This is a genomic window from Streptomyces griseus subsp. griseus, assembly GCF_003610995.1.
In the GTDB taxonomy this organism is placed as follows: domain Bacteria; phylum Actinomycetota; class Actinomycetes; order Streptomycetales; family Streptomycetaceae; genus Streptomyces.
This window is the reverse complement of record NZ_CP032543.1, coordinates 57,672-114,503: the sequence shown is the minus strand read 5'-3', so window position 1 is coordinate 114,503 and position 56,832 is coordinate 57,672. Positions and strand designations below refer to the sequence as shown.

General features: G+C 69.0%; 51 protein-coding genes and 5 pseudogenes (2 of these 56 running past the window's edge). 36 read left to right on the top strand and 20 right to left on the bottom strand.

Features of this window, described 5'->3' with window-relative positions:
- Both D6270_RS00565 and D6270_RS00560 read left to right on the top strand, forming a co-directional pair.
- Positions 1-614 carry the 3' portion of a hypothetical protein gene (locus D6270_RS00565; RefSeq protein WP_109167749.1) on the top strand. The gene continues 13 nt to the left of window position 1, outside the view, so only the last 614 of its 627 coding nucleotides appear in the window; its start codon lies beyond the left edge, outside the window; the stop codon is at positions 612-614.
- Positions 611-1,427, top strand: a pseudogene (locus D6270_RS00560) (class I SAM-dependent methyltransferase); the annotation flags it as partial. The gene D6270_RS00565 and the pseudogene D6270_RS00560, both read left to right, overlap by 4 nt.
- A 142-nt stretch (positions 1,428-1,569) precedes the next feature.
- Here the strand turns inward: D6270_RS00560 and thpR are convergent.
- Complete coding sequence (gene thpR, locus D6270_RS00555; RefSeq protein WP_109167750.1) at positions 1,570-2,190, bottom strand: RNA 2',3'-cyclic phosphodiesterase; 621 nt, start codon at positions 2,188-2,190, stop codon at positions 1,570-1,572.
- 476 nt (positions 2,191-2,666) lie between these two features.
- Between thpR and D6270_RS00550 the strand changes: the two genes are divergently transcribed.
- The 3 genes from D6270_RS00550 to D6270_RS00540 all read left to right on the top strand — a co-directional run bounded on the left by D6270_RS00550 (position 2,667) and on the right by D6270_RS00540 (position 4,784).
- Positions 2,667-3,905 (top strand): cytochrome P450, encoded by a 1,239-nt coding sequence (locus D6270_RS00550; RefSeq protein WP_109167751.1) that lies wholly within the window; start codon positions 2,667-2,669, stop codon positions 3,903-3,905.
- Entirely contained in the window at positions 3,902-4,108 is a 207-nt protein-coding gene (locus D6270_RS00545; RefSeq protein ID WP_204117245.1) for a ferredoxin, read from the top strand. The genes D6270_RS00550 and D6270_RS00545 overlap by 4 nt, the downstream gene beginning before the upstream one ends.
- A gap of 88 nt (positions 4,109-4,196) precedes the next feature.
- Positions 4,197-4,784 (top strand): DUF998 domain-containing protein, encoded by a 588-nt coding sequence (locus tag D6270_RS00540; protein ID WP_109167753.1) that lies wholly within the window; start codon positions 4,197-4,199, stop codon positions 4,782-4,784.
- A gap of 61 nt (positions 4,785-4,845) precedes the next feature.
- Here the strand turns inward: D6270_RS00540 and D6270_RS00535 are convergent, their stop codons facing one another.
- Positions 4,846-6,030 (bottom strand): SGNH/GDSL hydrolase family protein, encoded by a 1,185-nt coding sequence (locus D6270_RS00535; RefSeq protein WP_109167754.1) that lies wholly within the window; start codon positions 6,028-6,030, stop codon positions 4,846-4,848.
- Between the two features lie 73 nt (positions 6,031-6,103).
- Complete coding sequence (locus D6270_RS00530) at positions 6,104-6,676, bottom strand: TetR/AcrR family transcriptional regulator (RefSeq protein ID WP_109167755.1); 573 nt, start codon at positions 6,674-6,676, stop codon at positions 6,104-6,106.
- A gap of 82 nt (positions 6,677-6,758) precedes the next feature.
- On the opposite strand from D6270_RS00530, the gene D6270_RS00525 reads away from it, so the two are divergent.
- Complete coding sequence (locus tag D6270_RS00525; RefSeq protein WP_109167756.1) at positions 6,759-7,250, top strand: FBP domain-containing protein; 492 nt, start codon at positions 6,759-6,761, stop codon at positions 7,248-7,250.
- A 49-nt stretch (positions 7,251-7,299) separates the two neighbouring features.
- Here the strand turns inward: D6270_RS00525 and D6270_RS00520 are convergent, their stop codons facing one another.
- A complete protein-coding gene (locus tag D6270_RS00520) occupies positions 7,300-7,905 on the bottom strand; it encodes an NAD(P)H-dependent oxidoreductase (protein WP_391040974.1) in 606 nt (201 codons plus the stop codon).
- 284 nt (positions 7,906-8,189) lie between these two features.
- Between D6270_RS00520 and D6270_RS00515 the strand changes: the two genes are divergently transcribed.
- Entirely contained in the window at positions 8,190-8,399 is a 210-nt protein-coding gene (locus tag D6270_RS00515; RefSeq protein ID WP_225976739.1) for a hypothetical protein, read from the top strand.
- A 10-nt stretch (positions 8,400-8,409) separates the two neighbouring features.
- Here D6270_RS00515 and D6270_RS00510 read toward each other — a convergent pair whose 3' ends face one another.
- A complete protein-coding gene (locus D6270_RS00510; protein ID WP_109167844.1) occupies positions 8,410-8,979 on the bottom strand; it encodes a DoxX family protein in 570 nt (189 codons plus the stop codon).
- Positions 8,980-9,197: 218 nt separating this feature from the next.
- On the opposite strand from D6270_RS00510, the gene D6270_RS00505 reads away from it, so the two are divergent.
- Together D6270_RS00505 and D6270_RS00500 are read left to right on the top strand one after the other, a co-directional pair.
- Complete coding sequence (locus tag D6270_RS00505; protein WP_109167758.1) at positions 9,198-9,692, top strand: hypothetical protein; 495 nt, start codon at positions 9,198-9,200, stop codon at positions 9,690-9,692.
- Between the two features lie 82 nt (positions 9,693-9,774).
- Complete coding sequence (locus D6270_RS00500; protein ID WP_109167759.1) at positions 9,775-10,617, top strand: DUF4097 family beta strand repeat-containing protein; 843 nt, start codon at positions 9,775-9,777, stop codon at positions 10,615-10,617.
- A gap of 189 nt (positions 10,618-10,806) precedes the next feature.
- On the opposite strand, the gene D6270_RS00495 is transcribed toward D6270_RS00500, so the two are convergent.
- Complete coding sequence (locus tag D6270_RS00495; RefSeq protein WP_109167760.1) at positions 10,807-12,069, bottom strand: glycoside hydrolase family 16 protein; 1,263 nt, start codon at positions 12,067-12,069, stop codon at positions 10,807-10,809.
- Between the two features lie 548 nt (positions 12,070-12,617).
- On the opposite strand from D6270_RS00495, the gene D6270_RS00490 reads away from it, so the two are divergent.
- The 5 genes from D6270_RS00490 to D6270_RS00470 all read left to right on the top strand — a co-directional run bounded on the left by D6270_RS00490 (position 12,618) and on the right by D6270_RS00470 (position 21,505).
- Positions 12,618-15,455, top strand: a complete 2,838-nt coding sequence (locus tag D6270_RS00490) for a PQQ-dependent sugar dehydrogenase (protein WP_109167761.1) — start codon at positions 12,618-12,620, stop codon at positions 15,453-15,455.
- Positions 15,452-17,206, top strand: a complete 1,755-nt coding sequence (locus tag D6270_RS00485) for a ThuA domain-containing protein (protein ID WP_109167762.1) — start codon at positions 15,452-15,454, stop codon at positions 17,204-17,206. The genes D6270_RS00490 and D6270_RS00485 overlap by 4 nt, the downstream gene beginning before the upstream one ends.
- 299 nt (positions 17,207-17,505) lie before the next feature.
- Positions 17,506-18,702: a glycoside hydrolase family 64 protein gene (locus D6270_RS00480; RefSeq protein ID WP_109167763.1), complete on the top strand. Its 1,197-nt coding sequence runs from the start codon at positions 17,506-17,508 to the stop codon at positions 18,700-18,702.
- 508 nt (positions 18,703-19,210) lie between these two features.
- Complete coding sequence (locus tag D6270_RS00475; RefSeq protein WP_109167764.1) at positions 19,211-19,408, top strand: hypothetical protein; 198 nt, start codon at positions 19,211-19,213, stop codon at positions 19,406-19,408.
- 486 nt (positions 19,409-19,894) lie between these two features.
- Positions 19,895-21,505, top strand: a complete 1,611-nt coding sequence (locus D6270_RS00470; protein WP_158650467.1) for a hypothetical protein — start codon at positions 19,895-19,897, stop codon at positions 21,503-21,505.
- 567 nt (positions 21,506-22,072) lie between these two features.
- Here D6270_RS00470 and D6270_RS00465 read toward each other — a convergent pair.
- Positions 22,073-22,933 carry a lipase family alpha/beta hydrolase gene (locus tag D6270_RS00465; RefSeq protein WP_109167766.1) on the bottom strand — a complete coding sequence of 287 codons (861 nt, stop codon included), beginning with the start codon at positions 22,931-22,933 and terminating at the stop codon, positions 22,073-22,075.
- Between the two features lie 149 nt (positions 22,934-23,082).
- Entirely contained in the window at positions 23,083-23,652 is a 570-nt protein-coding gene (locus D6270_RS00460; RefSeq protein ID WP_264081493.1) for a TetR/AcrR family transcriptional regulator, read from the bottom strand.
- A gap of 283 nt (positions 23,653-23,935) precedes the next feature.
- On the opposite strand from D6270_RS00460, the pseudogene D6270_RS32665 reads away from it, so the two are divergent.
- Positions 23,936-24,413 (top strand): annotated as a pseudogene (locus D6270_RS32665) (hypothetical protein).
- 10 nt (positions 24,414-24,423) lie between these two features.
- On the opposite strand, the gene D6270_RS00450 reads toward D6270_RS32665, so the two are convergent.
- Positions 24,424-25,298, bottom strand: a protein-coding gene (locus D6270_RS00450) for an IS5 family transposase (RefSeq protein ID WP_225976738.1) whose coding sequence is annotated in 2 segments (ribosomal slippage) — positions 24,424-25,007 and positions 25,007-25,298 — 876 coding nt in all. Because the reading frame shifts where the segments join, the coding sequence is not laid out codon by codon here.
- Positions 25,299-25,391: 93 nt separating this feature from the next.
- Here D6270_RS00450 and D6270_RS00445 point away from each other — a divergent pair.
- Positions 25,392-26,235 (top strand): IS5 family transposase gene (locus tag D6270_RS00445; protein ID WP_391040973.1). Its coding sequence is split into 2 segments (ribosomal slippage): positions 25,392-26,099 and positions 26,101-26,235, totalling 843 coding nucleotides; the frame shifts between segments, so codons are not numbered across the junction.
- Positions 26,236-26,254: 19 nt separating this feature from the next.
- Here the strand turns inward: D6270_RS00445 and D6270_RS00440 are convergent.
- Positions 26,255-26,557, bottom strand: a complete 303-nt coding sequence (locus D6270_RS00440; RefSeq protein ID WP_109167769.1) for a DUF7677 family protein — start codon at positions 26,555-26,557, stop codon at positions 26,255-26,257.
- Positions 26,558-26,935: 378 nt separating this feature from the next.
- Here D6270_RS00440 and D6270_RS00430 point away from each other — a divergent pair, with 378 nt between their 5' ends.
- The 3 genes from D6270_RS00430 (at position 26,936) to D6270_RS00420 (ending at position 29,253) form a co-directional block, all read left to right on the top strand.
- Positions 26,936-27,934 (top strand): DMT family transporter, encoded by a 999-nt coding sequence (locus tag D6270_RS00430; RefSeq protein ID WP_109167771.1) that lies wholly within the window; start codon positions 26,936-26,938, stop codon positions 27,932-27,934.
- 138 nt (positions 27,935-28,072) lie between these two features.
- The gene (locus tag D6270_RS32410) at positions 28,073-28,345 is read left to right on the top strand and encodes a hypothetical protein (protein WP_158650466.1); all 273 of its coding nucleotides are present in this window, start codon (positions 28,073-28,075) and stop codon (positions 28,343-28,345) included.
- 63 nt (positions 28,346-28,408) lie between these two features.
- Positions 28,409-29,253 (top strand): IS5 family transposase gene (locus D6270_RS00420; protein WP_382776469.1). Its coding sequence is split into 2 segments (ribosomal slippage): positions 28,409-28,739 and positions 28,739-29,253, totalling 846 coding nucleotides; the frame shifts between segments, so codons are not numbered across the junction.
- A 14-nt stretch (positions 29,254-29,267) separates the two neighbouring features.
- Here D6270_RS00420 and D6270_RS00415 read toward each other — a convergent pair.
- Positions 29,268-29,585 carry a hypothetical protein gene (locus D6270_RS00415; protein WP_225976737.1) on the bottom strand — a complete coding sequence of 106 codons (318 nt, stop codon included), beginning with the start codon at positions 29,583-29,585 and terminating at the stop codon, positions 29,268-29,270.
- 135 nt (positions 29,586-29,720) lie between these two features.
- Between D6270_RS00415 and D6270_RS00410 the strand changes: the two genes are divergently transcribed.
- The 5 genes from D6270_RS00410 to D6270_RS00385 all read left to right on the top strand — a co-directional run bounded on the left by D6270_RS00410 (position 29,721) and on the right by D6270_RS00385 (position 35,333).
- Entirely contained in the window at positions 29,721-30,041 is a 321-nt protein-coding gene (locus tag D6270_RS00410) for a hypothetical protein (protein ID WP_158650465.1), read from the top strand.
- Between the two features lie 202 nt (positions 30,042-30,243).
- Positions 30,244-31,929, top strand: a complete 1,686-nt coding sequence (locus D6270_RS00405; protein WP_109167774.1) for an acetolactate synthase large subunit — start codon at positions 30,244-30,246, stop codon at positions 31,927-31,929.
- Positions 31,930-32,083: 154 nt separating this feature from the next.
- On the top strand, positions 32,084-33,598 hold the full coding sequence (locus D6270_RS00400) for an FMN-binding glutamate synthase family protein (RefSeq protein WP_109167775.1): 1,515 nt from the start codon (positions 32,084-32,086) through the stop codon (positions 33,596-33,598).
- A gap of 817 nt (positions 33,599-34,415) precedes the next feature.
- Entirely contained in the window at positions 34,416-34,790 is a 375-nt protein-coding gene (locus D6270_RS00390) for a relaxase domain-containing protein (protein WP_109167777.1), read from the top strand.
- 3 nt (positions 34,791-34,793) lie between these two features.
- Complete coding sequence (locus tag D6270_RS00385; RefSeq protein WP_391040971.1) at positions 34,794-35,333, top strand: GAF domain-containing protein; 540 nt, start codon at positions 34,794-34,796, stop codon at positions 35,331-35,333.
- A 319-nt stretch (positions 35,334-35,652) separates the two neighbouring features.
- On the opposite strand, the gene D6270_RS00380 is transcribed toward D6270_RS00385, so the two are convergent.
- From D6270_RS00380 to D6270_RS00360, 5 genes are all read right to left on the bottom strand, one after another.
- Positions 35,653-36,141: a fibronectin type III domain-containing protein gene (locus D6270_RS00380; RefSeq protein WP_109167779.1), complete on the bottom strand. Its 489-nt coding sequence runs from the start codon at positions 36,139-36,141 to the stop codon at positions 35,653-35,655.
- 182 nt (positions 36,142-36,323) lie between these two features.
- Complete coding sequence (locus tag D6270_RS33585) at positions 36,324-36,449, bottom strand: hypothetical protein (protein ID WP_264081492.1); 126 nt, start codon at positions 36,447-36,449, stop codon at positions 36,324-36,326.
- 108 nt (positions 36,450-36,557) lie between these two features.
- On the bottom strand, positions 36,558-37,376 hold the full coding sequence (locus D6270_RS00370; protein ID WP_225976736.1) for a SigB/SigF/SigG family RNA polymerase sigma factor: 819 nt from the start codon (positions 37,374-37,376) through the stop codon (positions 36,558-36,560).
- A gap of 263 nt (positions 37,377-37,639) precedes the next feature.
- Positions 37,640-38,035: an ATP-binding protein gene (locus tag D6270_RS00365; protein WP_109167781.1), complete on the bottom strand. Its 396-nt coding sequence runs from the start codon at positions 38,033-38,035 to the stop codon at positions 37,640-37,642.
- 105 nt (positions 38,036-38,140) lie between these two features.
- Positions 38,141-38,419 (bottom strand): DUF5133 domain-containing protein, encoded by a 279-nt coding sequence (locus D6270_RS00360; protein WP_109167782.1) that lies wholly within the window; start codon positions 38,417-38,419, stop codon positions 38,141-38,143.
- Positions 38,420-38,617: 198 nt separating this feature from the next.
- On the opposite strand from D6270_RS00360, the pseudogene D6270_RS00355 reads away from it, so the two are divergent.
- Positions 38,618-39,030: pseudogene (locus D6270_RS00355) on the top strand (ATP-binding cassette domain-containing protein); the annotation flags it as partial.
- A 313-nt stretch (positions 39,031-39,343) separates the two neighbouring features.
- On the opposite strand, the gene D6270_RS00350 reads toward D6270_RS00355, so the two are convergent.
- Positions 39,344-39,922, bottom strand: coding sequence for a TetR/AcrR family transcriptional regulator (locus tag D6270_RS00350; RefSeq protein ID WP_109167783.1), 579 nt, complete (start codon positions 39,920-39,922; stop codon positions 39,344-39,346).
- Positions 39,923-39,991: 69 nt separating this feature from the next.
- Between D6270_RS00350 and D6270_RS00345 the strand changes: the two genes are divergently transcribed.
- Positions 39,992-40,885: an NADP-dependent oxidoreductase gene (locus D6270_RS00345; protein ID WP_109167784.1), complete on the top strand. Its 894-nt coding sequence runs from the start codon at positions 39,992-39,994 to the stop codon at positions 40,883-40,885.
- Positions 40,886-40,954: 69 nt separating this feature from the next.
- On the opposite strand, the gene D6270_RS00340 is transcribed toward D6270_RS00345, so the two are convergent.
- A protein-coding gene (locus tag D6270_RS00340) for an IS5 family transposase (RefSeq protein ID WP_397692470.1) occupies positions 40,955-41,772 on the bottom strand; the annotation gives its coding sequence in 2 pieces (ribosomal slippage) (positions 40,955-41,409 and positions 41,409-41,772; 819 coding nt in all).
- A 627-nt stretch (positions 41,773-42,399) separates the two neighbouring features.
- Between D6270_RS00340 and D6270_RS00335 the strand changes: the two genes are divergently transcribed.
- The 9 genes and pseudogenes from D6270_RS00335 (at position 42,400) to D6270_RS00300 (ending at position 53,993) form a co-directional block, all read left to right on the top strand.
- Complete coding sequence (locus D6270_RS00335; RefSeq protein ID WP_225977018.1) at positions 42,400-42,753, top strand: ATP-binding protein; 354 nt, start codon at positions 42,400-42,402, stop codon at positions 42,751-42,753.
- Positions 42,754-43,351: 598 nt separating this feature from the next.
- Positions 43,352-43,747 (top strand): hypothetical protein, encoded by a 396-nt coding sequence (locus D6270_RS00330; protein ID WP_225976735.1) that lies wholly within the window; start codon positions 43,352-43,354, stop codon positions 43,745-43,747.
- Between the two features lie 288 nt (positions 43,748-44,035).
- A complete protein-coding gene (locus D6270_RS00325; RefSeq protein WP_109167787.1) occupies positions 44,036-45,232 on the top strand; it encodes an FAD-dependent monooxygenase in 1,197 nt (398 codons plus the stop codon).
- Between the two features lie 774 nt (positions 45,233-46,006).
- A pseudogene (locus D6270_RS32660) lies at positions 46,007-47,785 on the top strand (DNRLRE domain-containing protein); the annotation flags it as partial.
- 27 nt (positions 47,786-47,812) lie between these two features.
- Entirely contained in the window at positions 47,813-49,960 is a 2,148-nt protein-coding gene (locus D6270_RS32655) for an amidase domain-containing protein (protein WP_318780033.1), read from the top strand.
- A 2-nt stretch (positions 49,961-49,962) separates the two neighbouring features.
- Positions 49,963-50,424, top strand: coding sequence for a hypothetical protein (locus D6270_RS00315; protein WP_109167789.1), 462 nt, complete (start codon positions 49,963-49,965; stop codon positions 50,422-50,424).
- A gap of 1,073 nt (positions 50,425-51,497) precedes the next feature.
- Complete coding sequence (locus D6270_RS00310) at positions 51,498-53,027, top strand: Curculin domain-containing protein (mannose-binding) lectin (RefSeq protein WP_225976734.1); 1,530 nt, start codon at positions 51,498-51,500, stop codon at positions 53,025-53,027.
- A 62-nt stretch (positions 53,028-53,089) separates the two neighbouring features.
- Positions 53,090-53,584 carry a MerR family transcriptional regulator gene (locus D6270_RS00305; RefSeq protein ID WP_225976733.1) on the top strand — a complete coding sequence of 165 codons (495 nt, stop codon included), beginning with the start codon at positions 53,090-53,092 and terminating at the stop codon, positions 53,582-53,584.
- A gap of 76 nt (positions 53,585-53,660) precedes the next feature.
- On the top strand, positions 53,661-53,993 hold the full coding sequence (locus tag D6270_RS00300; RefSeq protein WP_109167790.1) for an NIPSNAP family protein: 333 nt from the start codon (positions 53,661-53,663) through the stop codon (positions 53,991-53,993).
- 620 nt (positions 53,994-54,613) lie between these two features.
- On the opposite strand, the pseudogene D6270_RS32645 reads toward D6270_RS00300, so the two are convergent.
- Both D6270_RS32645 and D6270_RS00285 read right to left on the bottom strand, forming a co-directional pair.
- Positions 54,614-55,061 (bottom strand): annotated as a pseudogene (locus D6270_RS32645) (GNAT family N-acetyltransferase).
- A gap of 55 nt (positions 55,062-55,116) precedes the next feature.
- A complete protein-coding gene (locus D6270_RS00285; protein WP_109167791.1) occupies positions 55,117-56,364 on the bottom strand; it encodes a serine hydrolase domain-containing protein in 1,248 nt (415 codons plus the stop codon).
- A gap of 455 nt (positions 56,365-56,819) precedes the next feature.
- Between D6270_RS00285 and D6270_RS00280 the strand changes: the two genes are divergently transcribed.
- Positions 56,820-56,832 carry the start of an ArsR/SmtB family transcription factor gene (locus tag D6270_RS00280; protein ID WP_158650461.1) on the top strand. 923 nt of this gene lie beyond the right edge of the window, so 13 of the gene's 936 nt are visible here — the first part of the coding sequence; its start codon is at positions 56,820-56,822; the stop codon falls past the right edge of the window.

Here is a 56,832-nt window from a genome sequence, read left to right as displayed (position 1 = left end):
GAGGCATCCCCACCCCGACCCGCGACGACGAGAACTTCTGGAACGTGGTCATGACGCCGGTGGAGCCCGCCTGGAGCGAGCCCAGCGATGACGACACGTTCACCATGGACGAGCAGGTGCTGGACGCGGTCCGCGCCCTGGCCGAGCGGATCTCGACGCGTGCGCGCGCCTACCGCACCGCCGGCCGGCCCTTCGACGCCGCGCTGACTGCCGCCCCCGACGTGCAACTCGCCACGCTGCGAGCCTTGTTCGAGGCCAAGCGCTCCGTCGACCGGCTCGCCGAGAGCGCGGCCACCGCGGCCGGCCGCAGCGGAGCCAGCTACACCCAGCTCGGCGCGGCCTGGGGCGGCATCAAGCGCCAGTCCGCCCGCCTCAAGTGGCCCCACGCCGTGGTCAAGAGGTCGGCGGGCGAGTCCGTCCCGCTCCGTTACGCGGGTGGCTCCGCCGTCATCCACCACGACCCGGACGCGGACGCCTGGTGGTACACCGCCACGGCGGCGGAAGGGCAGGCGGAGGAGTCCGAGGCCGTCCACCCCACCTCGGCCGAGGCCATCGCCCGGGCGACCGAGTTCCTCCTGACGCACGCGCGGCCCTTGAGTCCGCGTTCCGCATGAGCGGGGGGACGCGGGTCCGACGCGACGACACCCCTGAGGAGCCCCGGCGGGAGCGGCCGGCCCGCGTCTTCGACGAGGACGCCGAGCTCTACGACCGGGCCAGGCCCGGTCATCCGCCGGAGCTGTACGACGATCTGGCCGAGCTCGCCGGTGCGGGCCCCCGGCAGCCGCGTACTGGAAGCGGGGTGCGGGACCGGCCAGGCCACGGTGCCGTTGGCCGGACGGGGCTGCCGGATCACCGCCGTCGAGGCGGGGCCACGCATGGCCGCGATCGCCCGTCGCGACCTGGCCGGTGAAGCGGAGGCGGAGGTGGTGACGGCGCGGTTCGAGTCCTGGCCGCTGCCGCCGGAACCGTACGACGTGGTGGTCTCGGCGACGGCCTTCCACTGGATCGACCCGGCGATCCGGAGGGCCGCCGACGCCCTCCGTCCGGGCGGAGCGCTCGCCGTGGCCCGCGGGCAGCATGTCATGGGCGGTGCCGAGGGGTTCTTCGCCGAGGTCCAGCGCTGCTACGAGCGTTTCGACCCGCAGACCCCACCCGGGCTGCGGCCTCCCGCAGCGGCCGACGTCGACGCCTCGGACCATGTGAGGGAGGTGGCGCGCAGCGGCCGGTTCGGCCCCACGGTCCTGCGCCGCCACCCGCAGGACCTCACCTTCGCCACCACCGGCTACCTCGACCTGCTGCGCACCTTCTCCGGCCACCGGGCCCTCCCGGAGGCCGTCGGGGACGGGCTGCTGGAGTGCGTCGCCGCGCTGATCGACGGACGGTACGGAGGCGGCGTGACCAAGCGCTACCTCTTCGAAGTGGCGGTTCCGGAGCTCGCATACATGCACCGTCCTGGGGTGACCTCGGAGCGCGGCGACACGCGGCCCTCGACTCGGGCCGTGGAGCGCCGCGTTGACGGTCCGCCACCCACCTGCCGTACCGCACCCGAACCGCGGTGACAGGCGCGGATCAGGCTCCTTGGCCGAGACTCCAGGCCTCGATGTCCCGGTAGCGGATCGGCCCCGGCCCCCGGCCGATGTTGCTGCCGACCAGATGGAGCCGCCCGGCCTCCCAGACGCGGCCGGAGAACGCGGCGAGTCCCTCGGCGACCTCCACCACCGCTGAGTGGTCGCCCCGGCGGGAGCGGGCCAGGGTGAGATGGGGCCGCAACGGCCGGTCAGGGAAGGAGACCCCGCACGCCTTGACGGCCTCGCGTACGTCGGTGGCCAGCCGGTGCAGCCCTTCGAGATCCCCCTCGATCCCGCTCCACAGCACCCGTTCGTCGAAGTGCCCGCCGCCGCGCAGCGCCAGCCGCAGGGGCCGGTGCCGCGCCGCCAACTCGGCGAGGCGGGGCATCAGGAGCGGGACGGTGGTGAGCGGGAGTTCACCGAGGAACGCCAGGGTGATGTGCCAGTCCTCGATCCGGTTCCACCGCAGCCGTGGATACGCCTCGTAGGCGGGGCGCAGCGCCCGCTCCAACTCGTCCTTGGCGTCGTCGGGAGGGGCGAGCGCCAGGAAGACTCGTATCGTCGCGGTCTGCCCGCGCTCGTCCACGGCAGGCTCGGTGACGGCTTCGAACGGTTCGTTCACCTGCCGTACGGTACGTGCCGCCCTCGCCCCCGGTGCAACACGGGGCCCGTCCACCGACTTCGGCGAGCGGCCCGTGCCGGACCTCCGGGGCTCAGCACCCCGCCGATGCCGAGGTGGCCGGTCATGTGTCGGCGCGGCTGCACGGACCCAGACGGTCCCCACGGCTGACCGGCGCCGTAAGGGACACGAGGGTAAGCGTCTTCGGCGGACGGCATGATTCAGGCCCCGCTTTCCCGCCCGGTTCAGGCCGCTGGGCAGCCCGGTGGCCACGCCGGCGCCGCCGGGTCGCCCCTCCGGAGCTGAGGGGATGCGATGCGGATCGAACGCGTACGAACAACACCGGCCAGATCCACGGGCCCGCCGAGCTGGCCGGTCTACCCGTCGACCAGATAGGTGCCTGAGGCATCTAATAGTGAAGAAGCGCGGAACGACCGGCTCCGCGCGCACGACCGAGCACTGCGAGGCGACCCGATCCCATGACGGAATCCACGACGGACCCGGCCCGCCAGAACCTCGACCCCACCTCCCCGGCCCCCGCGACGTCCTTCCCGCAGGACCGCGGGTGCCCCTACCACCCGCCCGCCGGGTACGCACCGCTGCGCGAGGGCCGCCCGCTGAGCCGGGTCACCCTCTTCGACGGACGCCCGGTCTGGGCGGTCACCGGGCACGCCCTGGCCCGTCGGCTACTGGCGGACCCGCGGCTCTCCACCGACCGCAGCCACCCGGACTTCCCCGTCCCGGCCGAGCGGTTCGCCGGCGCGCAGCGGCGCCGCGTCGCTCTGCTCGGCGTCGACGACCCCGAGCACAACACCCAGCGCAGGATGCTCATCCCGACCTTCTCGGTGAAGCGGATCGGCGCGCTCCGCCCGCGTATCCAGGAGACCGTGGACCGGCTCCTCGACGCGATGGAGCGACAAGGGCCCCCGGCCGAACTGGTGAGCGCGTTCGCCCTGCCGGTGCCGTCGATGGTGATCTGTGCTCTGCTCGGCGTGCCCTACGCCGACCACGCGTTCTTCGAGGAACGCTCGCAGCGACTCCTGCGCGGCCCGGGAGCCGACGATGTGAACAGGGCCCGCGACGAACTCGAGGAGTACCTGGGCGCGCTGATCGACCGCAAGAGGGCGGAGCCGGGTGACGGCCTCCTGGACGAGCTGATCCACCGGGACCACCCGGACGGACCGGTCGACCGCGAACAGCTGGTCGCCTTCGCCGTCATCCTGCTCATCGCCGGGCACGAGACGACGGCGAACATGATCTCGCTCGGCACGTTCACGCTGCTGAGCCACCCCGAACAGCTGGCGGCGCTGCGGGCCGGCGGGACGAGCACCGCCGTGGTGGTCGAGGAGCTGCTGCGGTTCCTCTCCATCGCCGAGGGCCTCCAGCGCCTGGCGACCGAGGACATGGAGGTCGACGGGGCGACGATCCGCAAGGGGGAGGGCGTGGTCTTCTCGACCTCGCTGATCAACCGCGACGCCGACGTGTTCCCCCGGGCCGAGACACTCGACTGGGACCGCCCCGCCCGCCATCACCTCGCCTTCGGCTTCGGAGTCCACCAGTGCCTGGGCCAGAACCTGGCCCGCGCCGAGCTGGACATCGCGATGCGCACCCTGTTCGAGCGGCTTCCCGGGCTCAGGCTCGCCGTACCCGCGCACGAGATCCGTCACAAGCCGGGGGACACGATCCAGGGCCTCCTCGACCTGCCCGTGGCCTGGTGAGCGGCGTGGGAGTCCAGGTCGACAAGGAACGCTGTGTGGGCGCCGGCATGTGTGCGCTGACCGCGCCGGACGTCTTCACCCAGGACGACGACGGTCTCAGCGAGGTGCTCCCCGGCCGGGAGGCGACGTCCGGGACCCATCCGCTGGTGGGGGAGGCGGTACGGGCCTGCCCGGTGGGGGCGGTGGTCCTCTCCTCCGACTGACGTCCCCCGGCACGGGGTTCGCCTCTTGCTGCCATGGCTCGGCGCCGAGGTCAACGACAAGCAATCCCAGGGCATTTATGATGTCTTGATGCGATCTGTCCCTTGGTGGGCCCTGCTCTCCTCCGGGTGTGCGCCGCTGCTGCTGGTCGGTTCCTGGACGATCGCGCAACTGCGGCAGGGCCCGTCGTACGACCCCGCGACGCAGACCCTGAGCGTGCTGGCCGCCTACGGGGCCGGCAGCTACTGGCTGATGACCGGCGCGCTGCTGGTGCTGGGCATGTGTTACGTCGTCACGGCGCACGCCCTCCGGGGAGCGGCGCTCGCCGGGCGCGTCGCCCTGGCCGGCGGGGGGCTGTGCGCCCTGGCGCTGACGTTGGTACCGGCACCGAGCAGCGGCGGGGCGCTGGAGCACGGAGCTGTGGCGACGCTGGGCCTCGTGCTGCTGGCGGTATGGCCTCCGCTGGCCGCCGTCCGCGGAAAGGGGGGCCCGGTCCCGTGGGGGCTGCGGCTGGACGTGTCGCTCGCCGCGAGCGCGGTGATGGGTGCGACGGCGTTCTGGTTCCTGGCCGAGCTGCAGAGCGCCGGGGCGCCCGGCATCGCCGAGCGGGTGGTGACGTTCCTCCAGGCGCTCTGGCCCTTCCTGGTGGTCCTCTCCTGCCGGCGGAGCGCGCGTTGACGGGGAGGCGCCGGCCGCGGTCCGACCGTGGAGGCGCGCTCCGCTGAGCCGTTGCCCCGGGTCAGCGGCGCTTCACGGCGAAGGGCCCGTCGTCGCCGAAGGCGAGGCCGGCGAAGCGTTCGCCGATACGGCGGTGGGTGGCGGGGTCCGGGTGCAGGGCGTCGGGCAGCGGTAGTTCGGCGTGGTCGGTCTCGCCGTAGAGGGCCAGGCCGTCCAGGTGGTGCAGATGGGGATCGGTGGCGGCGCGCCGTCCGACGAGCCGGGCCAGCTCGTCCCGGATGACGGTGAGGGTCAGCTTCCCGGCGGCGGTCTCCGCGGGGTCCCCGGTGGCGATGAACCGCAGCCGCCCCTCGCTCATCGCGCTGTAGTCCGGGGCGGCGGGGCCGGGCGTGTGCTCGTGGATGGGGCAGAGGATCGGCGAGACGACCAGCAGGGGTGTGGTGGGGTGCCCTTCGCGGATGGTGTCGAGGAACCCGTGCACGGCCGGTCCGAAGGCGCGCAGCCGCATCAGATCGGCGTTGACGAGGTTGATGCCGATCTTGACGCTGATCAGGTCGGCGGGGGTGTCCCGGATGGCACGGGCGGTGAAGGGGTCGAGGAGGGCGCCGCCGCCGAACCCGAGGTTGATCAGTTCGGCCCCGCCGAGGGCCGCCGCCAGGGCCGGCCAGGTGCCGGTAGGTGTCGCGGCGTTGGAACCGTGGCTGATGGAGCTGCCGTGGTGCAGCCAGACCGGCCGGCCGCTGGGCTGCGGGGTGCTGACGGGCGCGTCGGTGCGCAGGGCGACCAGCTGGGTGGTCTCGTCGTGGGGCAGCCAGATCTCGATGCCCTTCTCGGTGTCCGGCAGGCCGGTGAAGCTGATGGTCTCCACGGGACCCGGGCGGCTGTGCGCGGTCCCCGAAGCCAGGTCGATGGTGAGCGTGTCGCCGTCGGGCGCACTCGCCCGGCCCGCGAGGCGCCCGTCCACGAGAAGCTCGTACACCCCGTCGGGACGGGGCGGCGCTCCCGGGTAGACCCGCTTGGTGGCGACCACGTCCAGTTCGACGGCGGTGGCCCGGCTGCGGAAGGCCAGTCGGACCCCGGAGGGCTGCGACTCGGCCATGGCCAGCTGTCCGTCGGGGATCTGCTGCCGGGCGTGGGCGGGCAGCCGGTGGGGCAGCACGCCGCGTTCGGTGCGCTCCAGGTCGAGGGCGCCGCGCAGGATGTCGAGGCCGATGGGGGTGGTGGTCCAGTCGGGCCGGGTGTTCATTTTCTGGACTCTCCTCGCTGGAAAGGGTCAGGGCGCGGGCGGGCTTCTGGGGGGGGATTCCGCTCGGGAGGGGTCAGGGGAGGGCGGGCCAGTTGCGCAGCAGGGCGTCGAGTGCGCCGAGGATCTCGGTCCAGCTCTCCTGGGAGGCGGGGGAGCTGTGGCTGAAGCCGCCGGCCGCTTCCAGGCCGACGAAACCGCTGAAGACGCTGCCCAGTAGCCGTACGGCATGGGTCTGCTGGGTCTCCGTCAGGTCGTAGCCGCGCAGGATGGCCCGCATCATCCGGGAATGCCGTACGCCCGCGCCGGCGGCGGCCGCATCCGCGTCGAGGCGGAACTGGGCCGCGGCGAAGCGCCCCGGGTGCTGGAGGGCGTAGTTGCGGTAGGTGTCGGCGAAGGCGGTGAGCGCGTCCTCGCCGGCCCGCCCCGCGATGGCGGCAGCGGCCAGGTCGGCCAGCTCCTCCAACGCGAGCAGGGCGATCTTCGTCTTGAGGTCGTGGGCGTTCTTGACGTGCGAGTACAGGCTCGCGGTCCTGACGCCCAGCTGCCGGGCGAGCTCGGAAGGGGTCACCTGCTCGAAGCCGATCTCGTCCGCCAGCTCGGCCCCCGCTCTCACCACGCGCTCCGCGGCCGGTCCTGCCTTCGCCATGCCACCCTCCGAACGCTTCCGAGTGATTGCCTAAGTAAATATACGTTTGCCTAATGACTTTAGGCAAATTAGCGTGGCTGTCATGAATCCGCTGACCGAGCAAGAGATCCGCACCGCGTTCGTGAACTGCACCAAAGGTGAGGCCAAGCGTCTGAACATCCCTCGCGACCTGGCCGAACGCCCCTGGTCCGACCTGGACTTCCTGGGCTGGCGCGACCCGCAGGCCCCCGACCGGGCGTACCTCGTGGCCGCCTGGGACGGCACGCCGGTCGGTGTGCAGCTGCGCTCCTCGGACGCGGGCTCCTGGCAGACCCGCCGCAGCATGTGCTCCCTCTGTGTGACCGTCCACACCGGAGGCGTCTCCCTGCTGGTGGCCCCGAGGTCGGGGAAGGCCGGCCAGCAGGGCAACTCGGTCGGCGCCTACATGTGCAGCGACCTCGCCTGCTCGCTCTACGTGCGAGGGAAGAAGGACGCGGGCGTCGGCGGACGGCTCCGCGAGTCGCTCACCCTCGACGAGCAGATCCAGCGGACCGTGGCGAATCTCGCCGCGTTCATCGCCAAGGTGACCGGGTGATCCGCCGGGAGGCGACCGGCTCCCGGCGGATCACATCGGGTCCCCGCGATCAAGCAGGGAGGGGCTCCGCATGGCGTGCCGGGCGGAGCGCGGTCGCCCACCGGGCCGGCCGGTCCAGCAGCGTCTTGGCGTAACCGGCGGCTTCGGGCGCCGACGGGCGGCGCTCCTGCCGGCTGGTGAAGTGGTTCGGGAAGGCGAGGCCCTCGCGGATGGTCACCGCGGGCGGCTCGGCCAGCGCGTCCGCCAGGTGCAGGACCGCGTGCCGGCCGCCCGCCGCGTCGCCGTAGCTGCCGAAGGCGACGGCCTTGGCCGTCCACCGGGTGAAGTGCCCGTCGACGGCCGCCTTGAGCGACGCGGGGGAGCTGTGGTTGCACAAGGGTGTGCCGGCGACGAATGCGTCGGCGTCGTCCAGGGCGGCGGCCAGCTCCGCCATCCCGCCGGGACGGGGGTGGTCGTCATCTGCGTACTTCGGTGACGCGTCGGGCAGGGCCGAGGGGATGTCCTGGTCGGCCGGATCGACGACGGTCACCTCGCAAGCGCCGTGAGCACCGGCCTGTTCGGCGGCCCAGGAGGTCACGGCCGGACCGAACCGGTCCTCCCGGACACCTCCGACGATGATCACGAGCTTGGGCTTGTCGTGCAGGGTCACCACTATCCGGACGCGGCGCGGCCCGCCGGACCGTGCTCAGGCCGGCCCCGCAGTGTTACCTCGGGCGCTCCCGCGGCCTAGGGGCGGCGTCGTGTCCTCCCGGCGTGGGTTCGCCGTTGGGGGATGTCACCGGGCCAGGCGCGACAGCGTCCAGCCGTGGTCGCCGGGGGTGCCGGACCGGGGGCGCCGCCGGGTGCCGGGGCTGCGGCGCTCCGATCCGGCCTCATTCACCGCGGAACTCGCCCCCCGCTGCGGGCCCCGACCTCACGCACCACCTGAACCGGTACGTGGTGCCGCGACGAGGGCCGCTGCGGCTCCGCCACCCGTCCGGATGCGCACCGAAGCCGGTCCGCGAGCCCCGCGAACTCCCCGAGGACGGGTGGCGGCTGGTGGTCTTCCTCCTGGCGGACGAGGCGACGGCCCGGGCGGTCGACGGGCTCGCGGGCCGGTCCTCCGGCCGACTGCGGGTGGTCCGACGCCGCTCCGGGCCGGCGCCTTGAGGAGGAGCGGTTACGGCAGTCGCTTGCGGGCCGCTTCGACGGCGCCCGTGACACTGTGCACGGCACTGCCCGCCACATCACCGACCCGGTCGGCGGCCGTGTGCGCTTGGTGGGTGACGGCGTCTGAGGCGTGACCGGCGGCGTGGCGGGTGCGGTAGGCGAGCGAGGGTTTGCCGTGGGTGTCGGCGGCGGCGATGAGGAGTCCGCCGAGCAGGGACGCGTTCTTGAGGAACTGGACCCGCTGGGCGGCACGCTTCTCCGGATCCTCGATCGTCCAGTACCGGTGGGCCGCCAGGGTCGTGGGGATGAGGGTCACGGCGAGGGCGGCCGAGGCGAGCCGGGGTGCGCGCCCCAGCGAGAGCAGGAGACCGGCACCGAGCTGTACGGCGCCGTTGAGGCGTACAAGGCTCTCGGTATCCTCCGGCAGCAGGGACGTCCGCTGTCCGATCGTCGCGGAGAAGCGATCGGTCACGGGTTCGGCGGCAGGAACCAGGGGCGCGGGATTGCGCACCGCGTTGTATCCGCCGCTGACGAACATCGAGGCCAGCAGGGGGCGGGCGACTTTACGCAGAACAGTCATGACGGTCGGCTGCCCCGCCGCGAGGAGAAGCACACGCGTCCACACCCGCTGTCCGTCGTTCGGCTGCTGTTCGGAGGGGCTGTCTCCGTCATGACACCCCTTTGGGGCCAAGGTTGAGCGCTGTGGCGCCATCTGGTGCCACATTCCGCCTGCGACACCATCCACTACCCGGCAGAGCTGCAATCACAAGGGCTTGTGGATGGCGCCATAGTGGCGCCATGGATCTCACCCCGTATGTCGACTCCCTCCGCCGTGAACTCGCGGTGGCCGCCGAGGCCGGCGGCGAAGAAGCCCGTGTGCTGGCGGAGAGGCTCACCGCCCCTCTGGAGTCGGCGACCAGGCTGACCATGCTTCATGTGCTCTCCGCCGCGATGGACGAGGTCACGCGCGAGCTCGCCCCCGGTTCGGTGGATGTACGGCTGCGCGGCCTCGACCCCGTCTTCGTGGTGAACCTGCCCCAGCCCGGGGAGGGCGCCCCCGCCGAGCCGCTCAAGATCCAGGCCGGGAGTGACGAGGGCGGTACGGCCCGGATCAATCTGCGCCTGCCGGCCCACCTCAAGGCCCGCGCCGAGGAGACCGCGGCCGGTGATGGCCTGTCGGTCAACGCGTGGCTGGTGCGGGCGGTGTCGGCCGCGCTCGACGGCGGCGCCCGGCCGCGTACGACGGAAAGGGCCCGGACCGTCGGGCAGAGCTTCACGGGCTGGGTGCGCTAGCCGCCCCGGCTCCGTACCACTTCACCCAACACCGCGTCCCACCAGCAGGGACGTCTCCAGGACCCACGAGGACGGGACGGCCATGCCTTCTTTCGACACCCCCGAACCGATCTCCGTCGCCGCGCATGTGGAGGCCGGCTCCATCCTGTTCGCCGCGGGTGAGGGCCCCACCACCGTCGTGGACGTGCGCCCCCGCGACCCGGAGCGGGACCAGGACGTGCGGACGGCGGGCCAGACCGGGGTCACGTACGCGGGCGGCGCACTCACGGTGAGGACGCCCAAGCCCGGACTGCTCGGCCGCATCGGCGCCGTCGACGTGACGGTCGAACTGCCTGCGGGCTCGCGCGTCGAGGCGACCGGCGCCTGGCTCCAGGTGCTCGGCGAGGGCCGGCTCGGCGAGGTCCGCGTGAAGACCTCGTCGGGCGATGTCCGCCTCGACACGACCGGCCCGCTGAAGCTGACCGCGTCACACGGCTCCATCACCGTGGACCGGGTCGAGGGCGCGGCCGAGATGGCCACCAGCTCCGGGAGCCTGCGCGTCGGCCACCTGGAAGGCTCCGCCGTCCTGAAGAACTCGCACGGCACCACGAGTGTCGAGACCGCGAGGGGCGATCTGCGGGTGAGCGGCGCCAACGGCGACATCGTCATCACACGCGCCGAGGGACCGGTCACGGCCACCACCGCCCACGGCACCCTGCGGGTGGCGGAAGTGGCCCGCGGAACAGTTCAGTTGGAGACCTCCTACGGTGCCATCGAGGTCGGCGTCCGCGAGGGTACCGTCGCCTGGCTGGACGTCAGCTCGGGCACCGGCCAGTTGCGCAACTCGCTCACCGAGTCGAAGGCCCCCCAGGAGGGCGAGAACACCGTCAGGATCCGCGCCCGCACCCGGCACGGCAACATCGACGTCCGCCGCGCCAAGGTCTGACGCGCCAGAACCAGCGAGCGGGGCCATCCACTGCGTCATCGTGCTCGCGGCGCTCGGCGACTGCCGCGTGGTTCGACCGGGACGCGGGACGGCCGCCTTCTGCCCGGCGACGGCTCTCCGTCGCCGGGCAGAAGCGGTTTCAGTGCGCGGTGCGTGCGTTACGGGAGCGGGCCCCGAGCGGGCCGTTGCTCATGCCACGGTCCACTTCTGGTTGGCTGCGCCGGTGCAGGTCCACAACTGGGTGCGGGTGCCGTTGGCGGAGGAGCTGCCGATGGCGTCCAGGCACCTGTCGGCCGGGATGGAGACGATGTCGCGGGCGGCGGGGACGGCCCAGCGCTGGGCGCCGGTCCCGTTGCAGTCCCACAGCTGGACGAGGGTGCCGTTGGCGGTGGCCCCGTCCTTGGCGTCGAGGCACTTGCCGAGGGCGCGGATGGTGCCGTCGGAGCGGACGTCCCACTGCTGGGCAGCGGTGCCGTTGCAGTCGTAGAGCTGGACGGCGGTGCCGTTGGCGGAGCTGGCGCCCGCCACGTCGAGGCACTTCCCGCCGATACCCCGGATGGTCTTCGCGCCGGCCGGCGGGGTGGTGGTGTCGGTGTTCACGCGGACGTAGTCCACGACGAGCTGCTGCGGGAAGCGGGTCGAACCATCGGGGTCGCCGGGCCAGTAGCCGCCGACCGCGAGGTTCAGGATGATGAAGAAGGGCTTGTTGAAGACCCACTGCCGGCCGCCGAGGTCGGCGGGGGTGCGGGTCTGGTAGACGTTCCCGTCCACGGACCACCTGATGGAGTTGGGGCTCCAGTCGATGGCGAAGGTGTGGAAAGCGTCAGCGAAGGCCGCGCCACCGGGCAGGGTGTAGCCGGCGCCGATGCCGCCGGAGCCGGAGTAGCCCGGTCCGTGCAGCGTCCCATGTACGGTGCCCGGCTCGAAGCCCACGTTCTCCATGATGTCGATCTCACCCGAGGCGGGCCAGCCGACGTTGCCGAGGTCGTTGCCGAGCATCCAGAAGGCGGGCCAGATGCCCTGGCCGCGCGGGAGCTTCATGCGGGCCTCGACGCGCCCGTACTGCGCCGTGAACTTCCCGGCCGTATTGAGGCGGGCCGAGGTGTACTCACACCGCCCGTACCAGCAGTTGTAGTTGGCCGGATTCTCCCTCTTCGCCGTGATGACGAGGTTGCCCTGGCCGTCCAGCGCGGCGTTGTTCGTCCCCGAGGTGTAGAACTGCCGTTCGTGGTTGTTGACGTTGTCACCGGTCTCCAGCTGCCACCTGGAGGAGTTGACACCCGAACCGGCCGGGCCGTCGAAGTTCTCGTCGAAGGTCACCGCGGCGGGGGCGACCGCACCGGAGTCCGGGGCCGGGGCGGCCTGCACGGCGGTGGGGGAGAGGGCGGCGAGGGTGAGACAGGCGGCCGCGGCCAGCCAGGTGAGGGATCTGTGGCGCCAAGGCGTACGCACGGGGCATCACATCGCTTTCGTGGGGGTGTGAGGGGTGGATGGGAGAACCGGTTCACCGTGACGTGTGCATGACAGGACGCCGGACGCCCTGGCAGCCGTGCAGTGGACACGAAGTGAAGTGATCGGGGGATCGCCGGGGACAGCAGCGTTCAACAGTTGGCGATAATGATTTAAGGAGCGCGCCGCAGGCCCGTCAAGGCGTTCGTCTGGACCAATTCCCTTCGCCGCAGGTCGACTTGGTGTTTCGCCGACCGACGGGCGAGCGGTCACGGCTGCTCCGGGAGGCCCCCGCCGCCGCTCCCTGCCCCGCCGTCCCGGCCCTCGGCCGAGGACGTTCGGCGGGTCGCTTTGTCTCCCCAGTAGAGAAAGTTGAGGCCAGGTACGTCAAAGGGCTTTCTGGTCCACGGAAAAGCCATTACCTTCCTGCTCTGTACCGAACGACAAGGCCTGAGTGCTCCTCCCTCCCCCTGGGCGCACCCAGGTCTCCCCGGCGCGACGGCGCGCGCCTGTGCTCCAGACCTCACCCCGTCACCACACGGAGGATGCGCGTGCACAGGAGACTCACCCGACCTCTCGCGGCGCTCGCCTGCACCTTGCTCGCCGCCGCGGGCGCCCTCACCGCCCAGCAGAGCCCCGCGGCAGCCGCCCCCGAACCCGTGGCAAGCGTCGCGGCCGACGAATTCCAGCAGGTCACCCTCGCCAAGGGGGTGGCCGAGACCGGCGAGCCGATGACGCTCGCCGTGCTGCCCGACCGATCCGTCCTGCACACCTCACGGGACGGCACCCTCCGCCTCACCGACGCCGCCGGCACGACCAAGGTCGCCGGGAAAGTGGACGTCTACTCGCACGACGAGGAGGGCCTCCAAGGCGTGGGCGTGGACCCGGCGTTCACCACCAACCGCTTCGTCTACCTCTACTACGCCCCGAAGCTGAACACCCCCTCCGGCGACGCGCCCGCAGGCGGGTCGGCGGCGGACTTCGCCCCCTTCGACGGCGTCAACCGGCTCTCGCGGTTCGTCCTCAGGGCCGACGGCACCCTCGACACCGCCAGCGAGAAGAAGGTCCTCGACGTCCCCGCGAGCCGGGGCCTGTGCTGCCACGTCGGCGGTGACATCGACTTCGACGCCCAGGGCAACCTGTACCTCTCCACCGGGGACGACAGCAACCCCTTCGCCTCCGACGGCTACACCCCCATCGACGAGCGGGCGAACCGCAACCCCGCGTATGACGCGCAGCGCTCCTCCGGCAACACCAACGACCTGCGCGGCAAGGTACTGCGGATCAAGGTCGCGGCCGACGGCAGCTACACCATCCCGTCCGGAAACCTCTTCGCGCCCGGCACCGCGAGGACCAGGCCGGAGATCTACGCCATGGGCTTCCGCAACCCCTTCCGGATGAGCGTCGACAAGCCCACCGGCATCGTCTACCTCGGCGACTACGGCCCCGACGCGGGCACGGCGAACGCGGGGCGCGGACCCGCCGGACAGGTCGAGTTCAACCGGATCACCAAGGCCGGCAACTACGGCTGGCCCTACTGCGTCGGAAACAACAGCCCCTACGTGGACTACGACTTCGCCACATCCACCTCGGGCGCCACCTTCTCCTGCGCCGCCCCGAAGAACACCTCGCCGAACAACACCGGCCTGACCGACCTGCCCCCGGCCCAGCCCGCCTGGATACCGTACGACGGCGGTTCCGTCCCGGAGTTCGGCAACGGCTCGGAGTCACCCATGGGCGGGCCCGTCTACCGTTACGACGCCGCCTCGACGTCCACGGTCAAGTTCCCGCAGAGCTTCGACGGCGACTACTTCGCGGGCGAGTTCGGCCGCAAGTGGATCAAGCGCATCGAGCAGGGCGCGGACGGCACCGTACAGTCGATCAACCCGTTCCCCTGGCAGGGCACCCAGGTCATGGACATGGCCTTCGGCCCGGACGGCGCGCTGTACGTCCTCGACTACGGCACCGGCTACTTCAACGGCGACGCCAACAGCGCGGTCTACCGCATCGAGTACGTCACCGGAGGCCGCGCCCCGCTCGCCAAGGCGACCGCGAACCGCACCTCGGGCCAGGCCCCCCTTGCGGTCGCGTTCTCCTCGGCCGGGACCTCCGACCCCGACGGCGACCCGCTCACGTACGCCTGGAAGTTCGGTGACGGGGGCACGTCCACGGCCGCGAACCCCTCGCACACCTACACCGTCAACGGCCGCTACACCGCCGAGCTGACCGTCTCCGACGGCACCGGCAACACCGCCACCGCCTCCGTGGTCATCACCGTCGGCAACACCGCACCCACCGTCACCCTCGATCTGCCCGCCGACGGCTCCATCATCGACCCGGGCGCCGCCGTCCCCTTCAAGGTCACGGTCACCGACCCCGAGGACGGCACGATCGACTGCTCCAAGGTGAAGGTCACCTTCATCATCGGCCACGACAGCCACGGTCACCCGCAGACCTCCGCCACCGGCTGCTCCGGCACCGTACAGACCATCGCCGACGGTGAGCACGACCCCAACGCCAACATCTTCGGCGTCTGGGACGCCGAGTACACCGACAAGGGGGCGAACGGGCAGCCCGCCCTGACCACGCACGACCAGAACATCAGCCAGGGCAGCAAGCGCCAGGCCGAGCACTTCAGCGCCTCCGCCGGCGTCCAGATCGTCGACAAGGCCTCGGCGAACGGCGGCAGGACCGTCGGCCACATCGACAACAACGACTGGATCTCCTTCACCCCCTACCTCCTCGCCAACGCGACCAGACTGACCGCCCGGGTCTCCTCCGGCGGCTCGGGAGGCACGCTCGAAGTACGGGCCGGCTCACCCACCGGCACCCTGCTCGGCTCGGTCGCGGTTCCCGTCACCGGCAGCTGGGACACGTTCCGGGACGTGAGCGCGGAGCTGACCAACCGCCCGGCGGGCACCACCACGCTCTACCTCGTCTTCAAGGGCGGCAGCGGCTCCCTCTTCGACCTGGACGACTTCACCTTCACCACCACCGGTACCGCCACGCCCGGCCGCGACCTGAAGGGCATCGGCGGCAAGTGCGCGGAAGCAGCGGGCGGGGCGAGTGCGGACGGAACGCAGATCCAGCTGTGGACGTGCAACGGGTCGGCGGCCCAGAAGTGGACGGCGGGTACGGACGACACGCTGCGGGCGCTGGGCAAATGCCTGGACGTGAGCGGAGCCGGTACGGCGGACGGCACGAAGATCCAGCTGTACGGGTGCAACGGTACGGGCGCCCAGAAGTGGGTGGCACAGACTGACGGAACGTTGAAGAACCCGTCCTCCGGGAAGTGCCTGGACGCATCCGGAGCCTCCTCGGCGGACGGTACCAAGCTCCACCTGTGGACCTGCCACACCGGCACCAACCAGAAGTGGACCCTGTCATGAACCGAAGACTCACCCGTCTCGCCGGCTGGGCCGCCTGCGGCCTGCTCGCCGCCGCCGCTCTGCCCGCGACGGTCTCCACGGCCTCCGTGCCGAGCCAGGAGGCGCCCGTGCGCGCGTCGGCGGCGGCCGACCCCGCGTACGACGTCCTGGTCTTCTCCAAGACCGCCGGTTTCCGCCACGACTCCATCCCGGCGGGCATCACCGCCCTGCGCCAACTGGGCGCCGCCAACAACTTCACCGTCACCGCGACCGAGGACGCGGCCGTCTTCACCCCCGCGAACCTCACCGGCTACGAGGCGGTCGTCTTCCTCTCCACCACCGGCGACGTCCTCAACGCCTCCCAGCAGACGGCCTTCGAGGGGTACATACAGTCAGGCGGCGGCTACGTCGGCATCCACGCGGCGGCCGACACCGAGTACGACTGGACCTGGTACGGCGGCCTGGCCGGCGCCCTGTTCAAGTCCCACCCGCACATCCAGCCGGCCACGGTCAAGGTGGAGGACCGCGCCCACGACGCCACCGCGCACCTCGGCCCGACCTGGCAGCGGACCGACGAGTGGTACGACTACCGCACCAACCCGCGGAGCTCGGCCCACGTCCTGGCCTCCCTCGACGAGTCCACCTACAGCGGCGGCACCATGGGCGGGGACCATCCCATCGCCTGGTGCAAGGAGTACCAGGGCGGACGTGCCTTCTACACCGGCGGCGGCCACACCCAGGAGTCGTACGCCGAGCCCGCGTTCCGCCGGCACCTGCTGGGCGGCATCCGCTGGGCCGCGGAGAGGACGCAGGCCGACTGCCGCCCGGAGACCGGCTACACCACCCTGTTCGGCACCTCCGGAACCACGGGCTGGAAACAGGCCGGCCCGGGCTCCTTCACCAACGCCGACGCCACACTGACCTCCCAGGGCGGCCTGGGCCTGTTCTGGTACCAGGCGAAGGAGTACACCTCGTACTCCCTCAAACTCGACTGGCGCCTGGCAGGTGACGACAACTCCGGTGTCTTCGTGGGCTTCCCGGCCTCCGACGACCCGTGGTCCGCCGTCGACAACGGCTACGAGATCCAGATCGACGCCACGGACACCCCCGACCGCACCACCGGCGCCGTCTACGGCTTCAAGTCGGCCGACCTCGCCGCCCGGGACGCGGCCCTGAACCCACCGGGGGAGTGGAACACCTACGAGATCCAGGTCGTGGGCGAGCGCCTCCAGCTCTTCCTCAACGGCCGAAAGATCAACGACTTCACCAACACCGACCCCGCCCGCAGCCTCCAGCAGGGCCACATCGGCCTGCAGAACCACGGCGAAGGCGACAACGCGTCCTTCCGCAACATCCGCATCAAGGAACTCGGAGGCACGACCGGTCCCAGGGAGGGCGCTGTCACCGGCATCGGCGGCAAGTGCGTCGACGTGGCCAACGGATCTAGTGCGGACGGTACGCAGATCCAGCTGTGGACGTGCAACGGGTCGGCGGCCCAGAAGTGGACGCCGGGTACGGACGACACGCTGCGGGCGCTGGGCAAATGCCTGGACGTGAGCGGGGCCGGTACGGCGGACGGCACGAAGATCCAGCTGTACGGGTGCAACGGTACGGGCGCCCAGAAGTGGGTGCCGCAGCCTGACGGAACGTTGAAGAACCCGTCCTCCGGGAAGTGCCTGGACGCATCCGGGGTCTCCTCGGCGGACGGCACCAAGCTCCACCTGTGGACCTGCCACACCGGCACCAACCAGAAGTGGAATCTCCCCGGCTGACTCCCCCTCGACTCCGGGGACACCGCGGGAGGCGGTGCCCCCGGAACCGGCCGCCACACGGGGCCGGTGACGGCGGCGGGGCGCAACGCCGAAACGCACCGCCGCCGTTCTTCGCCGCCCCCGAGCGGTACGCCCCCATCGTCCGCCGTCCACCCACCCCCTCAGCGGCTCCGCGTCGAAGAAGTTGAACCGGCCTCGTTGACACCTCCCCCTCTCCGCAGGACTCTGAGAGCGCTCTCACAGCAGAGCGACGTTGAGCACCGTTCCACCCCCGGATCCAACCGATGAGGAGGACGAGCATGCCCGCTCCATGGAGAGGCCTCGCTTCACTGACCGCCGCACTGGCCCTGGCCGCAGGTCTCATGACCGCCGTAGGCCCGGCCACCGCCGAGGCCGCGGTCCCCGCGACCATCCCACTGACCATCAAGAACGACTCCGCCCGCGGCGATCAGGTCTACATCTACAACCTGGGAACGGAGCTCTCGACGGGCCGGCAGGGCTGGGCCGACGCGAACGGCACGTTCCACCCCTGGCCGGCCGGCGGCAACCCGCCCACCCCCGCGCCGGACGCGTCGATCACCGGTCCGCGCAGTGGCCAGTCGCTGACGATCCGGATGCCGAAGTTCTCCGGCCGGGTCTACTTCTCGTACGGTCAGAAGCTCGTCTTCAAGGTCACCACCGGCGGTCTCGTCCAGCCGGCGGTCCAGAACCCCAGCGACCCGAACAGGAACATCCTGTTCAACTGGACCGAGTACACGCTCAACGACGCCGGCCTGTGGATCAACAGCACCCAGGTCGACATGTTCTCCGCCCCGTACTCCGTCGGGGTCAAAGCCCCCAACGGCACCGTCAAGACCACCGGCCGCCTCAAGAGCGGCGGCTACAACGCGGTCTTCAACGCCCTCAGGAACCAGTCCGGCGGCTGGTCCGGCCTCATCCAGACCAGGTCCGACGGAACGGTCCTGCGCGCTCTGTCCCCCGGCCACGGCGTCGGCGCGGGCGCTCTGCCGGCCGGCATACTGAACGACTACGTCAACCGGGTCTGGAGCCGCTACAGCAGCTCCACGCTGACGGTGACCCCGTTCGCGCACGAGCCGAACACCAAGTACTACGGCCGGGTCTCCGGCAACGTCATGAACTTCACCAACAGCTCGGGCGCGGTCGTGACGTCGTTCCAGAAGCCGGACTCGGACAGCATCTTCGGCTGCTACAAGCACCTGGACGCCCCGAACGATCTGGTACGGGGCCCGATCTCGCGTACCCTGTGCGCGGGCTTCAACCGCTCCACTCTGCTGAACGGTACGAACCACCCGGACAACAACGCGGCGAACTTCTACAAGGACTCCGTGGCCAACCACTACTCCCGCGCCATCCACGCGCAGATGGTGGACGGCAAGGCGTACGGCTTCGCCTTCGACGACGTGGGTGCCCACGAGTCGCTCGTCCACGACGGCAACCCGCAGGAGGCACTGATCACCCTCAACGGGTTCAGCTGACGATCCCCTCCTTCCCGGCCCTGGGGGCCTACGGCCATGGTTCCCGCACGGACCCGATGCCGGCTCCTGGGGCCGTTCCCTTGATGCGACCCGGGTGCTTTGAGGCTGGAGTTCTGTGGGACCGGCTGACGCCATCAGCGGGGCGAACCACTCTTCGGGCAGACTCGGGCGTTCGAGCAGGGGCCTACGTACCGCATGGGCGAGGTGGCGGGCACGCCGGTCCTTCGGCTCCATGGTGACGTCTCCGACGCCCAGCAGCCGGGCCGGAAAGACGCCGGCCGCCGTTCCGGTCGACCGGCACTGTCAGGAGCGCGAGCAGCAGCACCGGCAGCCCGGCCCGGACCACAGAACAGGCTTCCAGCCGTGACAGCCCACGTCGGTACATAGTGCGGGACGGGCGGCGAAGTCACCGGGCCAGACGTCGGGACGCGACCGGTCCACTCACCGCCGAGATCACCGAGGGGCAGCGAGAGTGCTGGGGATTACTCCCTTCGAGCACGGAGGCCTCATGGTTGCCCCCACGCTGCCGCACCTGTCACCGGCACAGCGTGAGCGCTTGGAGCACTTCGCCGACGTGGCCCGGCTGCGCACGGCGCTCCACTCGGCGCGGAAGCTGCTCCCCGCCCGGCGCCGCTTCCGTACGCGGCGGTACCCGGCAGGCGGGCCGAACCGGTGGCGCAGCGGGCGGTGCCGCCGCCGGGGATGAGTGGCGCGACCACGATGGTGCGGATCGGTTGGCCCGCTCCGGCGGCCCCACCGCACCCTGCGGGGTGGGGGAGTGCGGGACGCCCCGGCATCCGGCGCGCGCGGTGCACTTCGGCGTCGCACCGGTGGGTGCCCGACGACGCACTTCCACCGCATCACCGCCCACCAGGTGGAGGTGCACCGGATGGACGCTGGTGGTCATGGGTTGAACGCGGTGTGCGCAGGGTGCGGAGTGCATCGCGTGCGCCAGAGCCGGGTGCTCACCGGGCTTGGACTCCAGGGGGCGTGGGGGGGCTTCGTGGTCGTCGGGTCGGGGATGGCGTCTCGACAAGGTGGGTGGCGCTGCCGGGGCTCGTGCTCGCGGGGCCTACGTTGCTGGAGTTCTGGGCCTGTACGCGGGTCCCTGGGCCCTACTCCGACTCCTGGAAGCGTCCTACTTTGAGGTCTCGGCGGGTGTGCGGCCCGGTGATGCGGCAGGGAGGACGAGGTGACCGTGAAACGTTGCGACCGGATGCGTCTGGGTGTGCGCGCAAGCGGTGGGCAGAGCGCCATCGAGTATCTGGCCCTGGTCGCCGTGGTGGTCGTCATGGTCGGAGCGATCGTCGCGACCGGCATCGGGAGTTCGCTGTCCCGTTCCGTTCATACACAGGTCTGCCGTATTGGCCCGGCGGGTTTCGGGGGCGTCGACTGTTCTGATGACAACGATGTCGACGCTGTTCGAGCGGAGAGGCCGAGCGGTGTCGACTCCGGTGAACCCGTCGATGACGGAGTAGTAGAGCCCCTCGGCGAGCCGGTGCGCGAGTCCGTCGAACTGCCGCCCGGCAGCGAGCCGAATGCGCTGCCGGACCTGTGCTTCGAGCCTCGGGAGTCGAATTCCTCGGTGAAGGTGCCGGGCAGCGGGGTGCTCGGCAACACCGCCGCCTGGGGCTATTCCTGGTTGGTCAACCTTGTCATCGACAAGATCGACAACGAGAAGAACAAGGAGAAGAGGGTCAAGCTGGCGCTCGATGGCCTCGCCTACTGTCTGCCGGACTACAACATCGTCATCGCCCAGCCGCACGAGGGAAATCTCCAGGAGATGGATGGCACGGCGCTGGTCGAGACTGTGAGGATCAGTGGTACGACCTACCGCGTCTACGCCTTCAGGACCGGGAAGTTCACCTGGGCCGAGGACGCCGACCTGGGCTGGAAGAACCGGGCGTTCCACGGTGTGTTCGACATCAGCGAGGACCGCCGCACCGTCACGTTCCAGGAACCGCCCAAGCCGAAGCGGAAGGAGGGCTGGGAGCCGGGCGACGAGGGCTGCCAGGTCGAGGGCCAGGAGCTCCCGGACCGTAGCCGGTACTACAACACCTACTCGCCGCTGGACGAGGAGGGGTCGACTCAGGCGGTGCGGATGCTGGTGAATGACATGCGTCGCTGCTATCCCGACTACAACGTCGTCGCGATGCACTCCGAGCAGGGCTCGCACTGGGTCGACGAGCCGGACTCCTTCGTGCACCAGGGCCGCTACCGGCTGAACTCCAGCGAGTACCACAAGGGCGAGAAGGGCGACGACATCGCCTCGGGCCGGGCCGTGTTCGACGTCTACGTCTTCGACAAGGGCACATTCAAGAACGACGGCGACGGCGGCTACACCAACTGGGCCATGTACGGGAACTTCGAGCGCGAGGGTATGGAGGCGACCTTCGGCCGGCCTGCCCCCGCCGACCTGGACGCCGACTCCACGGCCACTGGATCCGGCACCGTCCGTTTCAACGGTGAGACACCGAAGTACACCGGTGGCGGCCCGTATCCCGGGACCGACTACTCAGGCAAGGTGCCTGGCGACAAGGCCGAGCTGACGCACTCGCTCCTGGAGGAGTACGGCCGCAGCTTCCCCGACAAGAACATCATCACCGCCAAGTCTTTCGATGACCTCTCCTTCTCCGGGGTGTCCGGGCTGGAACACCTCGCGGTGGTGGACGGTGTCGACGTGTTCGCCATCGACAGGGGAACGATCACCAACCGGGGCGACGGCGGCTGGAAGAACTGGGGCTTCATCGGCTCCTTCGAGTACGAGGAGGACGTGAAGGCGGTGACCTTCGCCCCGCGATGACCTCTGGCGGTGTGGTCAGGCTGGGCCCCGCCGGTACGTCTACTGAGCCGGCGGCGAGCCCGAGGCGGCGGGAGCGGGATGTGGCGGCGTCTCGGGGGCCGAAGGAGACCAGGTCAATGGCCCGCACGCCGCACCTGCCGTCGTTGGTCATATGAGGGCCGCGGACCGTCTCGGCGGGCTCCTTCCGGCCGTGATGCTGTGGCATCTGCGCCAGGCGCTCCAGCGGGCCGCTGTCCTCCCGGGTTCCGCGGGGCCCATCAACGTACCCGGCAACCAGGCGCGTTCAGTTCAGTGATGACGTTCGCCCAGTGGGTGGCGCCGCCCCGGAAACCGTGGACGAGGACGATGGTGGGCTGTCGGGTATGAGTCTCTTCCTTCGTGGACGGCCACTGGAGGCGAGTCTTGTGCGCCGCACCCTGAGCGCCGCGGCACGGGAGCCGAAAGAGTGTCGCTCCGCGACGTTCTGTAACTTTCCGTCCGCCCGTCGCTGCGGTGACGAGTCGGGCGCGGACGTACGCCGGGTGAGGACGGGCGGGGCCGCCCTCACCCGGGGGGATGGGGTGTCCGTCAGATGCCGAGGGTGGTGAAGGGGCGGCACCGGAAAGGCTTGGCGCCCTCCGGGTCGAGGCGGTTCAGGACGAGCTGGGCGACGTTCGGGTCGATCGCCAGGCCGAGGTGGCCGGCGAAGTCCAGCCCGCACCTGTCCTGGAGCACGATGTTCGTCACGTTGGGCGCGGGGGCGAGCAGTCCGCTGGTGTACGGGGTGACCACCGTGTCGTAGCGGGTCACGATGCTGGTGTACGTCGGCCCGGGTACGGCGACGGGTCCGTCGTTGAGTTCGGCGAGGAAGGCCGAGCCGGGCAGGTAGTCCGTGCAGGCCCCGCAGCCCACACCGGTCAGCAGGCCCTGCAGCTTCAGCGCCTCGGCGAGCGTCGCGAGGCCGTTGAGAGTGGTGCCCTTGTAGTTGGAACCGAAGCCGACGAAGTCGTCGACCTTCGCGGCGCCGCCCAGGTACTTCATGTAGTAGGCGGGGACGGTGGTGCCCTCGGAATGGCCGACGATGTCGACCTTCGACGTTCCCGTCGCGGCGCGCACGCGGTCGACGAACGTGCTCAGTTCGGCGGCACTGTCGGCCATCGGCGCGAGCCCGCCGGCCAAGCCGCCGAGCAGGGTCTTGCCGTACGTCTGCGAGTAGACGCAGTAGCCGTTCGCGCGGAGCGTCGGCGCCAGCGTCAGGAAGTTGTCCCAGTGGTTGGCGCCCATGCCGTGGACGAGCACCACGGGCTCGGGGTGTGTGTTGCTGGGACGGCAGGACCAGTCGTTCCATCCCGACGACGGGGCCGTCTCGGCCGAGGCCGTCGTCGTGAGGGTGGTCGAGGCGAGGACGGACAGCAGAAGAACTGTCAGGAACGTGCGGAGCTTTGCCATGCGGGCGACTCCCGGTTCGCGGTTGGGTTACCCGGAAGTAGAGCACGGCACATTATCAGGAACAAGGCATCGTTTCCAAAAATGATGCGCGGTTCTGAACCTGGTGCCGGAAGGAAGCACCAGAGGCCGAGAACAGATGTGAGGAGTCGTCAGGAGGAGGTGGTGAGGCCCGCGCTGATGACGGTGTAGAAGCGGTCGAGTCCGGCCTGCAGGTCCGCGCGGTCGTCGGGCCGCGCGGTGTCGCCGTCCAGGAGCCAGTCGGCGATGATGTCGAAGAGACCGCCTATCAGCCCCATGGCCACCACATGCGCCTGCGGGCCGGCCGGGAGGCCGAGGCGTTGCCAGACGGTCTCGACAAAGGACGCCGCCCACCGGCGGTTGGTCCGGCGGTGCGCCTCCGCCAGCGGGGTGACGGCACGGCCCTCGCCGAACGTCACTCGCGCCACACGCACGTCGTCCACGAACGCGTCCGCGAAGTGCCGGATCAGCCGCCGTGCCGCCTCGGTCCCGTCCTCGTCGTCACGCAGCGCGTCCAGCGCGGCGGTCAGCCGGCCGGTCACATCCATCACGATCCGGTCCAGCAGAGCCAGGTACAGGTCCTCTTTGCCGGTGAACACCTCGTAGAAGCTCTTCGTCCCGACATATGCCTGCTTGCAGATCTGCTCGATCGAGGTGTCCTGGTACCCCTGCGCGGAGAACAGCTCCAGCGCCGCGTCCAACAGGTCCTCGCGGCGCCTCGCACGCCGTTCCCCGGCATCCAGACCTCGGATCCGCCGGCCTCCTGGGGCCTTGCCGCTCACCTCTGCGCCAACCACCGACCCAACATACAGGGGCCCCCGACGCCACGAGAGCCCCCGATTCTCATCGGATCGGGCCGCCCTCGCGGCGTCAGCCGCATGCTGATGCGCACGGCCCACGACCAGGGCATGTGTCGGAAACGCTCTAGGTTGACTGACGTGCGTGCGTGGGGGGCGGAGTTACCGATATGTCGGACCGGTCGAGCTGAAGGCTGCGGTCCGGCCTGGTGGGGGCGGGTGCCGGATCGGCTCGGCCGCTGACTTCGGTGGCTTGATCGAGGAGCGATCGACGGCAGAACTGGCCGAGCCGTTCACCTTCGTGGTCGGTATGGACGGTGTACTTCGGCTGGCGCCGCGAAGAAGCGAGCACGTGGCCTGTGCCGGCGGGAACATGGTTCTGAGTGCCGGCGACATCAGCTTCGTGCGTGAGCCGGACGGGTGGGCCGTGAGCGAAGTCAGCAATCAGTCCACTGGTGTATGGCCCGGACGTCAGCTCCTGGTCGGAGGTCGCCCGTGCCTTGCACGACGTAGAGCTTGAGCGGCCCTCCGGCTTCACCCACGAGGTGGTGTCCCGGCGGTGCCCCGACTGCCGGAAGCACAACATCGTGCGCGAGGACGACTCCGTCTGTGTCTTCTGCGGCAGTGATCTGTCTGCGGCATTGAACGTAGATTCCACCACATGACGGCCGAGGGTCACAGCCACTCGGCGATGGCAGCGACAGGGACGGTCGCCTCGTAGCGGACCGCGAGCTTGTCGTATCGCGTGGCGATGGCGCTGTGCCTCTTTTGGCGGTTGATCCCGCACTCGACCGCGTGGCGCGCGCGGTAGTCGGCCGGGTCGAAGTGCGGCGGCCGACCGCCACGGGAGCCGAGCTTCTGGCGGTTGCGTGCCTGGTCGGCCTGTTCCGGAACGGTGCAGCGGATCCTGCGGCGGCGCAGGTAGGCACGGTTCCCGCGAGAGGCATACGCCGAGTCAGCCCGCACTCGATTGGGGCGGACGCGCGGCCGGCCCGCCCTGATGCGTGGCACGCGAACTTTTGCCAACACGGGCTCGAACTGCGGTGAGTCCCCGCGCTGCCCTGCCGCGACCACGATCGACAGGGGCTTCTGGCCCTGCTCGACGGCCAGGTGCAGCTTGGTGGTGAACCCGCCGCGCGAGCGTCCCAGCCCGTGATCACTGGGCTCGGTGAACACGCCGCTTGGTGGTTCCTTCTGCAGATCACCCTGCTTGCGGGCCCCGGCCGCATGCTGATGGGCGCGGCACACCGTGGAGTCACGCTCAGGTCCCACACGATCACGCCCTTTGCCTCGGACAGGGACTGGAGTTGGGTGAGCATCCGCTGATAGGTGCCGTCCGGCTGCCATCGGCGGAACAGGTCATAGACCCGGCTCCACGGCCCGTACTCGACAGGTACGTCCCGCCACGGAGCACCGGTCCGGACCCGGAACCGTATGCCGTTGATGAACTGCTCCCGAGGCCCGACGGGCGGCCGCCCCGCCCTCGTGGCTTTCGGCAACAACGGCTCCAGCGCCGCCCACTGCTCGTCCGTGAGATCTCCCCACCCCATGAACCGAGATCATTCGTCGCTCAAGATCCACTTTCGATACGCGGTCTAGGTTCTGTCGTCAAATAATCTTGCATGGTGGATCATGGTCACGTGATACGTCGCCGTGAACTGTCCGGTGTCGAGTGGGAGTTCGTCCGGCCTCTGCTGCCTCGGCCTGAGCGGGGGTGGAAGCGGCTGGACGACCGGACGGTCCTGAATGGGATCGTGTGGAAATTCCGGACGGGCGCGGCCTGGCGGGATGTGCCCGAGCGGTACGGATCCTGGGCCGCGCTGCACACCCGCTTTAGGCGATGGGCCAGGGACGGAACCTTCCAGCGGATGTTCCAGGAAGCCCAGGCCCGGGCGGACGCTGCCAATGAGGTCGACTGGCTGGTGTCGGTGGATTCCACCGTCGTGCGAGCCCACCAGCACGCGCCCGGGGCCCGAGAAGGGGGCACCCGCAACCCGGCGCTCTGCCGGTCCAGAGGCGGACTGGCCAGCAAGACTCACCTGGCCTGCGACGGGGCCGGCCGCCCCCTTGCTTTCGTTCTCACCGGTGGGAACACCAATGACTGCACCCAACTCACGGCCGTGATGGAGACGATGCGGGTGCCCCGCATCGGCCCCGGACGACCTCGGACCAGGCCGGTCCACGTTTTCGGCGACAAGGGCTACAGCTCTCGGGCGATCCGCACCAGGCCGCGGTGCCGGGGCATCGCCCACACCATCCCGGAACGGGCCGATCAGGTCCGCAACAGGGCCCGGCTCGGCACTTGCGGCGGCCGGCCACCGGCCTTTGACCGTGAGACCTACAAACGACGCAAACGTAGTGGAACGCTGCTTCGGCCAGTTGAAACAGGGACAGGGCATCGCCACGCGCTACGACAAGACCGCTGAGTCCTACCAGGCAGCTGTCACCCTTGCCTCGCTCCTGATGTGGGTGGGATGCTCCCCGTGATCTGCTGGCTCGCTCATGGTCAATGGAGTTCGGTCTCCCAAGCCTGAAACGGCGGCTCAGCCACATAGGTCGAGTCGCAACAGCTGCGGATCCACTGTGAGGCGCGGTACTGCGCAACCCCGTCGTTCAGCACCTCTCCGTTTGTATCGACTTGCAACATATTGCCGTAGATCGCGAAGACCTGCTCCAACGGCGAACCGAACTGAAAGAGAGCGGGCCGGTAACCAAACCCGTCGAGCAGTTCGACGTCGGTAGTGCCGTTCGCCAAGTAGAAGGCGAAGAGCCAAAGGGAAGCGCGCACGTCGACGGAGGGGTGTCCCATCAGCACAACCTGTCTGATGGCGGCACCGCCGTGGCAAAGTCTCTTCGACGACAGCGCCTAGCGCATGCACGCTCCGGATCCTCGGTATGCCGGAACCCTGCCCGACCACGGGATACGCTTCATCGGTCACGACGACGCCCCCCCCTACATCGCCGAACTGCCGGGGTATTGGTTCCTCCTGTACATCGTGTTCCAGCCCGAAGTGGCCGACGATACCTCCTGGCCCTGTCCTCTGGTGCGCGCTTTCGCCTCGGCTGAGGCCGGGCGCACCACGGAGACGTGATCGACTCCATGAATCGCACGACATGAATCGCACGAAAAGAAACGCATGACGAAAAGCGCAATGCAAGAAACGCACCCCCATCGAAAGGACTCGAAGTGGCAGGCTCCGTAAACGCCTTATCCGCTGTACCGGCCAAGTCGTGGGTACCTCAGTTCGTCATCTGCTCGATGATCTGGGGGTCCGGGTTCGCGCTCATCAAGATCGGTGTCGAAGCCGGTATCGAACCGGGTTGGGTCGCCTTCTGGCGGTGCTTCTTCGGAGCCCTGGTGCTGTGGGGCCTGGTTCTGGTGCGGCGGCTGGGAATGCCGCGTGACCTGCGGGTATGGGGGCACGCCCTGGTGGTAGGGACGGTGCTGAATGCCTTCCCCTTCACCCTGTTCGCCTGGGGCGAGCAGTACATCGACTCCGTCACGGCCGGGGTGTGGAACTCCACCATTCCCCTGTTCACCCTGGTCTGGGTATTGGTCATGCTGCCGGACGAGAAGCCGAACCTGCGACGGCTGCTCGGCATCGCCACCGGCCTGTGCGGCGCCCTGGTGGTGCTCGGTGTGTGGTCAAGCGGGCAATCCTCGCTGATGAAAGGGAGCGTGATCTGCCTGGCCGCCACCGCCTCCTACGGACTGGGCTACACCTACACCCGCCGCTACCTGTCCGGCGAAGACATCCCCGCGATAACCCTGACCGCCATTCAGGTCAGCTGGGCGGCCCTCGAACTCGCTCTGGTCGCGCCACTGTTGAGTGGCGCACCAACTTGGGGTGGGAAGGGGCCGATGGCCGCCATGGTGGTGCTCGGCGCTGTGGGCACCGGGCTGGCGTACATGTGGAATCTGTCGGTGGTGCGCGCCGTCGGCTCGACGGTCGCCTCCACGGTTGCGTATCTGACCCCGTTGTGGGCGGCGATCGTCGGAGTGTTCTTCCTGAACGAGTCGTTGGGTTGGAACACCATGGTGGGCGCGCTACTGATCGTCAGTGGCGTACTGCTGACCCGCACCGCACCGTCACGTCCGGTCGGGACCAAGCCCGGTGCCGGAACCGAGTCGGAACCCGTGCTCCCGCCGGACGGGGAGGAGACCGTGCAACCGGCACGACCCTGAGCAAGGCAGGAAAGCCGGCAAACGCCGAACGGCCTGTCCCTGCCGGGTCCCGTCCGGCAGCAGGGCGGTGTCCAGCCGCCACAGGTTCTCGGGCACGAGGAGACCGCCCGCCTCCCCGTTGTGGGGGGAGATGCGCCCATGGAGTTGGCTGACAGGCTTCGCGGCGGCCTCGGCGCGGGCGTGCCTGCGGGCGCCACGCCGGTAGCGGTTGACGGAGCCGGCGGTGACGCCGCCTCCGCCGCGACGGCCTTGGCGCTGCCCGTCGAAAGCGCGGCCAAGCGACTTCTGGCGAAGTACGTCATGCAGGCTGCCGGTGGTCGCGTGGCGCGGTCATCGGCAGACGTGCAGCAGCAGGAGATGGAGACACATGAGCCAGCACGGATTCGATCTACCGCCGACAGCCACGCGTGATGTCATGGACCGGCGCAAGGAACTAGGCCGTTTCCTTCGGATCATCTGATCGTTGGTTGATGTGTGTCGTTGACTGACGCCCAGTGGGCGAGGATCGAGCCGTTGCTGCCGGACCGGACACCTCGGCGGGGTGGGCGGTGGCGTGATCACCGGCAGGTGATCGACGCGATCGCGTTCAAGTACCGCACCGGGACGCCCTGGATGGACCTGCCCGAGCACTTCGGGTCGTGGAAGGGCGCCCACAACCGTCTGCGGAAGTGGGCGGCTGACGGCACCTGGGAAAAGGTCTTCACCACCCTGCTCGCCCAGGCCGACGCCGAAGGCGACCTGGACTGGGTCGTCGCGGTCGACTCCACGATCGTCCGCGCGCATCAGCACGCCGCCGGGGCCCGTCAAAAGGGGCCCTGGTCGACGAGCCGGACGATCATGCCCTCGGACGGTCCCGCGGCGGCCTGACCACGAAGATCCACCTCGCCGCGGACAGCCGTTGCCGCCCGCTCGCGTTCGTCCTCACCCCTGGTCAGGCCGGTGACGCGCCCTCGTTCCCCGCGGTCATGGCCCAGTTACGGGTGCCGCGGTCGATCGGTCGGACCCGGATCACCCCGGATGTTGTCCTGGCCGACAAGGCTTACTCGTCCCGCGCGATCCGTACCCATCTGCGGCAGCGCGGGATCCGGGCCGTGATCCCGCAGCCCGCTGACCAGGCCGCGAACCGTAAGCGACTCGGCCGGCTCGGTGGCCGTCCGCCGGCCTTCGACCGCGAGGCATACAAGCAGCGCAACACCGTCGAGCGGTGCATCAACAGGATCAAGCAGTGGCGCGGTCTGGCCACCCGCTATGACAAGACCGCCACCGTCTACCTCGCCGGACTCCACATCGCCGCCATCTTCATCTGGTCAGCCAGGTGACTGCAGCCGGGTGCCTAGACCCATCCTTCGTCGAGGTACACCGTCCAGGTGTCTCCCACTGCCTTGTGCAGTTCAACCAGGGCCGCAAGGTCTGCGATGGCTGCCGGGGCGTCGCACAGCTGCAACGGGGAGTCCGGGACGCTGTTGCGGGTGTAGACCGGCAGCTCGCCATTGCAGCTGAAGGCGTGAAGCGATGGGGGAGCATCGTTGAACCATGCCGGACAGTTCTCCTCGGCCCACGCAGCCGCAGCGTCGACACGATCCACATGCACCAGCAGGTGCTCAGGAGCAGGCCCGCCACTGAACTGTACGAGGAAGCCGTGAGCGTCCACTGCCCACCAATCCCACATGAATCAGGGTCGGGGGGTGCCGCAGGATTGTCGTCATGGCGTCACCGTATCCAGGCCAGACAAGGCCGTTGAAGGTGATCCGAAGGAAACGGCCTAGCCGACAGAGCCTGTGATGCCTTGACCCAGGCAGGTCTTCCTGCCTTCCAGGGAACCTCGCAAGATGCGCCCGGTGCGAATGTTCTAGTGGAATCTCTCGCCGATGGCGGTGTTCTCGTGGAATGGCGCATGCAGGAAGGCCTCGCGACCGCAGCGGCGAACATTCTGGAAATCGGAGTTGATCCCACGAACCTGCCCTACGCGATTCGCCACTACGAAACCGTGCAGAACTGCATGCGGGACGCAGTCCTGCAAATTCTCGCGTCAGCCGGGTTCGATGTGGGGAAGGCGGACGCACACACCTATGGAGGCGCGGTCCACGTAAAGGGGGTCGGCCCCTGATCCTCGTCGCCTCCCGTCGATGCTGAGCCTCTCAGCATCGACGGGACCGGGGAGCTGTCACCGAAGGCCCGGACGGCGCGCCCCCGGGTCCAACAGAGCTCTTTTAGCCCTGGCCCGCAGGCGTCCGGCCAGCCGGCCGGGGTAGGCGGCTGACCGGTCCGCCCATCGGCGCGGCTGAATCGCAGGAGAGGAAACGACCAGCGTGAGCGACGCCGAGCACCGGAAGCAGACCCCCGACGGAGCGGCCGAACTCCTGGTTCGCTGCCTGGAGAACGAGGGCGTCGAGGTGGTGTTCGGCGTACCCGGCGAGGAGAACATCCGTTTCACCAATGCCCTCGCCCGCTCGGAGAAGATCCGCTACGTCCTTACCCGGCACGAGCAGGCCGCGTCCTTCATGGCGGAGATGCACGGCCGGCTCACCGGCTCGGCGGGTGTGATGTCCGCGACGCTGGGGCCCGGCGCGATCAACCTGATGCTGGGCGTCGCCGACGCTATGACGAACAGCACGCCCGTTGTCGCGATCACCGCGCAGGTCGGCAAGGAGCGCAACTACAAGGAGTCCCACCAGTTCGTGGACCTGGTGAGCATGTTCGCCCCGGTCACGAAGTGGTCGGCGGAGGTCCCGGCCACCCAGGCCATCCCCGAGATGGTGCGGCGCGCCTTCAAGACCGCGGAGTCCGAGCGGCCCGGCGCCGTCTACCTCGCCGTGCCCGAGGACGTCGATGAGGCGACGGACGGTTCGGACCTGCGCCCGCTGCGCAGGAACGTCGTGCAGCCCGAGGCACCGTCCCCGAAGCAGATCAAGCGGGCGGGGGAGTTGCTGCGGGAGGCACGCCGGCCGGTGATCCTCGCCGGACACGGCGCGGCGCGCGGCGGCGCCGAGGAGTCGCTGGCGGCGTTCGCCACCGCACTCGATGTGTCGACGGCGACCACCTTCCACGGCAAGGGCGTCCTGCCCGACGACCACCCGTGTGCGACCGGCACGTTCGGCTTCATGCGGCGCGACTACACCAACTTCGGCTTCGAGGAGGCCGATGTCGTCATCGCCGTCGGCTACGAGCTGCAGGAGTTCGACCCGTCCCGGATAAACCCGGAGGGTGACAAGAAGATCATCCACATCCATCGCGTCCCGGCAGAGGTGGACGACAGCTACTCGGTCGACGTTGGCATCATCGGCGACATCTCCGCCTCCCTCGACGCCCTCGCCACCGAACTCGACGGCCTGCGCTGGACCATCGACGACGAGGACACCGCGGCTATCCGCACGCTGCTGGCCAAGGAACTCGAGCAGGGCGCCGCGGACGAGCGCTGGCCGCTCGCCCCGCAGCGCGTCATCGCCGACACCCGCGCCGCGCTCGGTCGCGACGACATCGTGCTGGTCGACACCGGCGCGCTGAAGATGTGGATGGCCCGGCTCTACCCGACGTACGCGCCGAACACCTGCCTCATCTCCAACGGCCTGTCCACTATGGGCTTCTCGCTGCCCGGCGCGCTCGCGGTTCAGCTCGCCAGGCCGCAGACGAAGGTGTTGGCGGCTGTCGGCGACGGCTCGTTCCTCATGCACTCCCAGGAGATCGAGACGGCGGTTCGCGAGAACATCCCGCTGACCGTGCTGATCTGGGAGGACAACGGCTACGGGCTCATCAAGTGGAAGATGGACCTGGAGGTGGGAGAACACTCCAACACCGACTTCGGCAACCCGGACATCGTCCAGTACGCCCGCAGCTTCGGTGCGAAGGGCTACCACATAGAGTCCGCTGGGGACCTGCTGCCGACGCTCCGTGAGGCACTGGCGGACCCAGGAGTGTCAATCATCAATTGCCCGGTGGACTACGCCGAGAACATGAACCTCATCGAGCACCTCGGGCACCTCGACTCGGCGCTCTGACCCGCCCGCGGCGCGGCCCGACCCCCGTACGGGCCGCGCCGCGGCCCTCTCGCAGGGGCGGTGCCTTCGAGCCTGCGGCATCGCGTGGCATCTCTGCGGCGCGGGGTAGATGGCCACCGTGAAGTCTGGCCAGTCGAGGAGAGGAACTCTTGTCATGCGTGCACGGAGCATAGGTGTGGCAGCCGCCACGGGGCTGGCGCTTGTGGCCGCCCGAGACCTCGTGCAGAAGAAGCACGCGCTGCTGAGGAACTTCCCCCTGGTGGGACACGCCAGGTACGTGCTGGAGACGATCGGCCCCGAGCTACGGCAGTACATCGTGACGTCCAACGACGAGGAGCGTCCCTTCAGCCGTGACCAGCGCAGCTGGATCTACGCGTCGGCGAAGGGCGAGAACAACTACTTCGGGTTCGGCACCGACAACGACATCGAGCACATACAGGGTCATGCCTACGTGAAGCAGCGTACGTTCGCCGGTGTGCTGCCCGATCTGAGCGACCCGCAGGCGGCGTTGCCCTCGGCCAAGGTGCTCGGCGGACCGCGCGGCCGCGCCAAGGCGTTCCGCCCGGCGAGCGTCATCAACATCTCGGCGATGAGCTTCGGCTCGCTGTCCGGCGCGGCCGTCACGGCGCTCAACAAGGGTGCGGCGCTGGCCGGGACGATGCAGAACACCGGCGAGGGGGGCCTGTCGCCCTACCACCTCAATGGCGGGGACCTCGTCCTCCAGATCGGTACGTCGTACTTCGGCTGCCGCAACGAGGACGGGACGTTCAACCTCGACAAGCTCAAGTCCACGGTTGCGGGCGCGCCCGTCAAGGCGATTGAGATCAAGCTCTCGCAGGGCGCGAAGCCGGGGCTCGGTGGCATGCTGCCGGGCGTAAAGGTGACCGACGAGATTGCCGGGATCCGCGGGATTGCCGCAGGCGAGGACTGCGCTTCGCCGTCGCGGCACACCGCGTTCCACGACGTGGACTCGATGCTCGACTTCGTGGAACTGTTGGCCACGGAGACCGGGTTGCCAGTCGGGATCAAAAGCGCTATCGGGGAGATGGATTTCTGGGAGGAACTCGCCACCCTGATGGAGCGGGGCGAGCGAGGCGTCGACTTCGTGACCGTCGACGGTGGCGAGGGCGGCACCGGGGCGGCTCCCCTGATCTTCGCCGACTCGGTGTCCCTGCCATTCCGCATGGGGTTCTCCCGCGTCTACGGTGTGTTCGCCGAGCGGGGCCTGACCGACGACATCACCTTCATCGGCTCCGGCAAGCTCGGCCTGCCCGAGAACGCGGTCGTCGCGTTCGCCCTCGGCGTCGACATGATCAACGTGGGCCGTGAGGCGATGCTGTCCATCGGCTGCATCCAGGCTCAGAAGTGTCACACCGACAAGTGCCCCACCGGCATCGCCACCCAGGACCCCTGGCTGGCGCGCGGCATCGACGCGCCCTCGAAGGGCGTCCGGGCCGCGATGTACCTGCGCACCCTGCGCAAGGAGTTGCTGAAGGTCTCGGGCGCCGTCGGTGTCCCCCACCCGGCGCTCATCACCCCCACCGACATAGACATCCTGAACGGCGACTACGACGCCCGCAGCCTGGGGAGTGTCTACGGCTACAAGGATGGCTGGGGCTCGCTCGGCCCGGAGCTTGCGAATGAGATCGCCGAACTGCTCACCACCTGAGCCAGCTACTCGGCCATCTGTCTTCAACCGTCACCCCCTGCGCAGTACGTCCACCGAACGGAGCGCACCGAGTCGACGATGGTGCGCATTACGGTGCTCACCGGCTGGACTCGGTGCGCACCGGGTGCGGAGTGCACCGCGTGCGCGAGCACCGGGTGCTCATCGCACATCGCCTCCTGGGTCTCGGCGGCTGGAGCGAAGGACCTACCGAAGGCCACAACCACCCAGTCCCAGCACCTCTTCGACTCCTCCGGCGATTGGATCGCCTCCGGATCGTCCAGTACGTCTGGGACGAGGACTGCGAATGGGTCGGTTGGTGCCCCTGCAATGACGAGAAGGTGTTCACCTCTCTACGGCGACTGCCTAGGCTCCATCCTGGAGAGCGACCGTCTGGCCCGCGAAGTCCGGTCTCCGCGGTACAGCAAGGTCGGGCGGCCGGGGCGCCTGGGAAGGCCGGGCCGCCCAGGCGCCCGGGGCGACCCGGACGGATCATGCCGCTCACAGGCTGGCAGGACCTGCGCACGGGGTGAGCCCCCGGGCACAGCCGCTGAGACAGGGGCCAGGCCCTCCCGCACACGCGGAGGCGCTGGCCCCTCCGCCGTGATGTGGCAGGTCTCGAAGGTAGGCATGGCTGGTGTCCTCCGAGCGGCACGACGAAGCGGTGCTTCCTTGGCGGTGCTGCTGGAGAGTGAGGACGCCTGGGCCGTTTCCCGCCCGGCGGGCATCGGTGAAGAGAGTCCGGCCGCTGCTCCCGCCTGGCGGGACGCACCACTGAACGGCTTTTCCTTACAGGACAGTGCCGTGTGGCGTGGTCTGTATGACTGTCGATATCAAGGTGATCCGGGCCGGTCAGATGTACCGCTGCTACCTGGGTGAGACCGTCGTCGGTGGTGGCCGCCGTTCGGCCCGCATGCAGTTGCGCACCGCCCGGGAGCAGGCCGGGGTCCCGGCCGGGCGCTGGATGGGCCGCGGCCTGGCAGCGCTCGGACTCGCGCCGGGTGAGGAAGTCACCGAGGCGCAGATGCGGAACCTGTTCGGCGAGCGCGGCCGCCACCCGTACGCGGACCGGATCGAGACCGACCGGCTCGCCCAGGGCGCGTCCCCGAAGCAGGCGTATCGGGCCCACGTCCTCGCCCGCCGGGTGACGGTCACGGGCGTGGACTTCATGTTCCGGACCCAGCCCAGCACCTAACTCCTGTGGGCGCTGGGGGATGAGGAGACCCGTCTGCTGCTGAGTGACCAGGAGCCGGTGTCCTTGGCGCCGTCGGATCCTTTGTTGGTGGAGCTGGACCAGCTCCAGCACCGGCTGGGCCAGGGCCCGTGCTTCAACGCCGCCCTTCACGCGGCCAAGGAGCGGGTGTTCAGGATCGCTGACTTCACCCAGGCCGGGTCGCGTTGGCCCGGTTTCGTGCCGGAGGTGCCGAAATTGGGGGTGGGCAGCACGATGGGCTTCCTGCTGCCCACCGATGATGACGACTTCGGCGTCCTGGACTTCTACTCCCGTGAACCCGGGGTGTTCACCGAGAGCAGCGAGACCGCCGGTGTGCTGCTGGTGTCGCATGCCGCCGTGGCCCTGGTCCGCGCCGCCGCCGTGTCCCGCCCGCTCAGCCGGAGCTCCGCTCATGAGTACGCGTACTCAAAACCCTCTGGGTCCCCTTCCCCGCCCGGGACTTCACGTGCGGGGCGCGGCGGCCTTCCGTTTCATCCTCCGTCCGGCGGGACCGCGCGGTTTTGAACCGTCGCACGGCCGGACCTCTGCCAGTTCGACACCACCGGTGACGGGAAGATCGAGATGACGGTGGTCGACGGAGCGGAGGAGCCCGGCACCGACCGGCTCGTGATAGACGGCGACGGCGGCCACCCGCAGGAAGTCTGAGCCGGCCACTCCGGGACGGAGAAGTCCCGGAGTGCCCGACTTCGGGCGGAGCCTTACGGCCCGCTGCCGACCGGCCACCGGGGGACTTGCTGCCCGTCGGCGGTCACAGGCCGACCGTCTGACGGCTTATCGTCCGCCGACTGGCTGACCGACCGGTCGAGTTGCTGCCTGCGGGCGCTCAGCTGCCGGCCGGCCTCGGGACGACCGCGCAGCTGGACTTGCCCGACTCCAACGCGCCGTTGACCGCCGTTACGCAGAACTCGTAGCTCCACGTCCCCGGGACCAGAAACGCGATCCCGTGGTGCGTCTCCGAGATGATCCACTCATCGGCCGTGGACTGGCTGCCGTTGTTGATGCTGCGTATCCACACGCCGTACCCGGCCGCCTGCGGGGACCCCGCCCACGAGAGCTGGACGGTTGTCGCACCGGTCGAGGCGACCTTCAGCCCCGTCGGCGCGGTTCCAGGTCTGCACGGCCAGGGTAGCGGTGGCCCGCCTTCAGCCCGCCGCACCGCCCACCGCTGTCGGCGGCTGTTCGCTGCCGTCAACCTCCGTCTGCCGCCGCTCGTCGACTTCTTCTCGCCGTCCGCTGTCGTCTGCCGCCGTCCGCCAAGTGGCGCTGCCAGTAGTGAACGTCGGGGCACCAGAGCGATAGGCCGGTCCGACATCGGGATCGGAACTCGGAGCGACCGTCCCGAAGGAGTGGCAGATGACTACGCAGTGCGGCAACCAGCCGACCGGTCAGCAGGACCATGGTGCGCCGCAGCGCGGGGCGAGCGGCAACGAGCTCAGCACCATCGCGATCGTCCTGGGCGTGATCGAGTTCATCATCCTGCCGATCGTCATCGCGCTAGTGGGCCTGGTGGTGGCCATCACCGCCAAGACCGTCCGGCACGAGCGGCTCCACGACCGCCATCGTGGTCAGCCCCGTCGGGCTGGTGGGCGGCATGGTCCTGGGCGCGGTTGTGGCCAACATGTGAGGCTGAGCAGGTCGCAGGTCGCAGGTCGCAGGTCGCAGGACGCGGTGATCGCGGCCGGAGCTGGACCGGTTCGGTGGCGGCGGTGGGTGTGGGCGTACCTGCCCTCAGTCGAGCATTCCGGCGCGCAGCGCGGCCAAGGTGCGCTTGAGGATGCGGGAGACGTGCATCTGCGAGACGCCCAGGTATGCGCCGATCTCCGACTGCGTCAGCTCCTGGCCGTAGCGCAGCCGCAGCACGGTGCGCTGGCGGTCGTCCAGAGCTGCCAGGAGAGGTGCGAGGGTGTGCAGGTTCTCCACGTGTTGCAGCCTGCTGTCTTGGTCGCCGAGTGCTTCGGCCCAGCTCGGCATGGTGTTGCCGGTTCCGTTGGTGCTGGTGCCCAAGGGCGCGTCGAGGGAGTCGGCGGTGTAGCCGTTGGCCGCGATCAGCGCCTCGGCCACCTCGTCCTCGGGCAGGCCCAGGTGGAGGGCCAGCTCCGACGTTGTAGGGGCGCGGTCCAGATGCACGGCCAGGTCTTCGTGGGCGGCCTTGATCGAGGAACGCAGTTCCTTGAGGCGCCTGGGTACGTGGACGGACCAGGTGGTGTCACGGAAGAAGCGCTTGATCTCGCCGCTGATATAGGGGAGCGCGAAAGCGGGGAAGTCCACCTCGCGGGAGAGCTCGAAGCGTTCGATGGCTTTGATGAGGCCGATGGTGCCGACCTGGAGGATGTCCTCGAACTGTCCGGCTTGGTGGATGCGGTAGCGCCTTGCGGCGAACCGCACCAGGTTCATATGGATTTCGACCAGCGTGTTACGGACGTACTGGTGTTCGTCGGTGCCCTCCTCCAGCTCGGCGAGCCGTGCGAACAGCAGTCGGCCGATCTCTCGGGAGTCCTTCGGTGACGGGACCCGCTGGTCCTGGGCGGGCGGGAAGTCGTCTGTCATCGCACGAGCTGCGGACGGATTCGCGGTACGAACCTTCATCAAGCATTTCCTTTGGGGGCGAAAGCACCTTCACATCGAAACCTACCTGGTCGGGAAGGGAATCTTCTGACGCCATCGGGAATGCGGAAGAATGGTATGGAGTGATGAACGCCCGAGCGGAGCGCAGAGGATCACACAGAGAAAGCGGACACCCGTAATCCAGAGGTGATGGCTCCGCGGAGGGCTATGGTTCCGCGAGGGGAGGCGGGAACCGGCGAGCGGCATCAGGGACCGGAGAGCGGCACGGCCACGGTGATCGTCTTGCCGCCGGTGGGCAGGGCTTGCACGACGACCTGGTCGGCGACCTTGTTGATCACCCACCACCCCAGGCCCGCCAGACCGTTGCCGCCAGGGGCCGGTGGGTGTGGACAGAGAGGAAGGATCTCCTCGCAGGTGTCGGTCACGGTGATGGTGACCTCGTCACTGTGGAGGAGGCACACCAGGAAGCAACCAGGGGAGTTCTCTTGGTGGTCGAGCACATCGGGGGAGCTCTCGGGGTGGTGGAGTACATGCCCGACGAGCTCGGAGGCGACCAGCATCGCGTCCTCGAAACCGGCCCGATGTGCTCGGAGGGAGTAGCTGTCCTGCGCGCACAGCAGCGGGTGGAGAGCGAACTCCACCTCTCTGCGCGCCTCTGCCGCCGAGGCCGGCCTGCATACGTGACCGGCCGCGCCGGCTTCGATTCCCGTCACGGAGCACCCACCTGGCTCTCTGCCTCGCGGCGCTCAGGGAGCCGAGGGGTGTGAGGCGGAGCCAGGTGGCGTGTACCGCTGCTCCGGGATCTGAAGTACGGGTTGCTGATCCGTCGGTGACGTCCGCAGGATTGCTTCCGCCGCGAGCAGTGCGTCCTGGACGGTCCGGGTGCCGGTACTGACGCACAACGTGTACGTCACGTCCTCCAGACTCCGCTGGAGCTCGTAGTGGGAGTCCTGGGAGTGTTCCAGTTGCAGCTCGTAGTAGCGCGCCAGCAGCGTGCGAATCGTGTCCGGGCAAGGGAGCAGCATGCGTCACCATCCGTCACATCGTCGTCTCGCAGCCCTTGTGCCCCCTGCGGCCGCTTCCATCCCGGCGAGATGCCTCGTACGCCCGGACGGAGGGGTACCGACCGGAGCCGGTCACGTGCTTTTCGGGGGCGGGTGGGCGGCCGCTCTCACCTGGCACCGGCCGGTGCCCGAAGGTCCCGGACATCTACAGCCCCCTTCGCCACACGCGGGTACGCATCCCTCTCCGGAGGTGAACGCCAACGCGTCCTCCTCGCCCGCGCCTTGGCCCAGGAGCCGCGCTTGCTGGTCCTGGACGAGCTGATCAACCACCTCGACATCGCGCCCGCTTGAAACTCCTCGACCTCATCCGCTCCACCGGCGTCAGCACCCTGGTCGTCCTCCACGACCTCGACTTCGCCGCCCGCCTCTGCGACCTGATCGTCGTCCTCGACCACGGCGCGGTGGTCGCCGCTGGCCCGGTGCTCGATGTCCTCACCCCCGGTGTGATGCGCGAGGTCTTCGGTGTCGAAGCCACCACCACGCGGCACGACGCCGGGATCGTGCGGATCGCCTTCGGCGCGCATTCGCTGGCAGAGACGATGGAGACCGGCGAGGCACGGGCGTCACTATGACCACGCATGGATCTGGTGATCGGCAGGAACTATCCGCACCGGCCCACGGACCATTCCCGTTTTGGGCGATCACTCGCCGTGCCAGGACTACCGTCCGCCTGGAGTGTCCGTGTTACGGCCCACCGTCCGGAACCCCTGAAGCGGAAGAAGGGCCAATAGCCGAAGCTCCGCCCGGCGAAGGCTACGGGGCAGCCTCGTACTCGATGACGGGTCCTCGCACGGCGCGGTGAGGTCGAGGGGTGCGGCCCGTTCAGCGTCGTCCATGCTCGGGCTTAAAGAGGGGCGTGTCATCCTTGGGCGGTCGACGGGTGGCTCAGGCGAACCGCGAGGCGTCCCAGGCCGCCTCGATCATCTGGAAGACCTCGTCCACCGCGTCCCTTGGCTCGGTCGCCTCGCAGGCCAGTGCGTAGGCGTCGATCACGAACCTCGCGATGGTCCGGCAGGCCGTCGACGTTTCCGGCACGCCGAGGTTGGCGGCGATGGCGGCGGCCAGCGAGTCCGCGTGACGCAGCCGCATCGACTCTTCGTACTCCCGCAGCGCCGGTGAGGAAGCGATCAGACTCCGGACCGGGGCGGCCTCGGGTGCCGTGCAGTGGCGTACCAGGGCGTGGATCTCCTGGCACAGCGCCGGGATCAGCGGCTCGTCCGGAGCCCGGTCGGTGACTGCCTGCACGAGGCCGCGCTCGAAACCTTGATCGCGCTCGAAGACCAGCGCCTCTTTCGCGGGGAAATGCGAGAAGAGCGTGGTGACGGCCACATCGGCTTCGGCGGCCACATCCCGGATGCCCACGTCGTCGTAGCCACGTTCCAGGAAAAGGCGCAGAGCGGTGTCGGCGATCTTCTGGCGGGTCGCGGCCTTCTTGCGCTCGCGGCGCCCGGACGGCTCGATCATGCGCTGACACTACCAAATGCGAAACCACAACAGATACAAAAACCTAACGGTTAGTGTTACGGTCGCGGCATGAAGAAAGTGAGCTTCGCCGAGTTCGGTTCCCCCGACGTCCTCCGCCTCATCGATGCCGAGGAGCCTCATGCGGGCCCAGGCGAGATACGTATCTCCGTACGTGCCGCGGGAGTGAACCCGGTCGACTGGCGCATCCGCGAAGGGCAGGTCCTCGGAGCGCATCCGACCCAGCTGCCGTCAGGGGTGGGCCTCGACGCCGCCGGAGTGGTGGACGAGGTCGGCGAGGGCGTCGGCGGAGTGGAGATCGGCGACTCCGTGTTCGGCGAAGGGGCCAGTACGTACGCCGAGTTCGCCGTGCTGGCGGCCTGGGCCCGGATGCCGGAGGGGCTGACCTTCGAGGAGGCGGCAGGATATCCGTCGGTGGTGGAGACCGCGCTGCGCGTCATCCGCGAGGTCGGCGTACGGCCCGGCCAGACCCTGCTGGTCAGCGGCGCGTCCGACGGCGTCGGTTCGGCAGTCCTGCAGATCGCGCGCGAGCGGGGCATCAAGGTCATCGGCACGGCCGGCGCCGCCAACCAGGACTACCTGCGCGGCCTGGGCGCGCTCGCCACGACGTACGGCGATGGCTGGGCCGATCGGGTACGCGGCCTGGGACGCGTCGACGCGGCACTTGACCTGGCGGGCTCCGGCGTGATCCGCGAGCTCGTCGAACTGACCGGAGACCCGGGGAAGGTGGTCACCATCGCGGACCTGGACGCGCCGGAGTCCGGCGTCCGCTTCTCCGGCGTGGCGGGCAGCGTGCAGCACGCGCTGGCCGAAGCCGCCGCGCTCATCTCGCGCGGCAGGCTGCACATCCCGGTCGAGAAGTCCTACGCACTGACGGAGGCCGCGGCCGCGCACGCCGACAGCCGGGCAGGCCACACGCGGGGCCGCCGCGTCATCATCGTCTGACGCGCCCGAAGGTTGGCGCGTCAGAAGACGGCCAGACCCCGTGAGTGTGGTGAACCGGTCTAAGAGGTCCTAACAAAGGCGTTGGACGTGTCGGTGAGTGATGAGGCAGGTGGCGAGGCCGAGGAAGGCTTCGTGGATGTCGTCGCGTCGTTCCCATCGGACACGGAGACGCCGGAATCCGTGCAGCCAGGCGATGGTCCGCTCGACGACCCATCGGTGGACGCCGAGGCCGGAGCCGTGCGGGACACCGCGTCGGGCGATGACCGGTCTGATGCCCTGAGCCCAGACGAGGCGGCGGTATTTGTCGTGGTCGTAGCCCCGGTCGGCCAGCAGCATGTCCGGTCGCCGCCGTGGCCGGCCGACCAGGCCGGCCACGGACGGGACCTTGGCGAGCAGGGGCATCAGCTGAGTGACGTCGTTGCGGTTTCCGCCGGTCAAAGACACCGCGAGCGGGATGCCCTGTCCATCGACGAGAACGTGGTGCTTGCTGCCCGGCCGTGCGCGGTCGACCGGGCTCGGTCCGCTTTTGGGCCGCGTCGGGCGGCCCGGACATGGCTGGAGTCGATCACCGCCCGCGACCAGTCCAACTGCTTCGCCGAGCGCAGCTTCTTGAGCAGGACCACGTGCAGCCGGTCCCACACGCCGGCATCGTTCCAGGCGGCGAGCCGTCGCCAGCACGTCATGCCCGAGCCGAAGCCGAGCTCCTGGGGCAGGTACTCCCACTGGATCCCGGTGTGGAGCACGAACAGGATCCCGCACAGAGCCTGCCGGTCGGGTACCCGCGGCCGCCCCGCCACCAGCTTCGGCGCCGGGACCGGCAGCAACGGCTCGACCAGCGACCACAGTTCGTCCGACACGATCCACGGCCGGGAGTTCCTCTTCGCCACGAACGGACCAACGAGCAGCCAGGCCGACAGTCACATGATCAACAACTTCTGTTAGGACCTCTAAAGCTTGTTCTTTATCTACCAAGATCGTCCAGGTCTGCCGATGGCCTTGAGGGTCTCGGGGCGCTTGACGGTTTTCCTGACGTCGTAGCGGGGGCGGGATGGCGGTTCTTGGTGCCGGGTGAGCCGACGGAGGCCGGCTGGGAACGGCTCCTCCGGCGTGACGAAGCCCGCTGGGGGAGCCGGTCTGGGAGGTCAGGGGAGTGGGCCCTGGACACGGCGCACGGCCACTCCCGACCGGTGAGGAGCGCCGTCGGGGTGGCGTTTCGCTGGAAACGACGCCACGTTCCGAGGGCGGGTTCCTTCCTTACCCGTTCGTGGAGGGTTTGAGCGTGATACGCGGATGCGCCAGTGCCAGGTGACCGCAGGCAGAAGGCGGCCTCAGCCTCGGCCCATCACCGAGAAGCCGAGGATCGCGTACTAGGGCTGGAAGAGGGTAATCGGATCGTTACTCCCAACGCGCCCGGTCGGGTGCTGTGCAGGCCGAAGAGATGAGGTATCGCCGTGGACCTACATGCCACCGCCACCACCCCGGAGTCCGGGGGTGACGACAGCCCGCCGGCTCAGATGACCACCTGCGCCAGCGCCCGGGCAGTGATCACCGCCCTCCTGCACCCTTTGAAGAGCGCCTCACAGCACGCCGAGACCGACGCGCACCTCGCCGTGTCGGAGCTGATCAGCAACGCGCTCCGGCACGGCGGCGGCCTGACCGGATTCAAGGCCGACCTCAACCCGGACGCCACCCGGCTGCGCCTCCAAGTCGAGGATTCCAGCCCTGAACCGCCGCGCAGTTGCCCCGCTCCGGATCCGGCGACTCCCGGCGGGCGAGGGTGGGCCATCATCAAACGCATCGCCACAACCTGCTCGGTCGCCATCCTCCCCGGCGCCGGAAAACGCATCACGGTCACCATCGCCATCTGACCGCCGAGGCCTACCATCGAGCCGTTCCCGGCAGTACCGGCACCAAAATGATCGAGAACATGCGCGACGAGGACTCGCAGTCGTCGTAGGGGCGACTGCGACCGTGAACACAACTGCGGGCGCCAACTGCCGCCCCGGCCTTCGACTGCGCCACGATGCTGCCGGCCCGCCCAGACCGCGCCCTCGCCTGCGATGCCGACGCCACCTTTCGTACTCCGCAGGACCAGCTGTGACGTCCAACTGGCTCACGGGCGCTCGGAACGTCCCGCCGGAAGATGGTGCTGGACATGCTCGTGCATGGCCGCTGAGACGGCAGCTCACGCCGCTCTCCACTCTTGGCTGGATCTGCACGACCCTACCGACGCCGACGGCGCTGCGGATGTGGCTACCGCCCGTCCGCGAGGGGCTCCGTGAGCGGTGCAGCCTCCCATGGCCCGTCGACCGGCCTGGGCCTCGCACCTGTGATCTCACCTCGACAACGTGGGGACCTCGTCGTGTCGGTGAGGGATCAGAAGGTACGGCAACGATGTTCCTTGGCCTGATGTCCGGGTACCAGGCGGACACAGCTGAACCGGCGGACGAACAGGGAGATAGCGAGATGGCGAAGAAGAAGGCTTCTGGCAGCACGGGCCCGAAGGCTGCCTCGGCAGCCAGCCGTTCCACGCGGAAGGGCACGACCAAGAGCAGCAGGAAGGCCGCCGCCAGCGCACTGTCGCAGACCCCCGGCAAGGCGGGTACGGGCGTAAAGAAGACGACAGGTGGCCAGTCGGCCTCAGCTGCGGGTAAGACGGTGGGGTCCAAGAAGGGCACGAAGTCTGAGAAGAGGGCTGCGGCAAGCGCTCTTTCCCAGGCGTCGACCACGTCCTCCGGTCGACCGCGCAAGAAGATACTCACCGCGGCCGCCAAGGTGCTGGCCGACAAGAAGTCGACCAAGGCCGAGCGCTCCGAGGCGGCGAGCACGCTCGCGCAGGCAGCGGCCTACGCGCTGAGGTAGCCACTGGTCTTCCAGCAGCGTCGGGGGTCAGCGCGGCGTACACGCCGACCCCCGACGCGGATCCTGAAAGCCTGGCCATGGGGGGTCGGACAGGCTCCTCAACCGCCGGTCTCGACGCCCAGCAGGAGAGTCGGATTACAGGCGGACCGCCCCCTGCGTCTGGTCACGTACTCAATCAGCCTCCAATGGATTGACTGTCGCGGGGTAGGTGATCAGGGGCGTCGAGGCCCGACCATCGGCGGGAGCAGGCCCTGCGCGAGGAGCCCTGCCGATCGGAGGAGTCGTGTCATGGGCGAGCGTCGTGTGGTGGTGTCCGGAGGGAGTATTGCCGGGTTGTCGGTCGCTTTCTGGATGCGGCGGCTCGGGTGGCAGGTCACGGTGATCGAGCGGGCGCCCGCTTTCCGGGACGGGGGGCAGAATGTCGACGTGCGGGGCGTTGCCCGTGAGGTCTTGGACCGCATGGGGCTGTTCGAGGCGGTGAAGAGGCAGAACACGACGGAGACGGGGACGGTCTTCGTCGACGCGGATGGCCGGGTGACGGCCGAGCTGCCTTCCGTGGGTCCGGACGGTGCGACGGCCGAGCTGGAGGTGCTGCGCGGTGACCTGGCCCGTACCGTCCACGACCATCTGCCGCCCGGTGTCGTCTCCGTTCACGGTGACAGCATCGAGACCGTGGCGGACTCCGCCGAAGGCGTCCGCATCGTCACGTCCGCCGGACGACAGATCGACTGCGATCTCCTGGTGGTCGCCGAGGGAGTGCGCTCGGCGACGCGCGACCGCGTCTTCACATCCGGGGAGGTGACCAGGACCGACCTCGACGTGACCATGGTCTTCGGTACGATCCCCCGCACGGAGGATGACGACGACCGGTGGCGCTGGCACACCACCACCCGGGGACGGCAGATCCATCTGCGGCCCGACCGCCACGGCACCACCCGTGCAGTCCTCTCGTTCAGCCCGGGGGACGACCTCACCGGCCTGGACCGCACAACTGCTCTGGCCCGGCTTCGAGAACGGTATGCCGGCGCGGGCTGGCAGGCACCCCGTGTCCTCGACGCTTTCGATACCGCCGAGGACCTCTACATCGACCAGCTGACCCAGATCAGGATGCCGACCTGGCACCGCGGGCACATCGTCGTGGCGGGGGATGCCGGATGGTGTGTCACACCGATGGGCGGGGGAGGCGCATCACTCGCTCTCACCAGCGGATACGTCCTGGCCGCGCAGATCGCCGCACACCCCGGGGACACCGAGGCCGCCCTGCTGGCCTACCAAGCCTGGATGCGCCCTCTGGTCGACGGTGTTCAGCATCTGCCGCACGGGATCAAGCACTTCGCCTATCCACAGACCCAAACCGGCCTGGCTCTACGCCGCCTCGCCGACAAACTCCTGACCTCTGCGCCGCTCAAGCCCCTGACCGCGAAGCTCACACAAGTCGCCGCCACCGAGCGCCAGCTCCCTGCCTTCCCCGATGCCAGCCGATGACACCGGCACGGGGCAGGCAGGTTGCAGAGAGCTCCACGCCTCCTCCCGACGCGCGCCTCGACGTTCCGCCCTCCTCGGCAGCAACTACCTGCACCCCAAGTTTCCAGGTGCGGACGACAGCCGCCGTTCACCGTCGCGAGCATGCCGAACTGCTGACCAAACCAGTCGGAGAGAACGTCATCGACCGAGGGCGACAGGGAGACGGAGCCCGCCGGGGCCTCCAGGTTGGCACGCCACCTCCCTAGGACCGCAGCTACGTGCTGAGCGCAAAGCGCGCTGCGACGTGGGTCCATTGAATGCCCTCGGATCAGCTGGAAGCCCTAGACGGCCCCGATCCTTAGGATCGCTCTCAGAGAAGAAATGGCGGCCCCCTCCGCATAGGTTGCAGGCCGGAGGGTGGCTTGGCGCGCCGCTACATTTCCACGGCCCGGTTCGCGAACAGCGTTCAGAGGCCTGCCTTCCGATCTCGAGAGGGCGTCTACCTCCGGGTACCAACAACGCTGTCTGCAGGGTGCATGTTCTGTGGCGTACTCGCTATGCAGAATCTCTCCTGCATGGCGAGGCGAGGCCGCCGTCCTGGCTGAGGATGTCGAACTCCGTACGCCCTGGATGCCATTTCATCCATCTGCGTTCCAAGATCGCCCGAGAGTATTACCACTCACGCAATTTGGTCATAAATATAACCAAAACGGTCATTGCTTGTTATTGCCTCACACAGGCAACTCCTAGGCTTTGATGTCGTATCACTGGCATCTGACCGAAAGTCACAAGTACATGCGCATAATCAGGGCCGGCATAACCGGCCTTGTTCTTTTGTCCGTCCTGTTGCCGACAGGCTCGGTGCACGCTGAGCCATCTGCGGCACCAGACAAGGAGACGTCTGAAGACCTGACCGCGCCCGACGTACTATCCGCTCTCACGGCGGCCCAGAGCTCGGGGGAGCGGGTCGAGGCACTGTCCGAACGCACGGAAACGTCCACGACCTGGGTACATGGGAACGGGTCCCTGACGACTGAGCTGACCGCAGGTCCGATCCGTTTCGAACGGGACGGGCGCTGGCAGTCAGTCGACACCGACTTGGCCGAGCGCGCCGACGGTACCGTCGCGCCCAAGGCCCACCCTGGCGGTCTCACGCTCTCCGGCGGAGGCGGCAAAGCTCCAGGCTCTCTCGCCGCAGCCCGTACCGCGAAGCCTCGTGACCTGGTGACCCTGGGGGAGGGGGACCAGCAGGTCACCCTGCAGTGGAAGGGCGGTCTGCCCGAGCCCCGGCTGGATGGCAATCGTGCCGAGTACCCAGAGGCGGTGCCGGGCGCTGACGTGATCGTCGAGGCCACCCGCACCGGTTTTGAGCAGTACGTCGCCATCAAGAAGCGCCCGGTCGTGACCGACTACCGGTACACCCTGCCTCTGCGCGCCGAGGGACTCACGGTCAAGCAGCAGCCCGACAACAGCGTGCTGTTCACCGACCGTCGCACCGGCCAGGAACGTGCGGTGATGCCCGCGCCGGTGATGTGGGATGCCACCGTGGACGAGCGGTCCGGCGAGCACACCCGTCGCGTACCGGTGGACATGGACGTCATCGTGAAAGATGACGACTCCTTCGACCTCGTCGTAACCCCGGACGCCGGATTTCTCGCCGACCCGAAGACCCGCTACCCGGTGACCGTCGACCCGTCCACCTCCGCGCTCAGTAACGTGTTCGACACCTACGTCCAGCAGGGCGAGACCCGCGACTGGTCCACCGACACCGAACTCGACCTCGGCAACCCGGGGACGAAGAACGCGAACGGCACACCGCGCACCGCACGGTCATTCATCATCTGGGGTACCGCTCCGATCGCAGACGCCCTGGTCAGCAGCGCGAAGCTGAGCCTGTGGAACTTCCACTCGGCCAACACCGACTGCAAAGCCCAGGCCTGGGAGGTGTGGTCAGCCGACCCGGCGACCACCGCAAGCCGGTGGACCAAGCAGCCGGCGATGCACACCAAGCACGCAACCTCCACCCAGACCAAGGGCAACCCGGCCTGCGGGAGCGCCGGTTGGGTCAGTGCGGACGTCACCTCGCTCGCGCAGAACTGGGCTTCCGCCAAGGCTGCGCAGTCCACCATGGGCCTGCGCGCGGCCAACGAGAGCGCTGTAGCGCCCTGGAAGCGGTTCAGCTCGGCGAACGCAACGTCCAATCCACCGAAGCTGACCGTGACCTACAACTTCCGTCCGCGCTCCGGCAACAACCGGCAGGCCGGTCCGCCCTACGCCTCCGATGCCTCCGGCACCTGGCAGGTCAGCACCACGACCCCGACCCTGCGGGACACGTTCTCCGACAAGGACGGCGACAAGATCAACGGCACGTTCGAAGTGGTTGAAGCGGCCACCGGCAAGCGCGTCGGCGACTACCTGGTCTCACCGTTCGTCGAATCGGGCCGCGCCGCCGCCGTCACCACGCCCGACGGCCTGCTGAAGGACGGCACGACCTACCGCTTCCGCACCTCACCCTACGACGGCACGCACTACAACCTGGCCTGGTCGCCCTGGACCACGTTCACCGTCAGCACCGGCCACCGTCCGGGCGCGCTACCGGACATGCCGCAGGCTCTTGAGCAGGGTGCCACCGACACCCTGACCCCGTTGCTCTCCGGCGTCGTCACCAGCCCCGCACAGGAGCGGATACGGGCAGAGTTCGCCCTGCGCGACGAGAACAGCAAGAACCTCAGCGCCGTACACCTACCCGACGCGTGGGTGGACAGCGGCTTGCGCGCCGCGACCCAGGTACCCGCAGGCGCGCTCACTTCCGGCACCACCTACCTCTGGGCCATGCGCGCCTGCACCGACGCCGGCTGCTCGGCATGGTCCTACGAGCAGGAGCTCACCGCCCGTGAGGGACCCAGCCCGAAGCCGCCGGTGACCACGACGCTGTCCCTGAGCGGTGACACGCTTACCGATGCCACCGCCGCGGTACGCGAGGCCACCCCCGCTGTGAAGAACACGCAGCTCACCCTTGACGCCGACCACGCCATCTGGGTCGCGCCTGATCTCACCAAGGTGCCCGCCGGAGCGCGGATTACCAAGGCCAAGCTGGAGCTCACGCCCGTACGTGGAGCACAACGGCCGGTCGAGATCTACGAATTGCTGGAACCCTGGACTGCCCCACACAAGAGTGACGGCCTTCCGGGCCTGCTCGACGAAGCTCCCTTCGCCGACGCCGCTCACCTGGCGGACCAGGACCTCGCTCCCGTCGTTCAGTCCTGGCTGGAGCAGGACAGCGCAGAGGGCCTGGCCCTGCAGTTGCCGAAGGGCTCCAAGGACTCCGTGGTCTATCACTCGGGCCTGGCCAGAGATGCCGCACAGCGTCCGCAGTTCGTGATCGACTACGTGCCCGCTGCCGCCCCGGGCCGCCCGCAGGACGTTCGGACCACACCCGGACACGGCGGGCTGCTGGCCACCTGGAATCCGCCGCAGGACAACGGCTCGGCCGGTGATGACCTGGAATACACCGTTGCCGTACAGAAGGACAACGGCACCGAAGCCGCCAGGCTGACCACCGCCACCCCGTACGCCGTCATCTCCGGCCTGACCGACCAGTCCGCCTACCGGGTATCCGTGCAGGCCCGTACCGCCCACGGCACAAGCCCAGCCGCCCTCTCCGAACCCGTGAGCACAAAGAGCGTTCCCGGCGGGGCAGTCATCTACCGGGACATCGTCCAGCAATACCTCAACGCCCGAGCCGGCCTCTTCACCGATCGATACCCGACGGCCGCCGCCGCGCTCGCCGCGGCCCCCCGGAGCGCATCCTTCGCCAACCTGCTGAACGCTCAAGCCCCCGGACTCCTTGAGTCCCGGGACCTGCTCGCTCGGCACGGCCGCAGCTACAGCGATGCGACAGCCCAGCTCTCCGACGTCCTCGTCGGTGTCGATACCGACGGAGCGGTATTCCTGCGGGCATCAGTCACCGAGGCCGCCTCGCTGAACCTGGACGGGACGAGCGAGACCGACGAAGGCCACAGCGAGCAGCGCTTCACGTTCAGCAGCAACGGGGGAGCCCCGATCCTGCACCTGGAAGCCGACGCGCCCGCCGCGGAAACCGTCCTCACCGAGACACCCTCCACATGGACCGGCCTGGACGTGGCACCTCCCCAGGAGCTGGACGCCGACCAAGTGCCGGACGAGCCGATCGACCTCGGCGTCGACGGCTTCCCCGTGGACGAGGCCGCGGGACCGGTCCCGGTGGCGCTGCGCGCCGCAGCGGTTGCCGGCTCGGGCACGGCTAAGTGGGCCACCAAGAACATCGGCACCAAATGGGAGTACCAGCAGGACTGCACCAACTTCGTCTCCAAGGCCCTCTACTACGGCGGGAAGATGAAGACTCGCTCCGGCGGCCGCAAACACGACCGGGCCTGGTGGCAGCAGTACTACCTGTTCGGCTCGATCAAGAACAAGAGCTACACCTGGTCAGGTGCCGAGAACTTCCGCCGCCACATGACGAAGTACCGCAAGGCTCCGTCGGTGTCGAAGAAGAACGCCCGTCCCGGTGACATCGTGATGTTCAAATGGAAGAAGGAGAAGGTGTACAACCACGCCGCAGTCGTAGTGGGCAACTCAGGCCGGGACCTCCAGCTAAGGCAGCACGGAGGCACCAGCAAGACCACCCTCAGCGCCGCCATTGCCCGCTACAAGCGCAAGGCCAACTACATCGAGCGCGTCATCATCCTGCGCCCCAAGTCGAGGGGATGACCATGACTAGGACACCGCGCCCGGCCGCCCTCACCGCGGCCCTCGCCCTGTCCCTGGGCACCTTGTCCCTGACCGGGTGCACCAGCAACGACGAGCAGTTGGCCTACCAGGCGGACTACGCCAATCATCAGCCTCTGCGAACCACTGGCTACCCCACCGTAGGCAGCCTTCGCACAGTCCAGCAGATCGTCTGGCACCTCGCCGACCGGGATGCTGACGCCCTGGCCGCCCTGGACACCGAGGACGGAGATGCCAACTCCGCAGCTCGAGCCTGGATCAAGGCCTACTCCAAGGACGCCCAAGGCCAGGTGACCGCTGACTTCCTGGACGAAGGCTCAGTGCGCCAGCAAGTGATACTCCACTTCGCCGAGACCAAACGCACCCAGGAGATCACTGTCCGCATCAACAACGACACCTGGGGAGTGGTCCTCGACAGCCCGAAACCCGCCAAGGAATCACCGTGAAGTCACGCCCGTACCATCCCCAGGCCTCTCGGCGAAGGGCACCGGGGAGCTGAGGGGTACGCGCAGGTCCTCCGCGAGCGCTCGCGGAGACTCCGACAGCGGGCTTTAGCCGCCTGGGTGCCCTCAGGAGGTTCTGGAGCCGCCTAGAACAGCAAGAAGGCCCGTACCCCCAGCTTTCGCGGCGGGGTACGGGCCTTCAGCGCTGGCCAACTTCACGGGGATGGCAGCCGCGCCCGACCACCCCGCCCGCGCTTGAGGCGCCGAGGCGACGGCCACCCATCAATGCACCGCCGTGCCGCACCTTCCGGAGCCGGTCACGACCTGGCTCACGCCCCCGGGCCGGGATCTCGACCGCGCCTCCCCGCGATTCGAGCGAAGCGGGCCGGCCAACCGTCCGTCGCCCACGCCCTGTCGGCGCCGAGCCCGCCAACCACGCGAAGCTCGCAGCTCCGGACGGGGCCCCGACGTGACGACCGAAAGATCTGCGCCATCGCTGCGCGCGTGGGCCCCGCGGCGGTCGGGCATCGCCTGCCCCGCCCGCGCAGGCGGCGGTGCCCAAGGCTCTGATGGAACAGAGCGGTGCGAGCGATGGGCAGGCTCGGAATCTCCCCCTGCCAGGGGGCATCCGCCCGGTCTCACTCAGCGACGACTGCGGACGCTGTTCGCCGCTCCGCCACGAGATCGCGCTGACCGGCCGGGACGCCATCGCCGAACTGGCGGAGCACGGACCACTGGCTGGATCCGAGGCTCTGGACGCGGGATCGATTCCAGGACCGCTTGGCCGGCCGGGTGGTGCCGCTTCGCCCACGCGCCTTGCGTACTCGCGCGGCGCCGCCTAGGCCGGTGACGTGCCGTCAGTGCCCGGCAGCGTCCCGAGCCGGGCCAACGTCGGCTCCACCTCCGCTTCCGGTGTCCCGGCCGGGCTCGGCGGCAAAGCAGGCCTGACGCCAGACCGCCGACCGCAGGGCGGGAGCCGACGGGCCACGTAGGCCCGTTGTCACCAGCGTCCGGCAGAATCCGTTTCACCGGCGCCACCATGACCTGGCGTCGCCCGGTAGGAGAAGAGGGTTCCTGTGCGTGAACTGCCCATGTTCGAGCGTCTCTACCCCGATGTCCAGCTGATTTCCCCCTCGGAGAGGTTCGTGCTGCGGTGCGACTCGGAGGGTGTCGCCGTGGTCACCGACACCGACCGCGATCAGGTCGTCTGGCGTGCGGGCGCAACTGGACAACTGCTTCTCGGACACGGGTACGAGGTCGTCGTCGAGGGCGGGCAGGACGACGAAACGGTCTGGCGCTCCGGTTTCGCCGCGCCCGGGGCCCAGTACCTCGTCCTCACGGATGCCGGAGAGCTGGAACTCCTGGACCGCACACACGTCCGCCTGGGCAACATACGCACCGGACTCACCGACCCTACGCCGCTGGGGGACACGGCGCCCGCAGCTGCCATCACCGGCGACACCTATCTGGTCAAGGAGGGGAAGACGCGGCGGACAGTGGCCCGCGAGCAGGACGGCTGGCTGCGGGTCTGCGAGTACGGGAAGAGCGGGGGTAGGAGCTACGCGCTGACCCGTCCGCTGGTCGACTGGTTCGAACAGGAAGACACCGTGCTCACCTGGCGCCGGCACCTGGCGGGTGGTTCGAAATCCAAAAGCCTGATGCTGTGCCTGGTCGACTCCGCCGGAACCGTCCTGTGGCACGAGGGCACCCAGCGCCCGCATGGACCGGTCCCCCCGGGAGAGCCCTACGCGTTCGGTGGGCCCGCGCTGGAGGCGGGAGGGCGCCTGCGCAACCAGTCCCTGACGTCTCCCGCAGGTACGCACACCCTGGCTCACCAGGGCAACGGCGACCTGACCCTGTACTGCCACACCGAGCGCCGGGCTGTGTGGTCGACCGGCACGGGATGGGTGGACGGAGGATGGGCCGAGCTCTCCGAGGACGGTGTCCTCTCCGTCCGCAACACCCATGGTGTCCCGGTGTGGAGCTCCGGCCCGTCCGGTTCGGGAGCCCGCCGGCTCGTCGTCGGTGATGACGGCCGTGCCGAACTGCATGACGAGGACGGCCGGCCGGTGTGGTCAACCGGCACACACACGGCATGCCACGGACCCACGGCCGACGCCCCGCGGGGTGCCGTGCTGCGCCGAGGACAGACACTCGGACGGCACTCCCTCACCTCCCCCGACGGAAACACCGTGCTCGGACACTGGGACGAACGCCGCCTCGTTCTGTTCGGGGCCGACCAGACCTGGCTCTGGTACGCGCACCTCGGCGAGACGGCCGAGCCCGGACTACGGCTCGACGAGGACGGCATGCTGCGCGTTCTCGGCGACGACCGCCCGCCGCTGGGCGGACCAGCCGACGAACTGCGTGTCGAGGAGGGCGGAGTGGTCCTGTGCCGTGCCGACGGCACCGTCGTCTGGCGCGACGGGGAGCCGGTGGCCGAGCCCTCCGCCTCCCCGGGCCCGCCCGCACAGGGAGGACCCGTGAAGAACCTGCCGGACACGGACGAGACCCTGTTGATCCGCACCGACTTCTCCGACCTTGACCCTGCCTCATCAACCACCAACCAGGCCCATTCGACTGAGGCACGTCTCGCAACGGATTGAGCCCGCACCCGCCCGACCGGCGTACCTGACGGAACCAACCGATGGGAGGCTAGAGTTTTCCTATGCGTTCCACTGCTTCGAATGCCCCATCCGGAGATGGCGCTGTGGCGCCTCCAACGGCCCTCTGGCCGTGCGGTAGCAGGTCGGCGCACGGTTTCAAATCGGACTCCGAGCCAGGTCTCGAGTGGGACTCCGATTCGGACCCCGTGTCCCTGTCGATCGGTGAACTGGCTCACCGGTGCCAAGTGAGCACGCGGTCACTGCGGTACTACGAGGAGCAAGGTCTCCTGCTCCCGTCGCGCAATGCCGTGGGGCACCGCAGGTACCAGGCCAAAGACGCTGACTGCGTCGGGTTTATCCAGCGTCTGTACGGCGCGGGCCTGCCGAGCGACCTGATCCGTACGGTGGTGCAGGAGTGGAAACTCCCCGACTCCGCACCCCGGGTCGAGGCTCTGCTGCGTACGCGGCACGCCGAACTCTCACATGAAGTGGAGGAACTGCGTTCGAAGCTGACGGGGCTGGAAGCCGTACTGAACGCGGTGACCGGCAACAAGTGACTTGACCTTCACGCCAGTGTGAACGTCTACCTTCCTGGTGAATGCCTCGACAGCTCCCCTCGGGAATGGCAGACAGATGAGCAGCTACATGCTGGCGCAGCTCCAACTCAAGTACGGTTTCGCGAATCTGGCGCGCTACGAAGCCGCCATGGTGACTATCCGTGAACTCTTCGAAGCGCAAGGCATCTCGCTGGTTGCGGGCACGGTGACGCAGGTCGGACCGCTGTACGAGGCATTCAACCTGTGGGAGATCGAGGACCAGGGCCACCTGGAGCGCGCGCTCAATGCCATGACACTCAGCGATCCTCGCACCCTGGTGGCGATGGGCGAGCTGGATGCCACGGTAGAGAACGAACAGACGCGTTTTCTCGGCTCGCTCGCGTTCGCGGGGAACGCGAACGGTACGTGAGCCTTCAGGCCGGTCTGCTCCTCAGCTTGTTCTTGATCTACTGAGCTCTTTCCAAGCTGGCCGCGACGACCGCGAGTTGGTCGGGCCTGCGCAACGGGGAAGCTCCTCCTGGACGGGTTCTCGACCAAGATCACCCGTGTCTGCCAGGAGCTTCGCGTGCTTGTCTGCCCGTCGGCGATTGATCTGTCCAGCCGCACTCTGCGATTCCTGACCGGGCGACTGAAGGCCAGGCGGCAGGAGACCGCGACGCGTTGGCGGTGTCTTCCCGTCTCGCGACAGGCCTTGCTCGCCTTGGGGCCTGACGGAATGATCTTCGAGGTGGCCGGATCACTCCGGGACTGATGATCCGAAGGCGTGGGTGGCTCGGCAGAAGCCGCAGGATGCCGACGCCGAGTCGAGGGCGGTGTCAGGGGCTCCCCGACGGGATGACGCCCTGCTGGCCGGGCCGCCCGGACGTGGTCCTGTGCGACCCCAGCCGCGGCTCGGACACATGCCGGCGACTCGTTAGGGCCCTCGGCGTGAAGCCGCTGAGCCTCCGTCGCGACACCGAGCGCGGCTCCGGCCCGGGCACTCGCCTGTCGGAGACGGCCCGTGTCATTGCGCCGGACGGCTCAGACACGTCAGCGGTCCTCGTCGAGCACCAGCATGATGTGCTCGTTCTCGCCGTGCCAGACCGTCTCGGTGCGCCGGAAGCCGTGCCTCTTCAGCAGGCGCGCGGAGCCGGTGTTCCCGAGGAAGGGGTCGGCGTACAGAGGGCGGGTCTTCTCCTGCTCCAGGAAGAGCCCGAGCGCCCGTGTGCCGACCCCCTTGCCCGTGCTGCCGGCCGAACCAGTAGCCGATGAAGCGCCGGCCCTCGTCCCACCACGCCACAGAGTTGCCCGCCAGCTCCCCGTCGACCGTGACCGCCTGTACGAAGTCAGTCGGGTCCGCGAGGACCCTGGTCTTTCAGTGAGTCATGAAGGCATCCCGCTCCCTGAGCGGGAGCTTCGACCGCCACCCGGCCTCCGGGTCGTGTTCCTGCGTCAAGAACACTTCCAAGTCGTCCACTTCGACGTCCCTCAAACGCACCTGTTCGCTCCGGCCTCGGAGTCTGCCACCCGTCACCGACAATCCCGGGTCGGCCTCAGCGGCGTTCGGGCAGGTCCGGTTCGGCGGGCACCGTGAACGGCTCGGTCTCAGCGGACATCGTGGTCGTCGCGGTACGCTTCTTGCCGCAGAAAGCGGCCTCAAGCGTTCCGCCGAGCGCCGTGTTGGCGGACCCCTTGTTCGAGGTGTTGGCCATCGCGGAGAGGCTGCGCCGGCCGTCGCGGGTCGCGAAGGCATAGGTGTAGTACCCCTGCACCGTGCCGGTGTGGCCGTAGATCTGCGTACCGCAGGACAGATCGTAACGGCGCAGCCCGAGGCCGTAGAAGCGCGTGTCCGTGGCGTCGGTCGGAGTGACGGTGGTCATGGCCTTCAGCGTCTTCGGGGCCAGCAGCCTGCCCCGCATCAGCGCGGTCATGAAGGTGTTGAGGTCAGCCGGGCTGGAGATCACCGCTCCGGCCGACTGCGCCCAGGAGACGGTCTGTTCGGTGGAGTCCACCAGGGGCCCGCCCGCCTGGTCCGGGTGCAGATAGCCGCGTACGCGGAGCCCGGCGATCCGGACGTCGGGGTGCACGTACGAGGTGTCACGCAGCCCCAGCGGCTGGATGATGCGGTGCTGGTACTCCTTGACGACCGGCTTTCCGGTGATCTTCTCGATCAGCATGCCGACGACCACGAAATTGGTGTTGGAGTACGCGTACGACACCCCTGGTTCGGTGGTGCGGGGTTCGCTCAGCGAGAGGTCGACCAGTTCCCGGTAGCCGAAAACCCGGTTACGCACGGCCTCGAAGCCGGGCACGGTGTGCTCGAACATCGTGTCGGTGTAGTCGGCCAGTCCACTGCGGTGAGTCAGCAGGTGCCGCACGGTGATCCGGTCGTCGGGCAGCAGCCCGGGAAGGTACCGGTTCACCGGGGCGTCGAGCTCCAGTCTGCCTTCCTGTGCGAGTTGGAGCAGGACCACACTGGAGAAGGTCTTGCTCACGCTTCCGATGCGGAAGCGTGCGCGGATGTCCATGGCTGCGCCCGAAGCCCGGGCCCGCACTCCGACGGTGCGGGCCTCAACGCCCGAGTGGCCGGTGAACCGGGCCATCGCTCCCGGAGCGCCCTGTGCCATGGCGTCGTTCAGCGCCGCGACGACGCCCTCCATGTCGGGGGCGGTGGCGGTCGGGCGCGGTGCGGCAGAACCTGCGGGGGCGGCGTGGGCGTTCGCGGCAGGGGCGACCCCCGCTGCGAGGACCGCGATCAGGGCGGTGCCCACGGCGAGACGGCGGCGGTTGTTCATCGTCATGTCAGGTCCTTGAGTCGATGAGGCGGAGGGGGGAGCGGTTCGCCGTATCAGGGGCACTGCCGGATCCGCTGCTTCCACACGTCCGGACGGCTGACGTTCAGGTAACGGTCGGTGACCGAAGCCGCTGCGACCCGCCGCTCGCGTCCACGGACCCTCGCCTGCACTGCATCGAGAGATCCGGTGATGTTTCCCCTGGTGCGCGAGGTGCGGGGGCCCGGCTTCAGGCACGGCCGTCGAGCCGCCCCTTTGCCTCGCGGTCGGTTACATTCTGTTCACCGCCGACGGCGCGGCCCAGCATTTCGAGGAACTTCAAAGCATGTTCCGGCCGGCCGCTTCGCCGCGGCTCTCAGGAACCTCTGCCGGGACATGTGCGTCCCAAGAGGTGCTCGTCGTCAACGGGAGTGTTCATGGGCCGGTTCTCCGAGTTGTCTCTGGGGCCGTTGGAGACAGCGCCGGTGTCCGTCGTGG

Bases quoted from the DNA above. Each gene is read 5' to 3' on its own strand.
- D6270_RS00550 (WP_109167751.1), top strand. From the start codon at position 2,667: ATGACGGAATCCACGACGGACCCGGCCCGCCAGAACCTCGACCCCACC.
- D6270_RS00540 (WP_109167753.1), top strand. From the start codon at position 4,197: ATGCGATCTGTCCCTTGGTGGGCCCTGCTCTCCTCCGGGTGTGCGCCG.
- D6270_RS00535 (WP_109167754.1), bottom strand. From the start codon at position 6,030: ATGAACACCCGGCCCGACTGGACCACCACCCCCATCGGCCTCGACATC.
- D6270_RS00530 (WP_109167755.1), bottom strand. From the start codon at position 6,676: ATGGCGAAGGCAGGACCGGCCGCGGAGCGCGTGGTGAGAGCGGGGGCC.
- D6270_RS00525 (WP_109167756.1), top strand. From the start codon at position 6,759: ATGAATCCGCTGACCGAGCAAGAGATCCGCACCGCGTTCGTGAACTGC.
- D6270_RS00510 (WP_109167844.1), bottom strand. From the start codon at position 8,979: ATGACTGTTCTGCGTAAAGTCGCCCGCCCCCTGCTGGCCTCGATGTTC.
- D6270_RS00505 (WP_109167758.1), top strand. From the start codon at position 9,198: ATGGATCTCACCCCGTATGTCGACTCCCTCCGCCGTGAACTCGCGGTG.
- D6270_RS00500 (WP_109167759.1), top strand. From the start codon at position 9,775: ATGCCTTCTTTCGACACCCCCGAACCGATCTCCGTCGCCGCGCATGTG.
- D6270_RS00485 (WP_109167762.1), top strand. From the start codon at position 15,452: ATGAACCGAAGACTCACCCGTCTCGCCGGCTGGGCCGCCTGCGGCCTG.
- D6270_RS00480 (WP_109167763.1), top strand. From the start codon at position 17,506: ATGCCCGCTCCATGGAGAGGCCTCGCTTCACTGACCGCCGCACTGGCC.
- D6270_RS00475 (WP_109167764.1), top strand. From the start codon at position 19,211: ATGGTTGCCCCCACGCTGCCGCACCTGTCACCGGCACAGCGTGAGCGC.
- D6270_RS00465 (WP_109167766.1), bottom strand. From the start codon at position 22,933: ATGGCAAAGCTCCGCACGTTCCTGACAGTTCTTCTGCTGTCCGTCCTC.
- D6270_RS00440 (WP_109167769.1), bottom strand. From the start codon at position 26,557: ATGGGACACCCCTCCGTCGACGTGCGCGCTTCCCTTTGGCTCTTCGCC.
- D6270_RS32410 (WP_158650466.1), top strand. From the start codon at position 28,073: ATGGAGTTGGCTGACAGGCTTCGCGGCGGCCTCGGCGCGGGCGTGCCT.
- D6270_RS00400 (WP_109167775.1), top strand. From the start codon at position 32,084: ATGCGTGCACGGAGCATAGGTGTGGCAGCCGCCACGGGGCTGGCGCTT.
- D6270_RS00390 (WP_109167777.1), top strand. From the start codon at position 34,416: ATGACTGTCGATATCAAGGTGATCCGGGCCGGTCAGATGTACCGCTGC.
- D6270_RS00380 (WP_109167779.1), bottom strand. From the start codon at position 36,141: ATGTCGGACCGGCCTATCGCTCTGGTGCCCCGACGTTCACTACTGGCA.
- D6270_RS33585 (WP_264081492.1), bottom strand. From the start codon at position 36,449: ATGTTGGCCACAACCGCGCCCAGGACCATGCCGCCCACCAGCCCGACG.
- D6270_RS00370 (WP_225976736.1), bottom strand. From the start codon at position 37,376: ATGACAGACGACTTCCCGCCCGCCCAGGACCAGCGGGTCCCGTCACCG.
- D6270_RS00360 (WP_109167782.1), bottom strand. From the start codon at position 38,419: ATGCTGCTCCCTTGCCCGGACACGATTCGCACGCTGCTGGCGCGCTAC.
- D6270_RS00350 (WP_109167783.1), bottom strand. From the start codon at position 39,922: ATGATCGAGCCGTCCGGGCGCCGCGAGCGCAAGAAGGCCGCGACCCGC.
- D6270_RS00345 (WP_109167784.1), top strand. From the start codon at position 39,992: ATGAAGAAAGTGAGCTTCGCCGAGTTCGGTTCCCCCGACGTCCTCCGC.
- D6270_RS00335 (WP_225977018.1), top strand. From the start codon at position 42,400: ATGACCACCTGCGCCAGCGCCCGGGCAGTGATCACCGCCCTCCTGCAC.
- D6270_RS00330 (WP_225976735.1), top strand. From the start codon at position 43,352: ATGGCGAAGAAGAAGGCTTCTGGCAGCACGGGCCCGAAGGCTGCCTCG.
- D6270_RS00325 (WP_109167787.1), top strand. From the start codon at position 44,036: ATGGGCGAGCGTCGTGTGGTGGTGTCCGGAGGGAGTATTGCCGGGTTG.
- D6270_RS32655 (WP_318780033.1), top strand. From the start codon at position 47,813: ATGCCGCAGGCTCTTGAGCAGGGTGCCACCGACACCCTGACCCCGTTG.
- D6270_RS00315 (WP_109167789.1), top strand. From the start codon at position 49,963: ATGACTAGGACACCGCGCCCGGCCGCCCTCACCGCGGCCCTCGCCCTG.
- D6270_RS00305 (WP_225976733.1), top strand. From the start codon at position 53,090: ATGCGTTCCACTGCTTCGAATGCCCCATCCGGAGATGGCGCTGTGGCG.
- D6270_RS00300 (WP_109167790.1), top strand. From the start codon at position 53,661: ATGAGCAGCTACATGCTGGCGCAGCTCCAACTCAAGTACGGTTTCGCG.
- D6270_RS00285 (WP_109167791.1), bottom strand. From the start codon at position 56,364: ATGACGATGAACAACCGCCGCCGTCTCGCCGTGGGCACCGCCCTGATC.